Genomic DNA, 41,226 nt, shown 5'->3' on the forward strand with positions numbered 1-41,226 from the left:
GGCCGCATTCTCGGCCGACATAGATCCCGCCGAAGCGCAGTTCATGGCTGCCGCCCAGAGGCCTTGGGGCCTTGAAGCGGTCCAGGGCAAGATCACCTCTGCGGCATGGAAAGCCAAGCCATCCTTTTACTTGCTCGCAACGGAAGATCGAATGATTCCAGCTCAAGCGCAGGCGGCAATGGCCGCGCGCGCAGGAGCCACGGTCGTAGAGGTCAGCAGCAGCCACGCGGTAATGCTGTCCCACCCTGAAGAAGTCGTAGCGCTTATTAAAACAGCAGCTGAGCCGAACCGGCAAAGCTGATGCTGAGCGTAGGCCGCTGTCCAACATCAATCACCGACTAGGGAAACACGATGCGCAACTTTCTTACGCCGAAACGCTCACAGACATCACAAGTATCAGCGACCGAATCAGAGGAGAATGGCATGCCTCAGCTTTCACGCCGCGCTTTCGCGAGCGCACTGCCTTTTGGACTCGTCGGAGGAACCGTACTCGGCGGAAGTCTGCTCGGCGACTTAACTGCTCAGGCTGCAACACCCAAGGCTGCCCGAAAGCCGGTCGCAACAACGCCGTTCGCCCAGGTTCATGTCGGACACTTTACGATAACGGCACTGACGGATGGGTATGCTGATATGCCGTACAACTACTTCCCCGGACGCTCAGCCTCCGAAGTGGAAAAGGTCGCGAACTCCCAGTTTACGGGCAGACCCGGCGGGGTACGTTTCCTGTTCAATCAATACCTCGTAGAGGACGGTAAGCAACGCATCCTCATCGATGCCGGCGCTGCAGGTTCCATCGGGGAAACCGGGCATCTCCCGCGGGCGCTGGCCACGCTCGGTCTGAAGCCAAGCCAGATTGATGCTGTGATCGTGACCCATATGCACCAGGACCACATGGGCGGTTTGGTACTCGGCGGTAAGAAGAATTACCCCGATGCCGAGGTCTATATAGACCGCCGTGACGTCAAGCACTGGACCGACCGGGCTAAGCGCAATGGGGCGCCTGATTTCTTGCAGCCCAGCTTCAAGATGGCTGAAGAGGTGGTGCGCCTCTATCCGAATCTACAAGCGATCGACGGAGAACGCGAGATCGTTCCAGGCGTCTCGATTGTCGACCTGACCGGCCATACGCCTGGCCATATTGGCGTCCGCATCGAGGATGGCGGCAAGAGCCTGATCATGGTTTCCGACATGATTTTCCCGGTCGTCCATCCCGCTGCAACAGACGTCTTCTTCTTGTTTGAACAGGATCAGGCTGCCGCGAAAGCCATGCGCGATCGCTTCTTCCCACTAGCTGCCTCGGAAGGTGCGCTGATTGCTGCGACCCATATGCCGTTCCCCGGTCTTGGGCGCGTGGTCTCCGATCGTGGTCAGATGCGCTGGGAAGTCGCCGACTGGGCCTTGCAAGACTGATCCTTTAGCCGAACGATTGGTCGTCTGAAGATAGATCAGGGCCCGCATTGTTCACAGATGCGGGCATGCGCAAGTTTGGAGGCGAGGGATGCCGTACCACTTTCTGGAAGTCGCCGTGACACCAAGCGTCCGAGCCGCGCAGGCGGATATGGGGGTGGACCAGATATGGCTGGGCGAGCACGATCGTCCATCGGATACTTTGACGGAGAACGAGATCGCTTTCATCGCGACGCGCGACAGCTTCTATATCGCGTCTGTGTCGGAAACAGGTTGGCCGTACGTTCAACATCGTGGTGGGAGAACCGGTTTCCTCAAGGTTGTTGATCCGCAAACGATGGCATTTGCCGACTATCGCGGAAACCGCCAGTCCATCAGCGCAGGGAATTTCGCAGCCAACGACCGCGCCTGTCTGTTCCTAATGGACTATGTCCAACGGACCCGGCTCAAGATTTATGCCCATGTCGAGCGGCTGACGCTCGATGCCGACCAATCACTCACTGATCTCGTGTCAGACGCGACGTACAGGGGGCGGGCAGAGCGGATATTTAAGCTCCGGCTCGAAGCATACGACTGGAACTGTCCACAGCACATTATTCCCCGCTACACCGAACAGCAGGTTGAGCAAGCAGTCGCACCGCTTCGTCAAAAGCTGCAACAGCTGGAAGCTGAAAATGCTGCGCTTCGGGCAAAATCAGAAGGAAGTTCCAAATGACTGACGCTCAAAGACCGCCTCTGCCCCCATTTACATCAGAGACTGCTGCCGAAAAGGTGCGGCTTGCCGAAGATGGCTGGAATAGCCGGGACCCGGGCAAGGTCGCGTTGGCTTACACAGATGATAGTCAGTGGCGTAACCGCGCCGAGTTCGTCAATGGCCGGGAGGCAATCGTTGCTTTTCTTGCAGGAAAGTGGCGGCGGGAGCTCGACTACCGTCTCATCAAAGAATTGTGGGCGTTCGACGGCGACAGGATTGCCGTCAGGTTTGCATATGAGTGGCATGACGACAGCGGCAATTGGTTTCGATCTTTCGGCAACGAGAACTGGGAGTTTAGTGACAGTGGCCTGATGCGAAAGCGATACGCCTGCATTAACGACCTGCCTATCCGCGTGCAAGACCGTGGCTTTCACTGGCCGCTCGGTCGTCGGCCCGACGACCACCCGGGGCTCAGCGAGCTTGGTTTCTGATCGACCGCGTTTCCATCTCCATCAGTCAAAGACAGCGGCATGGTCAATTTGAATTCGCATTTTTCACAACATTCATCTCCGGCAGAAGAGGAGGTTATCGAGGTCAAGGCCTTCGTCGATCTTTGCAGTGTCTCACCGACAACGCTGAAGGCCGAAGAGCATTTTGAATGCCTGTCCATCAACGATGGATGCGTAATCTCGCTGCCAAGCGCACCAGCCATCGGGCTGAACCGTATCTTGGGATTGAACTCCGTGCAGGATCTTGAGAAAGCCTATGGGTGGATGGATGGGAAGACCGGAAATCGTTTCCTTCAGATAGATATGGACAGGGTTTCGGCCGGAACTAAAGACTGGATTCTCGCCAAGGGTCTGCTTGAGTATGGTGTCGGCTGGGAGAAGCTTGTCTACGACGCCCCGTCAGTGAATTTTTCGGACCCCAACTCTTTTCGAACGCGACTCGTTCATGTTGAGGAAGCGCCGCTCTTTGGATCGATGTTATGCAGAGGCTTTAACTTTCCATCGACCCTGACGAGCCTGTGGTCGTCGATCGTCGGAAAAGTAGGCTGGTCGTGTTTTTTTGCCCTGGATGGCGACAGTCCAGTCGGCACAGCCGCCATGTATCAGTCTGGCACCTACGCATGGTTAGGCGGCGGCACTACACTTCCGGAGTTCCGAAATCGTGGCGTTCAAAAAGCGCTAATCAAAAGCCGTGTCGAACAAGGGCTCAGCAACGGCGTGTCGATATTTGCCGTCGAGACATTGGCACCTGTAGGTGGAGAGCCTAATATTTCCTTCGATAACCTTAGGAAAGTAGGCTTCCGGCACGCCTTTCACCGGAAGAACTTCAAGTTGTGAGATCGCAATCTTACTCGATAGGCCCGCCCACCATCTACCCGCCGGCGGGGGCACACTGGCGCGAGGACACGCGGTAGCTCTTGCTGAGCCACTCCTCGAAGTTTCTGATCGACCTGAAGGGAAAGTACGCATGGATACGGAAACCCGCAAAGAAATGGCCGCTCGGCTGACTTCAACACCCGGGGTTATCGCAGCGCTCGATCAAAGCGGAGGGTCTACCCCTGAAGCCTTGAGCTCATATGGTATATCCAATACAGCCTATCAGGGCGAAATGGAAATGCTTGAACTTATCCATGCGATGCGCGTGAGGATAATGACCGCCCCCACATTCTCGAGCGAACGTGTAATTGGCGCCATCTTATTCGAACACACCATGGATCGCTCCATCGGCGCCAAATCAATCCCGGCATACCTTTGGGAAGATCGCGGAATCTTCTCCTTTCTGAAGGTCGACAGCGGTCGAGAAGCCGAGCACGATGGCGTTCAATTGATGAAGCCCATTGCAAATCTTAGCAATTTGCTTGAGCGCGCGTTGGAAAAGGGATGCCTTGGGACGAAAATGCGCTCTGTCGTGCATTCAGCGTCCGAAAAAGGGATTTCTGCTGCTGTCAGGCAACAATTTGAAGTGGCATCGACGATCTTAAAGAGTGGATTGATCCCGATTATCGAGCCTGAGGTTCTCGTCAGCAGCCCGGATAAGGCGATTGCCGAAGACATATTGGTAAAGGAAATCCTCAAGAACCTTTCCGAACCTGCTCATGGAACGCAGGTCATATTGAAGCTTACTTTGCCAAGTCAGCCGGATCTCTACGCAGCCCTTGTCGAGCATCCCAAGGTTGCCCGAGTTTTTGCCTTATCCGGGGGCTATAGTCTAAAGGTCGCTTGTGAAAAACTTAGAGAGAACACCGGGGTGATTGGAAGCTTCTCGCGGGCTCTGTTTGAGAATCTACGTGTTTCCATGCCGAACGCCGAATTTGACCGAAATCTCTCTCAAAACATTGAGGAAATATATCTGGCTAGTGCGCAGAAAGGCGAGAACGCTGACGTGGTGCATCCGAGACTGCAATGAATGACTACGTGAATTTCAAGGCCTGTTCCCTGTTGCACCGACGACAAATTTGCCTTTACGCGACATTCCTCAACCACCGGACAGGTGGTGAGATCAGATCTACGGCTTTGTCGGCGGTTGGTTCACCCGTAGGACATTATCTCGGCTTGGGAGGCCAGAGAGTTGAATCAATTTGAAATTTCAACGACAAATATGGCGCCGAGAGTTCTAATCCGTTCAAGGCGACAGTTCGCATTGCGAGCCCACAGCGCGGAATTCGATTCCCACGCTTCATTTGGCCGGGGTGTCCGTTTATTTTAATAGCTCTGAATCCGCGCGCAGCGACATTCAGAAATACCATTTCTAGACCTATGCAGAAAATACCGCCTAAACGAATACTCCGGTCCGTCATATTTACCTCTGTCAAAATAAGCCACGCCGGCCGACGCCATCACTTGCGACGCCAAAAAGCGTTCGGGTGAAGCGACACTCGCTCGGCCTGGGCCCTCGACAGGAGACGGGTCATGGATCAGCAGGAATACGAAGCACGCAAGCTCGTCCTCGGACGACGCGACTTTCTGGTTGGAACCGCCGTCGCTGGCGCCGTGGTCCCGCTGGGATCGCTGGCTTGGGCCACGCCCTCGGACTCCTCTGTCAGTCAGACAGGATCTACGAACACTCGCAAGCTTGGAACGCTGGAAGTATCGGAGATCGGCGCCGGCGCGATGAGTATCAGTGGTACGTACGGCCCCGCGGCTGATATTTCTGACGGCATCCGGACGCTGCGTACGGCACATGACCACGGCGTGACCTTCTTCGATACGGCTGAAGTTTACGGCCCCTTCATCAACGAAGAGCTGGTTGGCGAAGCCTTGGCTCCGATCCGCAATCAAGTAAAGATCGCTACCAAGTTCGGCTTCGCCCTGAACGGCACAACCGATCGGGACAGCCGGCCGGAACGTATCAAACAGGTTGCGGAAGCGTCGTTAAAGCGCCTCAGAACCGATCACATCGACCTATTCTATCAGCATCGCGTCGACAGGAATGTGCCGATTGAAGATGTCGCGGGCGCGGTTAAAGATCTAATCCAGGAAGGCAAGGTGCTGCATTTCGGGTTGTCCGAACCGAGCCCGCGGACGATCCGGCGCGCTCATGCGGTGCAGGCTGTGACGGCTGTACAGACGGAATATTCGATGATCGAGCGCAGCCCCGAGACGAATGGTGTCCTGGCGACATGTGAGGAACTCGGGATTGGCTTCGTGCCGTGGGGCCCGCTCGGGATGGGGTATCTGACGGGCAGGATTGATGGCAACACCAAGCTCGACCCGAAAACGGACCTGCGCGCTAATTTCGACCGGTTCAGTGCAGAGAACTTGGCAGCCAACATGCCGACCGTCGAGTTTCTCAAGCAGTTTGCGGCAAAAAGAGGAGTGATGCCGTCCGCTATCGCACTGGCATGGCTGCGCGCGCAGAAGCCATTTATCGTGCCAATCCCAGGCACCCGCAACATTGACCACCTGAATGAAAATCTTGCGGCGCTCCAGGTCGAATTGACGCCTGTCGATCTCACGGAGATCAACGCGGTCCTCGCCGCCAACCCGGTCCATGGCGGACGCATGAGCCCGATGTTTATGGAGGCGGTCGACATCGACTCCTGACTTTCTTGCAATGTGGGCGCCCCGTGCCCGTCGACGTTCGGATTGCCGTTGATCGGCCACATCTCCCAGCATCAGAAAAGTATCCCCATGCCTTTGTCGCCATGTCGTTCTGTCATTTTTGCCTTTTCAGCAGCCGTACTTCTCTTGGCGCCCGGCTTCAGCGCCGCGGCTGCTAACCGCGTGACCTTCCCCAAAGATTTCAAGCAGATGGTCATGTATGGGGACTACAGGCGCGGATCAGGTGGTGAGTTAGCCTATGCCCTGAAAGAAACGATCGACATCGCCAAGACGGGCCAGCCATTACCGCCAGGCACAAGACTTGTCTTGGAGATCTACGACAACGGAGCCCTGACTAGCTATTTCGTCATGCAAAAGGGCGTCGACTGGGGCCGCGAAGTCGAGGAGGAAAAGAGCACCGGTGACTGGCATTTCCAGCAATTCGGCATCGACGGCCAAGTCAACCGCACGTCAATCGCAGAGCGTTGCGAGGCATGCCACCAAGGGCAGGAAAGCAATGATTTCATGTTCACTCGTGGCCGCATGGAAGCGTATCTGCCCTGATGTCAGTCCAGCTACGTTTGCTGATGAACCTGACAGCGGGCAGCTTGCTGCTCGCCGCCCTGGCCTATGACTGGCTGGGAAACCTCGCTCATGAGCTGATCGGAACAGCCATGTTCGGGCTGCTCATCGCCCACAACACCTTCAATCGCCGCTGGTATGGCTCGGCTACCCGTAAGGGCGGCCGGGATCTGCGTGGCTGGCTCAACATCGCCACCATAGCTACGCTTGCCACTGCGATGCTGATCCTGCTGATAACCAGCATCATCATCTCGCGATCTCTGTTCAGCGCTCTTCCGATTGTCAGCACCTTCGGTGCCCGCCTGCTGCACGCCCAGGCCGCGTATTGGGCTCTGGTGATCGTCGCCATCCATGTCGGTATGCGCTGGTCCATGATCATGACTTCGATGCGCAATTGGCTACGCCTTGGCTCCCCTAACGCCGGCCGCACCTGGGTACTCCGTATTGTAGCTCTTTCCATCGCTGCTTACGGCGTCCACAGCTGGATGACCGTGGGCACCGGCTCGCGCCTGCTGGCCGAAATGACTATGAATTTTTGGAATTTCGAAAAGGCAGCATTACGGTTCTTCCTCCATCAGGGCGCCGTCGTGGGGTTACTCATCTCTGTGGCGCATTATACGACCGTCTGGCTGCAAAGACCGAACCGGCCTAAACAATAATTTCTCGGAACATCATCGAAGTGCCGGCGAGCCGGCGGCCCCTTATGTGGCCGAGCGAAGTCTGAGAGCTTGCGTCGAGACAGCATCCCAAGGCCTATTCAGAAACCTGGTTTCTAACCCCATGCAGATTATTGAGAATAATCACCGGCCGGCTTCCTTGCTAAATATCGGCTCTGATAGAGCCAACAATGCGAAGAAGAGAAATGCCGATGATGAAATCGAGACTGTTTGAACCGTTCAGCTTCCCGAACGGGTTGACCCTTCGCAACCACGTTGTGATGGCGCCCATGACAACATGGTCCGGAAATGACGATGGGAGCGTGTCCGATGCGGAACTCAACTACTACCGGCGCAGAGTGCAAGGTGTCGGCCTGGTTCTAACCGGCTGCACCCATGTGACACCCAACGGCGTCGGGTTCACGGGCGAGTTTGCCGCTTGCGACGACGAATTCACGCCTAGCCTGCGACGACTGGCTGAGGCCGCCAAGAGCGGTGGAGCTCCAGCTCTGCTGCAAATCTTCCACGCCGGCAACAAGGCGGAACCCGATCTCGTGCCGCACCGGGACGTGGTGAGCTCAAGCGACGTTCCAATGGTTGCCGGACCGTTCAGTCCAGGCGGGGTTGTGCCGCGCTCGCTGACGCATGACGAGATCCTCGGCGTGATCAACGATTTCGGCGAAGCGACGCGTCGCGCAATCGAGGCCGGCTTCGACGGCATCGAGCTGCACGGAGCTCACGGATTTCTGCTCCAAAACTTTGTCTCGCCATTCTACAACAAACGCGATGATGAATGGGGTGGCTCGCCGGAAAACCGGATGCGGTTTCCACTCGCAGTCGTCACAGAGGTCAAGCGGGTCATCCGCGAATACGCCGATCGACCCTTCCTTCTGGGATACCGCATTTCGCCTGAGGAACCCGAAGAGGGCGGTCTGCGTATCGCCGACGCGTTTGGCTTAATCGACAAGCTCATCGATACCGGTGTGGACTACATCCACGCGTCGCTGGCCAGCGTGCTCGAAGCAGAGCCTGTTGCCAATGCCGACGAATACACGATTGCGGAGCTGATCGCTACGCACGTTGCAGGACGCGTGCCGGTGATTGCCGCTGGTCAGATCAGAACCCCTGAGCAGGCAAGCCGTGCTCTCGAACTCGGTCTGTCGCTTGTAGCGGTCGGCCAGGGATTGGTCATTAACCCGAACTGGGTCGAGCTGGCGACGAGCGGTCGGGAAAATCTGATTGCGGACACCGTTAGAACCTCGACCGTTTCGAAGATCGAGCTTCCTGCCAAGCTTTGGGGCGTCATTCAGGCGGCGACGGGCTGGTTCAAGGTCGATGATGACCTCGCAGAACGAGCGCAAAAAGCAACCGTGTAGCTCCTCGCTCCCCTGTCGGGCTGGCAGGCTCGGCCATCGCATTCCAACATTTAGGAAATCCCATGAGTAAAGTATGGATGATCACAGGTGCCGGCCGCGGCATGGGCCTGGATTTCGCCAAGGCAGTTCTTTCCTCGGGCGACAAGCTTGTTGCAACCGGACGCGACCCCGAGCGTGTGGCCAAGGCCATCGGCGCTTCGGATAACCTGCTGGTCACGACGCTGGACGTGACAAAGCCGGCAGACGCCGTCTCTGCCGTTCACGCAGCGGTCGAACGTTTCGGACGCATCGATGTGCTGGTCAACAACGCAGCAAGCTTTTACGCAGGTTATTTCGAAGATCTGACGCTGGAGGAAATGGACTTGCAGTTGGCGAGCGCTCTGATCGGCCCGATGAACGTCACGCGGGCCGCGCTTCCGGTCATGCGCAAGCAGGGATCAGGCAGGGTCGTGTCGATTTCGTCTACAGCGGGTCTGGTTGGTTTCGAGTTCTGCAGCGCCTATGCTGCCGCCAAATTTGCGCTTGATGGCTGGATTGAATCGCTGCAGCCGGAGGTCGCTCCGTTTGGCATCGAGACAATGATCGTCAACCCGGGCTTTTTCCGTACCGAGCTTCTGACTGATGACTCCACCCAATACGCGTCTTCATCCGTGAGTGACTACAGCGAACGTCGCACGCAGAACATCGCGTCCTGGAAGTCCGCCAGCGGTCAGCAGCCTGGAGATCCGCGCAAGCTGGCGGAGGCCTTGATCACGCTGGTCAACCTGCCCGAACTTCCACGCCGGTTCGTTGCAGGTGCCGACGCGGTCGCTATGGTCGAGCAGAAGCTTGCCCTTGTCCAGCAGCAGATTGATGCCCATCGAGAACTGTCAGGTTCGTTGTCGTTTAATGCACAAACCTGAGAATTCCGGCAGCGGGGTGCGTTGCGCAACCCGCTGCTTTATCTGCTTTGATAGCAGTATCAGCCTGAAAGCTGATCGTACGTATTCTCAATGATTTCGGACTGCTTACCGGGCTGGTTGCCCGGTTGTTTTTGCATTCAAATGCGCCCATCTTTGGCGCAACATTGAGTGCCGACGGTCATGCTGAAACCTGACGAGCGGTTAGATCATCACGTGCACTTGACAACCGTCATGGATGGGGTCTCACGGGCCACTGCGGTCCAGCCTGCCTGGACCGTATCGCACAGGTCGACACTCGCAACGCTCATGCCGCAAAAGATCAGTACAGCAAGCAGCCACCCTGAACCGACGGACCGCGCGTCGAAATAGTAGTCTTTGGGATCGTAGGCCATTCGTTCACTTCCTGTCATTGCTTGTATTCGATCCCTTGGCCACATGTGCGTCGGCCTGAGGGACGTTCAATTCTGTGATTCGGAAAACGCCTGCGCGACCTCCGCCACGACTGAAAGCGCCAAGGCGTTGGCATCGCGGGTCGGCCCGAACAGTCCAATCGGCGCTTTGATCCGACGCGCTTCAGCGGGTGAGTAGCCCAGGTCGCGTAGTGCCTGGCAGCGACGCTCATGGGTTCTTTTGCTCCCGAGGGCACCAATGTAGAACGGCTTCCTGCGCAAGCCCGCTTCAAGCCACGGCAGTTCCTGGTCAAGGTCGTGAAACAGCACAGCAACCGCTGTCTCGTGGTCGATCATGTTCGCGTCGAAATCACGAAGTTTTTGACCGAACGCGAACACCTCGAACTCGGAGGCCATAGCGACCCTTGTGGTGGCCTCCAGCTCAATACCGCGGCCTCACATCTCTGACGACGTGGATTGCCAAAGTAATTCCACCGCCGCAGGGCAGACTGATGTCGAAGAATGGAGACCCTTCGCCGAGGCTGAGATATCTGTCCGTGTCCTTGCTGATCGCCGCGATTGCTTCAGCGGCAACAGCCGCCTCTGTACAGCCGCCGGAGACGTAGCCACAATAACTGCCGTCACCACGAACCGCCATTTGAGCGCCGAGCGCGCGCGCCGCACCTCCACGGATCTCGATAAGCGTGACCAATGCACTGCCCAACCCGCACTCTGCCCCATCGGCTGCATAATTGATAATCGCCGCAGGGTCATCGGTCACAAAGGCGCAGGCCGGCGCAGGTGGAGTGTCGAGTACGGAGAATGAGTTTAGCATCGGGAACCCTCATAGGCATGGGCGCTGCGCAAGCCTCGTCGCAGCGCCCCGGTCATCAAACCAGCTTTTCGAGCGTGATCGGGAGGCTGCGGATGCGTCTGCCTGTCGCATGGAAGACGGCATTGCCAATGGCGGGCGCCACACCCACAACACCAATCTCGCCGACGCCTTTGCCGCCAAGAGCGGTTGCCTGCATGTCCGGAATACCAACAGAGATCACTTGGATCTCAGGAATGTCGGCATTCACCGGGATGGCGTAGTCGGCGAAATTGGCATTGACGGTGCGTCCGTCGCGCTGGTCGACATAACCCTCTTCGAGCAGTGTCTGACCAAGGCCCATGACCATGCCGCTGATCCACTGGCTCTCGGCAAGCTTTGGATTGAAGATCCGGCCGCTGTCGAAGGCCGCCACCATCCGTTTGACGCGGATCGTTCCGAAATCCTCATCGACACCGACCTCCACGAATTGCGCGCACCAGCTATGAGCCGAAACGCTCCCCTCTGTCGCGCCCTTCAGCTGCGCGAAACTGCGGTCGGCGGCATTCTTCATGTCTTCCGTGGCGCCGGAAGCAAAGGTGTTCCCCTCGATTTCCAACCTGTCCTTGCCAACGGCTTTCAGCAACTCTGCGATACTGATGCCGCCAGCAGGCCGCCGGGTCGGGCGTATTGTGCCCTTCTCAAAGGTCAGTTCCGGCAGTTTCAAAGATTGCAGCGGTGACTTTGGATCGGACGCTGCAAGCCTCACTAAAGCCGTGCGGGCATTTTCAGCCGCTTTGACCAGAGCGCCGGTCAGGTTGTTGGCTTGCTGCGAGCCGCCAGCGAGCGCCGAGCGCGGGAGCGATGTGTCGCCGAGCCGGACCGTAACGGTCTCTACAGGAACACCGAGATAGTCGGCGGCAGTCTGGGCGAGAATGGTATATGTGCCGGTTCCCATGTCGGTGGCGGCGCTTAGGACCTCGACCTGTCCACTAGTATGGAAAACGATCTTGGCTTCGCTGGGAGTTCGGATCATCGGGTAGGAGCCGGCGGCCATTCCATAGCCGATCAGTTCGCGGCCTTCACGCATCGAGCGCGGGGCAGGGTTGCGGTTCCACCAGCCGATGGCTTCCGCACCGGCAGCATAAGCTTCCCGTAACTGTCGCGTGGTCCACGGCATGTTGTTGCTGGGGTCGACATCAGCCCAGTTGGCAAGCCGCAGCGTGACGGGGTCCATATTCAGTGCATAGGCCAGTTCGTCGATCGCACTTTCCAGCGCATAGGCGCTCGGGTTTTCTCCTGGACCACGTTTCCATCCGGGCTGGACCGTGTTGACCGGCACGACGTTCAGACGCGACGAGAAATTCGGTGTCGCGTACATGATTTTCGTCACGTTGTTGCAGGCCTCGACATGCACTTCGTCGATCGCCGTCTCATTCCAGCTCTCATGGACGATCGATGTGATCGTGCCGTCTTTTGAGGCGCCAATCGACAGGGTTTGCCGCGTGGCGGGGCGGCCTCCGAGGCCGGTAAAGGTCTGTGGGCGGGTGAGGGACACCTTGACCGGACGGTTCAGCTGGCGGGACGCGACGCAGGCCAGCCCGACATGGGGATGCGCCCCGATCTTGGAGCCGAATCCGCCGCCGACATAGGGTGAGATGACCCGAACATTCTCGATATCGATGCCTAGAAACTCGGCGACGACGCTTCTGGCGCCTCCGACCCACTGACTGGGTTCCCATACCGTGATCTTGCCGTTTTCCCAGGACGCGATGGTGGCATGCGGCTCCATCGGCACATTGTATTCGCGTGCGGTCGTGTAGGTGACATCAATCTTGACCTCCGCGTTGTCTAAGCCAACCTTGGCATCGCCCCAAGCCACGCCCATCGGTTCGATGAGCATCGGCTTGGCCTCGGGGTCGTTGATGTCGAGAATGGCGTCGCCATCCTCATAGTCGACCTTCAGAAGGCTTGCCGCTTCCGTCGCAGTTTCAAAGGTTTCAGCCACCACGAGCGCGATATGCATGCCGTTGAAGCGAACCAGGTCGTCCTGGATCGGTGTGAACTCTTCCGTCGCGCCGCCGCCCTTGCTGTAGACGGTCGGCTTGTTGATCTTCAGGGTGTTCTGGAAGGTATAGACATCGATGACACCCGGCAGAGCCTTCGCGACAGACGCGTCGATATTGACGATGCGGCCCGCTGGACGCGTCGCCTGGACCGTGACGCCATATGCCATGTTTTCGAGCTTCTGCTCGATCGCGTAGCGGGCTTTGCCTGCAACCTTCAAAGGACCTTCTGCGCGAGAAACGCGGGAACCGAGCGATGCCGCCTTCGTAGCAGCGGGCTCGGAAGCAAAAGCGTTCGGCGCGAGGTTAACGCCAGCGCCCGCGACAGCAGCGACACCTGCACCGAGTTTCATGACGGTACGGCGGTTGAGTTCCAACTGTTTGTTGTTTGTCATGCTATATCTCCTACCGTCATCAGAGCACGTGCCACGACTTTCGGTGTTAGCTCGATCTTGAACGCGTTATGTCCGCTCGACTTTGCACCATCGACAGCAGTTGCAGCAGCGGTTCGAAGTGTCGCTTCGTCGATGGGTTTCCCCTTGAGCGCCTCTTCGACGGCACGAAGACGCCAAGGTTTGGTGGCGACGCCGCCAAGAGCAATACGGACATCGCGGACGGTTTTGCCGTCGGCCTCGAATTCGATGCCAACGGCGGCGCTGGCGGCGGCGAATTCATATGACGCGCGATCTCTGACCTTGAGATAATGCGATCGTTTCAATGCGGCGACACGTGGGATTTCGATCCCGACGATCATCTCGCCGGGTGAAAGTTGATGCTCGAGATTCGGCGTCTGTCTCGGAAGTAGGTAGAATTCATCGATAGGAATGCGGCGTTCGACCTTTCCGCGAACGAGCACAGTGCCGTCAAACGCCACGAGCGAAACGGCAAAATCTCCTGGATAAATGGCTATGCAGGCATCGCTGATGCCAAGTACCGCGTGATTGCGGTTGATACCCTCAAGTGCCGCGCAGCCGGAGCCAGGATTGCGCTTATTACAGTTCGGATAGGCGCCGGGGTCTCGGAAATACGTACAACGGGTTCTCTGCATCAGGTTGCCGCCAATCGACGCCATGTTGCGCAGCTGCGCCGAAGCGGCCCGCCAAAGGCTCTCGGACAGAACCGGGGCTGCGTCCATGATATCCGCGTGGGCTGCAACTTTACTCATTTTGGCGAGCGCACCGATCCGGATGACATCCGTCGAGACCTCGATCGTGTCGAGGCCGGGGAGGCGCGTGATGTCGACCAGATGCGCAGGGCGCTCTACATTGAGTTTCATAAGATCGAGAAGCGTTGTCCCACCGGCAAGAAATCTTGTTTCTGGCTTGGCAGCTTCTGAAATTGCGGCGCTCGTGTTTTCGACGCGCACGTAATCGAACGTTCTCATAGCGCGGCCTCCTTGAGGCTACTTGAGGCATCGCGGACTGCGGCTACGATATGCGGGTAGGCACCGCACCGACAGAGATTGCCGCTCATGTATTCGCGGATCTGATCGTCTGAGCCTGTGTGCCCTTCGCGAATACACGCGACAGCCGACATGATCTGGCCGGGCGTGCAGTATCCGCACTGAAATGCATCGTGCTCGATGAAGGCAGTCTGGACCGCATGCAAAACGCCGTCAGCAGTTTGAAGGCCTTCGATTGTTGTGACCGGGCGGCCCTCGACCTGAGCTGCAAGGGTGAGACAACTCAAAACTCGCTCACCATCGACGTGGACCGTACAGGCGCCACATTGGCCGTGATCGCAGCCCTTCTTCGTTCCAGGCAGATCGACGTGCTCACGAAGTGCATCGAGTAGCGTCGTGCGTATGTCCAGGTTGAGATCACGGCGCGTGCCATTGATCTCAAGCGATAGTTGACGGGCGGCTGACATCTCGTTTCCTCTCGAACCCAGGTATCGATGGTGGAACGTAGCTCGGGGGCCGACGAGAGATTAGGCAGCGTTCTCCGCATGACGTTAGAAACGCGACTTCTAAATCAGCCAGCTAACGCCTTGATGTTCCGCCGCTTGCATATCGCCGTCGCTGGCACGCTCAGGGGCGTGCGCAGTGATTGGCGAGACGTAAATCGCAAAGAAGCAGACATCGCCCAGGAAATCACTAGTATCGGCTTCAGTTTAGAAATGGGATTTATGAATGAGACACGGAGACTTCAGCGAACTTGCCGCGTTCATCGCTGTCGCGGAGGCCGGAAGCTTTACGCGGGCTGCCGCCAAATTGGGGCTCTCTCAGTCTGCTGTCAGCTACTCCGTGCGAATGCTGGAACAGAAGCTTGGCGTGAGGCTGATCTCCCGGACAACGCGAAGCCTGTCATTGACAGATGCCGGTCAGCGCATGTTGCGAAACCTTCGCCCATCGTTTGAGAACATCGAGAACGAGATCGCCGCCATCTCTGCGTTACGGGACAAGCCAACCGGCACGATCCGCGTCACGACCTTCCGATATGCGGCTACGAGCGTCCTCTGGCCCGTTGTCACGAAGTTTCTGGCAGAATACCCCGATATTGAAATGGAAATTATCGTCGATGAGGGCCTCACAGACATCGTAGCCGATCGCTTTGACGCCGGCATCCGGGTTGGTGAACAGGTCCAGAAGGACATGATTGCTGTTCGTATAGGACCGGACTTGCGCATGGCAGTTGTCGGGTCACCCTCCTATTTCGTAAAGCGTGGCGTGCCTCAAACGCCCCGCGATCTCGGCAATCATTTGGGAGTCAGCTACCGGCAAACCACCGGCGGGGGTCTCTACGCATGGGAATTCGAGCGAGATGGAGAAGTGCTTCAGGTCAGAATGAACGGCCCGCTGATCATGAACGACGGCGTGATGCTTGAGGCTGCTGCTTTGGATGGATTGGCACTGGCCTACACATTCGAAAGTCAGGTTGCGCAATACGTTGAGGATGGTCGATTGGTCAGGGTATTGGAAGACTGGTGCCCGCCGTTTTCCGGGTATCACTTATACTATCCAAGCAGGCGCCAGCACACCGCAGCGTTCGCGTTATTCGTTGAGGCGCTACGCTACAGAAGCTGATTGCCAAGATCGGAGCCGCTGTTGATCGTAAAAAGCTACGTTACTCATATTTAGCCAAATTTCGTTTGTTGGTCGCGGGTTCGAATCTCGTCAAGGCGATAGGAAACGTTTCGACAAAACGAGCGCTTCAAAGGGCGACGAGAAGCAGCACGTAGCTGAGCACGGCTATGACAAGGCCGCGGAAAGCAAGGGTAACGAATTGGTATTTGCTTTGGGCAATCACCGAGAGAACATCGACATTGTCGACATACTGCCGAAACAGATAGTTAATGTCGCGCTGCGCCGCCGCCGCGCTGAACGCGTCCTTATGATGCGCCCATCCGCCCCAGAAGAGTGTCGTGGTCTTGGCGGCGCGGCGCGGCAGGATGACCATGATGGCGCAAATGATGGAGAAGACGGTCGAGGCCGCTAGGACTGCAGACGGAATAGAAATCTCGTATCTGAAGGGAACGTAGCGGGCCGGCGAAAAAACACCACGCCCGTCGCTGGATGAAATTAGGAATGCCAACATAAATGTGAATATGTAAGCAGCTTTCTGATCGGATATCTTGATCTGATCATAAAATATCTCGTTCACCGTCTTTATATGATCGAAATATTCCTTATCGGCAAGGGCACTTTCTACTGTACGTGCCCCCGTACGTGCATCATACATCCCGTCCGTATCCATTCCCCCCTCCCCAATCCGTTCTACACCTCGTTGCTAACAGCACAATTGCACAGTGGATGCAATATTTGAATTACCGTGCATCTTGACTTTCAATCGGGCCAAATCCAGTAGGATTACGGGGATCGAGGGGATTTCTATGAGAAACGGCATTATGGCCGTCGTAGCGGCATCTGCATCACTGTTTTTTACGGAAGGACCGAAAGCCGACCCCTTGCTGCGGGCAAGCGCTGCGGCAGGCTCGGTGATCGCGCGCAAATCCGGCGAAGAGATCCGGTTCGTCGAGAAGGACGGCTGGTCGGTCGTCGATCTATCCCAGGATGTCGTCAATGGCGACGTTCTCCGCACAAACGCGAACGGGCAGCTCGCCATCCTCTTTTCGGACCGGACGCAGATGCGTCTCGGTCGCAACACCTCGCTGCTGGTCAAGCAGGTCAACCGGGGTGGAGCCGACGCCAGCGTCGAGCTGCAGTCCGGCACCATCTGGGCCCGGGCCGAGCGCGGCGGGTCGGGCCTGGCGATCGACACGCCGGCCGCCACCGCCGCCATCAGAGGAACCGACTGGACGCTCTCGGTGGATGCCGCCGGCAAGACGTCGCTGAACGTTCTCGATGGCGTTATCGACCTCAGCAATGCGCTCGGCAGCGTCCAGGTCTCCAAGGGCGAAGGAGCGGTTGCCGCGATCGGGCAGGCGCCGCGCAAGGTGATCGTTCTGAATTCGGACGATCGCGAGCAGATGCTCTACTATCTGGAACTGCGCGATGCCTTTCCCTTCCTGCCGGCGTCGCCTTTGCGAGGGCCGGACATGCGGGACCGGCGTGCCGCGCTTCTCGCCGTTCCGGCGGAGCGTCGAACCAGTGACGATTGGCTGACACTGGCCGAGGTCGAACTCACCATTTCCGGCAAGGCGCAAGCGCGGGCGATGCTTGCCGAGGTGCGCCGGCATGCCCTCAACGATCGGCAGGCTGCCCGGATCGATCTCCTGGAAGCGCTCATGGCCGGGTCGGAGAGGCGCTATGCCGAGGCCGGCACACTGTTTGACCGCGCTGCATCGAAACTCGACGGCGAGCGCAGATCGATCGCGCGTTACGGAGCCTACTTCGCCCGGTCCCTGGCGGATCCGAACCGTGTGGAAACGCCGCCGAAGCCAGGGGCGGGTGCCGCCGGCGTCATCGGCGAAGTCTTCACGGTCGGCTTCCGAGACAGTCTGCGGGCAACGCTCGACGTGTTGAAGCGGGCCGAGACGCGCTACCCCGACGATGCATTGATACCGGCGATACGGGCGAAGGTCGCTCTGGTTCTGGGCGATCGTGAACAGGCACAGGCGGCCATCGCCTTGGCGCTGTCGCGAGATCCAAGCCAGGCCATCGCGCTGGAAGCGAGAGCCGACTTCGAAGCTGGCGTGCGCGGCAATCTCGATGGAGCGCTGGCCGACCTTCGTACAGCGCTCGTCTCCGAGCCGGGCAACGCCACCGTCTGGAACTCCCTCGGCCTGCTGCAGTCCGCCCGCGGGGCGCGGCGCGATGCCGAAGCCGCGTTTAAAAAGGCAATCGACCTCGACCCGATGTCGCCACTGCATCACGCCAACCTTGCCGAACTCTATCTTGAGGAATTGCGTGTCGAGGACGCTCGCCGCGAGATCGATCGGGCGCTCGCGATCGATCCGGGCTTCGACATCGCTCTGATAACCCGGGGACAATACCACCTGCAGGCAGGCGAAAGGGATAAGGCGATCGCCGATCTGCTGGCGGGCTCCACCGCCAATCCTGCTTATGCTCAAGGGCAATTGCTGCTCGCCGCCGCACTCTACGCCAATGGCGAGCGGAGTGCCGCGGATCAGGCACTGGACAATGCGGACCGGCTCGATCCGAACGATCCGGTCATAGCGGCCTATCGTACCTCCCTCGCAATCGAGGACTATGATGCGGACGGAGCGATCCGCAATGCCCAGGATTATCTGAGGCGGTCGCGCCAGCGCGGCGGCGATTTCGGCTCCGTGGGAGCGAACCAGGATGCAGGTTCCATCCTCAACGACGCGTTCCGCCTGCAGGGTCTCGACGCATGGGGCCAGTTTTACGGCGATATCGTTTTCGATCCCTTCGCCAGCACGTCCTATCTCGATCAGACTGTTCGCGGCAGCGTCAATCCGTTCGCCAACAGCTTCAGCTACGGCCTCAACACGATCGATTCGTCCGGCAACGGAGGCAGCTACTCGTCCTTCCTCAAGGCTCTGCTCCTCGATCCGCACGTGCTCGCGGGCAGCGAGCGGCAGGCAAATCTCGTGCGGATGCCCTTTCTCGAAACGGCACTGACCGGGGGCATCAATATCGGCAGTGCCGGCTCGGAATGGGTCAAGGGTGCGCAGATCCAGGGCTTTCATCAGGTGCCGTTCCCGATCAGCTTTTTCGGGAACCTGTCGTGGGAAACACGGGGCGATGAGCGCGCCGGTGCGGATGGCACGGACGCCCTACGCGGTACCACGGACATCACCGGCGGCAACGGCTACATAAGGGCCACTCTGACGCCCGACGACCGTATCGTCGCCTATGTGAACAGCGGCGACAACGACAGTCTTGTGGACGCGGCGCGCATCACCCCGCTACAGCAGTTGATCCCCGGGCTGGCCTTGCCCGCTGTCGCAGTCTTGTCGCGGTCGCGCGACACCAGCGCACAGGATATCCTCAACTTCGGTGCGGGCTGGAGTCATACTTTTGGATATCGAAACATCCTGAATGCCGCCGTCTTCGGAAGCAATGTCGAGGGCTTCAGCCGCTCGCTTGGCGGCATCTCCCTTGGAGGTGCTCCCTTGCTCTTCGCTCGGCAACAGGATCTGCAGGAAAAAAGCAGGATAGGCGCCATCGGTTACACTCTCGGCATCGGCGATGCCACGCTCCGTGTCGGCGTCGAGGGCGGTACCATCGACGCGACGTCACGATCCGTATCCCGCCTCGGTTTTATCAATCCCGATGGCACGCCCGGCGTGCTGCTCGAGGATACCTTCGATAAGGCGGATATCACGACCGGCACACTCTATATAGATACGCTGTACGACATCATGCCGGGCCTCAAGCTCGAAGGCGCTCTGTTCGCGCGCAGGCTGACAGGCGATACGGTCGACGTTGCCCGCCTCGAACCGCGCGCAGGCCTCGCTTGGGAGGCGCTCGACGGGCAATGGCTGCGTTTGGGCTATCTGCGCGAAGGCTTTCCTCAGTCCACACCCACACTTGCACCTGTCGGGGTCGTCGCGCTCCAGTCGAACCAGTTGCCGCTCTCGATCGAGGGTTACGCCGACACGTTGGCTGCCCGCTGGGATGCGCAATGGACGGACCGGATCTTCACCGCGGTCGATTACCAGCACCAGTCCGTGCGCAATTTCCTGATCGCCGATCCCTTATCGCTTCCGTCCGCCGATCTCATCGGCGGCAACATAGCACGCGGGCGGATAGACCGGGTCAGCTTCACCGGCAACGTCGCCCTCGGTCACGGCATCGGCCTTGCCGCGACCTATGCGCGGGCGTCGTCCCGGAACGACGATCCGGACAGTGCGGGCTTTGGTGGCGACCTGACCTATGTCCCGCGGGACGCGGCACAGATCGCACTGACCTTCGTCAACCCTGTCGGCGTCGCGGCCACGGTCGCCGGCAATTACACCGGACGGCGGGCGAGCAATCTGCCCGGCGAGACGCTCGGCGACTACTGGACGCTCGACGCGAATGTCGGCTGGGAGTCTCCGGACAGCCGGGTGCAGGTCGATATCGGCGGCTATAACCTGACGGATGAGGACTTCTACGTTTCGGCCGGTACGGCGGGATGGGGACGCACCGTGAAAGCACAGATGACGGTTCGCTTCTGATGGTCCGGGGTCGAAAGGGAGAGCGTGCGGCGGGAGCGCCGGATCTCGCCGGCATCGACGTGCGAAAACGGCTCTTCGGCCTCGGGGTCGTCACGCTTTTTGCGGCGCTGCTTTTTGGCTCCGTCGCTCAGACTTCTCCATGGCATCTTCTGGAGATGCGGGTCTTCGACTACCTTTCGACGCTTGCTCCCCCGCAACGACCGACCGACAGCCCCGTTATCGTCGCCATCGACGAACCCTCGATGATGGAGATCGGCGCTCAGTGGCCCTGGCCTCGCTCGTTGCACGGCGAGCTTCTGACCGCGCTGCGCGCTGCGGGAGCACGTGCTATCGCGCTCGATGTCATCTTTGCCGAACCCGCTGCGGATCCCGCAGAAGATGCCAATCTCGCAGCCGCGCTCGGGCCGGATGTCGTGCTGGCCGGTGACGAAACCTTGATCCGGACACCGCACGCCGACCAGTTCGTCCGTACGGAACCGCTTGCCGTACTGACCGAAACCGGTGCCAGAACCGGTATCGCATCGGTCAGCCTCGATGCGGACGGCGTGCTGCGCCATGTGCCGGCTTATCCTGACAGTCTTGCGCGCCAGTTGATGGCGGTAGCAAGACAGACTTCCGAAACGACAGCGGGCGAGAAGCTGATCCAGACCTTCGGACCTGCCAGGACCTATGAGACGGTCTCCTACTATCAAGCGCTCCATCCGGAGCAATTCCTGCCGGAGGGAACATTCAGGGGACGCACCGTCATCATCGGTCTCAGCCTTCAGAATGCCCCCACGCTCGACGCCGCCGCGGCCGACGCATTCCCGACATCCGATACGCTTCGAAGCGGTCGCCTCGTGTCCGGCGCCGAAGTGCAGGCAACGCTGTTCGACAACCTGTCAGCGGGCCTTTTTATCACTCCGGTCGGACCGCTTCCGGGGTTTCTCGGAATTCTCGCAGCGTCGGTTCTCGCCGCGTTTGTCACCCGCGGCGATACCGGCTGGGCAACCGGGGCGACAGCCTTGATGGTCATCGCCGGTGCGGTCGTCGGCAGCAGCCTTCTGGTGCGATACGGACGCATTTTCGTCCCGCCGCTCGCGCCGCTCGGCTCTTTTCTCCTCGTCTGCGGCGTGAAGGCGAGCCTGGATTTCGCCGCGGAGCGTCGTCGCCGCCGCCAGATCACCTCCGCCTTCTCGCAATATCTCGCGCCGGCCGTCGTCGCGAAGCTTGCAGCCAACCCATCGCTTCTCAAACTCGGTGGCGAGCGGCGGGTCTTGACAATCCTCTTCTGCGACGTTCGGGGCTTCACCACGATCTCTGAAACGCTCAAGGACGATCCAGAGCAGTTGACGACGTTGATCAACCGTCTCCTAACGCCGCTGTCGGACATCGTGCTCGAAAGCGGCGGCACGATCGACAAGTATATTGGCGATTGCATCATGGCATTCTGGAACGCCCCGCTCGATGTGCCGGACCATGCAGTTCGCGCCGTTCAAGCTGCCCTCGCGATGCTCGAAGCGGTGGAGGCTCTGAATGCTCGGCTGCTCGCTGAAGCGATGCAGGCCGGCCGGCCGAGCCCACCACCGCTGCGGATCGGGATCGGCATCAATACGGGCGCCTGCATCGTTGGAAACATGGGCTCGACGCGCCGGTTCGACTACTCGGTCCTTGGGGACAGCGTCAATCTTGCGTCGCGCCTGGAAGGTGAGTCGAAGAACTACGGCGTGCCGCTTCTCATTGGTGAGGCCACCGCCGCTCTCGTCGCAAAAGTGATTGCTGTTGCCGAACTCGACCGTATCAAGGTCAAGGGACGCACCGGCCTCTCGGCCGTCTATGCCGTCCTGCCGGAAGCGACACCCCAAGCGCTGCGGACGCACGCAGCGTTCCTGCGGGATAAATATGATGGAACCCTCGACCTGTATGGTAGCAAGACGAAAGATGCGATCGAGGGTTTGCCAGATCTCCGGTATTACTATGCGTCCCATGGCACGAGGAGAGGCGCTCGTTGAAGCGTGAAGCAGCTCATAGACGAACGTCGAAAGAATATGCCCGACCACAACGATCAAATCCATCCAGAGGCGGCAGTAGCCCCCGGCTACCTTGCGAACCATGCAGCCAAGGTTTTCAATCGCGTCGTGGACACGGCGTTGCGGCCGCATGGCTTGTCGCTGGCTTTGATCGGGCCGATCATGCTTCTGTCCTGGAAAGGACCAATGCTTCAACGCGACCTCGTTCGATCATCTGCCGTCAAACAGCCCGCTATGGTAGCACTGCTCGATAAACTCGAAACTATGGGGCTCATTGATCGCACGCCATCGCCTGATGATCGACGAGCCGCCATGGTGCAGCTTTCAAACAATGGTCTCGTAGCAGCAGAACATGGACGCCATGCGTTGATTTCCGCAAACGCTCAGGGACTCGAAGGGTTCTCGACTGAGGAGGTGACGAAGGTCATCGAACTTTTCCAGCGGCTGATCGACAATTTGGAGAGATGAAACTGGAACATTTACATCATACATGATGTTCTTTTGAAAAAGGGGAATATCGTGATGTCAAACCGGATTCTTGTCACAGGCGCGAGCGTTGCTGGAAATCTGACAGCGTGGTGGCTCGCTCGTTATGGGTTTGAGGTCACCGTCGTTGAGCGGACGCCTGAATTTCGCAACGGTGGCCAGAACATCGATGTCCGAGAGATCGGACGCGAGGTCCTGCGCCGGATGGGCCTGGAACAGGCCGCGCTGGGTAAGGGAACGGGTGAGGAAGGCACGGCGTGGGTCGATGAGCAAGGAAATGAGCTTGCGAAGTTTATCACGGAAGATCTCGGCCAGGACGGGCCGACTGCAGAGATGGAGATCTTACGAGGTGACTTGGCACGCCTTCTCTATGAACCTGCCAGTGCACTTTCAGAGTTCCGTTTCGGGGATCATGTTAGAGATATCGATGATAGCGCAGAATCTGCCAAGGTAATGTTCGCGAGCGGTAAGACGGAGAATTATGATGCTGTCATCATCGCTGAAGGTGTCGGGTCGTCCACGCGCGAGCTGGTGTTTCCCAACGAGAACATTCCTCGCTTTATGGACCTGACGATCGCTTATTTCACGATCCCGCGACAGGTTGACGATGACAGTATGTGGCGGTGGTACAATGCCCCGGGTGGTCGGAGCATATCATTGCGCCCGGATGCACATGGCACAACGCGGGCCATGCTGTCGATCCAGCAGCCACCTGAAGGTGAACAGTGGTGGGACGTCGAGCAGCAAAAGGCCTACTTGCGGAACCGGTTTGCTGACGCAGGCTGGCAGGCAGAACGTGTGCTCGCAGGTATGGAAGATACGAAAGACTTCTATTTTGACGTTTTACGACAGGTCCAGATGGACCGTTGGTCGAAAGGGCGCGTCATCCTCACAGGCGATGCTGCGTGGTGCGCGACGCCCTTGGCCGGAATCGGCGCAACACTCGCCGTGGTCGGCGCATACGTTCTCGCAAGCGAGATAAAGCTAAACTCATCTCATATGGAGCAAGCCGCCGCGGCCTATGAGGAGGCAATGCGACCCATGGTCAAACAGGGGCAGGGCGTGCCGAAATTTGCGCCGAGGATCATGAACCCGCATAGCAAGCTTGGCATCAACTTGCTGCACGGCATTCTCAATGTCGCGAGCAAACCGGCTATCCGCAACCTAACTGCGAAGTTGTTCGCCAGTGAACCCAAGGGTCCGGACTTGTCACGTTACGAGAGGTTGATGAATACCGCAGCCGTTTGAGATTGGCGTTCCGCGTAGTTTGAACAAGCGTCTTCCACTCGCTGTTCTGACCCCCTGCTGTCCTTCCCACTCTGATATGTGATCGGCTTTTCTTTGATGACGAACGGAAATTCCTTCATGAGACTGCGTCGGAGATACTTATGACCGGCAAGGCCGGGCGTGCGGGACACCGCCAGTGGCCGGACGAGTTGAAAGCGCGGATCGTTTCGGAGAGGTTGCGGCCGGGCGCAATGGTGAACGATGCGTCTGACCGCTATGAGTTGAAACTGAAACGCCTGTCGTCGTCACGAACGACATCGATGTCATAGATGAGATTGTATTTTAAACCAATCTCCCTGCGCTGAATGCAGGCCTTGAGGCGGCGCGGGCCGGCGAGGCGGGCCGTGGCTTCGCGATCGTCGCCAAGGAAGGCGCGAACTCGCAAAACGGCGCCAGTCCCGCGCGCGAGATGCAAAGGCCTGATTTCGGCGAGTGCGGTTCAGGTGGAGCGCGCTCTGTATCTCGTCGATGAAACGGGACAAGCGCTTTCTCGGATCGTCGAGCATGGGACCGACGTTCGAAAGCTCGTCTTCGCCATATCCTCGGCAGCACGCGAGCAATCGACCGGCATCGGGGATGTCTCGCAGGCTGTCCAGTCTGTCGAGCGCATCATGCAGCATGATGCCGCGATCGTAGAGGAAAACAACGCGGAGATCTACGGCCTGTGCCAGCGTGTCGAAATCCTTACCGACAAGATCGATCGCTTCCGTATCGAAACCGCGCCTGTACTCGAAAATATCCGAAGAGTCAGCGCCTCTTAGCGGTGGGCAGCAGATACTAACTCCGAATGTCGGCGCCCCCAAAAACCACCTGGTTGCGGACGGACGGCTTGAAGAGGCCGTAGAGGAAGCCTCCCTTTTCACCGCTCGCCGCCTCCAGCATTGCTTGGTGCTCCTGCGAGAGTGTCACGTCGAGGGCGCCGACGTTGTCGCCGACCTGTTCGGGACGGCTAACGCCCATAAGAGTACTGGCGACGCCCGGGCGCCCGACTACCCAAGCAAGCGCGATGCGGGCCGCGGACTCTCCGGCCTCGTCTGCAACGCGTTTCAGGACGTCGACGATGTGCCAGTTGCGATCTGTGAAGAGTGTATCTCCGAACGGGTTGTCCCCGTCGAGGCGTTTGTCGCTGTCGTCACGCGTGCTCGTTCCGGCGSCGCCCTGGTTGGGAACACCACCCTTGCGGGAGCCGCTGGCCTCGACCGTGGCCCGGTCGTACTTCCCGGTCAGCAGACCATAGGCAAGGGGRCTCCACGGGACGAGCCCCATGCCCGCCGATTGACCGAGGGGTAGATGCTCAGCTTCAACGCCGCGCTCGACGAGCGAGTAGAAGTACTGAAGGCCTATNAACGATACCTAAGGCGGGTCACTTCTCGGTGGAAATGCCGGGTCAGCTCTCAGTGGAAATCAACAGCAAGGGGGCTCCACGGGACGAGCCCCATGCCCGCCGATTGACYGAGGGGTAGATGCTCAGCTTCAACGCCGCGCTCGACGAGCGAGTAGAAGTACTGAAGGCCTATGGGTGCCGGTAGACCCCGCAGCCGGGTGATGGTGGCGACTTCCGCTGCATACCAGGCCGGAGTGTTCGAAAGACCCCAATAGCGGATCTTGCCGGACCGGAYGAGGCCTGCCATCGTCTCCGCCATCTCCTCRGCAGGGGTGATGCCGTCCCAGATGTGGATCCAGTAAAGGTCGATGAAGTCCGTCTGGAGACGCTTCAGCGAAGCCTCGACTGAGGCATGGACGTGCCGGGAACCGTTTCCGCCCGCGTGGNGCAGGGGTGATGCCGTCCCAGATGTGGATCCAGTAAAGGTCGATGAAGTCCGTCTGGAGACGCTTCAGCGAAGCCTCGACTGAGGCATGGACGTGCCGGGAACCGTTTCCGCCCGCGTGGAAGCCGCGACCCGTAGAGAAGCCTGACTTCGTTGCGATCACCAKCTGCTCACGTAAGCYCCCTTTTGCAACGAATTGACCGACCATCTCTTCAGAACGCCCCCCGGAGTAGGCGTCGGCCGTGTCGATAAAGTTGCCGCCGAGCGCGACATAGCGGTCGAAGACGTCTCTGCTTCCCTCGTCGTTCATGCCCCAGCGGGGCGTCCCGAATGTCATTGTGCCGAGCGCCAGTGGGCTGACGAGGAGTCCGGAGGTACCAAGGGGACGATAGGTTTCAAGATTCATGGTGCGGACGCTCCGTTCGAAGGCGATCGTGATTGGAGCAGGAAGATGGCACGGACATCGACGTTCGATTAGACTATGTTCGGCGCATGGGTTGCTGAAGGAACTTCATGAATGGATCGAGACCTCTGGTCCGGCCTCGCCGTTTTTGCCGAGATTGTAGAAGCCGGTAGCTTCGCGAAGGCGGCGACGAGAATGGGCGTCTCGCCCTCCGCGCTTAGCCACGCGATGCGCAGCCTTGAGGCCAAGGTCGGCATCCGCCTTCTTGATCGGACGACTCGTTCGCTGGCCCCGACCGAAGCGGGCGAGAACCTGCTCCTGCAACTTCTCCCGGCGATGGCGTCGGTCAAGGGGGCGTTAGGAACGCTCGATGCCGGACGCGTCCGGCCGGCGGGACGGGTTAGGATCAACGCCCACCGCATGGCAGCTGTCCACGTCGTGCTTCCGCGGCTGGCTGCCTTCGCCGAGACGTGTCCGGACGTCGCGGTCGAACTCGTCGTAAACGATGGGCTTGTAGACATCGTCGCCGAGCGTTTCGACTGCGGCGTGCGCCACGAAGGTCAACTCCAGCGCGACATGATCGCGGTGCGCATCAGTCTTGCCGTGCCGCTCGCGTTTGTCGCCGCGCCTGCCTATCTGGCGTCGCGGGGTACTCCGCAGGCGCCAGACGACTTCGGCCGGCACCGCTGCATCTGCTATCGCTACACATCCGCGGGAACAGTCCACGTCTGGGAGTTTGTGTCGGGAGAACGCATTTTCCAGCAAGCGGTCACCGGGTCGTTTGTCACGAACGACGTCGATGTCATGCGGGACGCTGCCGTCTCCGGCGTGGGCGTGGCTTGCTTGCCCGCCCCGCATGTCGAAACGCAGCTGAAGTCCGGTGCGCTGGTCGAGGTTCTCAACGGTTGGGCGCCGATCCTGCCGCCGAACCACCTGTACTATCCCAATCGTCGCCAGCCGAGCGCGGCCTTCCAAGCCTTTCTCGAAGCGATGCGGGTCCCGGCCGCAGCCTGACAGGTGTCGTCGCGACAGCCGGGACTGACGACAATGCCGCCCTCGACGTCAGCCCGAAGCTGCTTACCGCTCATGGCACGCCGCAAACCTTGGACGATCTCCAGACGTTGCCCTGCATAACCTTCGACGGTCCGGAACCTTTGGCGGGGTGGCGTTTCCGTCATCCAAGAATTGGAAAGTCGCTGCTTGCACCTGTCAGAACGCGCCTTTCGGCAACACGGCTGAAGCCGCCGTCCGTGCCTCGCTCCGCCATCTTGGAGTGATCCGGCTTCTCCATGACCAAGTTGCCGATGCCGTCATATTCCGTGACCTGCAAATTACCCTCAATCGCTTTTAACGCGAACTGGCGCTCGTGAGCCTGGCATACATCGGCCACATCTTTGCAGTAAAATCCGCAGGCGCGAGAATCCGCGATAGTTGGCTTTGGCAACCCGATATTCGGGAACGATTGGAGTTCGATGACCTTCATGTTGCTGATGAATTGCGCGAATCTCGGTACACCGACTGGGTGATCGGCACGCTCGTCGCGACCAGCACCGCCATCGTGATCGCCAACCAAATGCGGCAACGCCTTCAGTGCTGCTGACCAACTCTGGCGCGATGCGAGCTAGTTCGCCACCGCGCCATCCAAGGCCCCAGAATATTATGTTCAAGCAATCTCTTGGAGACGAAGCTGTTTAATCACCCTATCCACAACAGCCTATGAAATTGGAATGCTTTTCCCATGGAGCTGCCATGCTGAAATAACAAAGTTTGTTTAGTGATTGGATAAATTTATTCTCTCCCTGTTTAATGGAGAGTGCCTGGGACCTTTATCATCAATAGCGGCGAGCTGCTGGAACTGGCGACGAACGGCTTCGTCCGCGCCGACGTGCATGACGTGGTGACGCCGCCGCCGGGCACTGAACGCTTCTCGGTCGCATTCTTCCTGGGCGCCCGCTACGAAGCGAAAATCCCTGTCGTCCCGCTACCGGAGACGCTGAAACGCAGCGAGCGCGGTGTCACCTTCGACCCGCTGAACCCGATCTTCCGCAAGGTCGGGATCAATCACCTTAAAAGCCGCCTGCGATCGCATCCCGACGTCGCTGCCCGACACCATCCAGATCTCCTGTCCTGCTGGACATGCCGGCCAAAGACTGATGGAGCCGGCTGACGGCAATGTTCGGGTCGAGGACGGCGGCTTCGATACTCTAGCGTGAACTGTCCGCTTGTCGTCCCGATATGGTCTTTTCTCATGCGGTGAAGGCTTAGGATATCCTGGTATCAACAGCTTGGAGACATGGCCATGTCCGACACCGCATTGATCGTCATCGACGTTCAGGAACCTTTCCGTCATCGCGACTATTGGAATGATGAGCCGGTGCCCTCCTTCATCGATCGGCAACAGGCGCTGATCCACGGAGCAAAGTCCAGGGGCGTTCCCGTCGTCCAGGTCTTTCATGTCGAAGAAAGCGGCCCGTTCTCCGAAGCGTCTGGGTTCGTGAAAACGCTGGCGCCCTTTCGCCTCGCTCCGGATGCCGTCTTCAGGAAGCGTCGTCACAGCGCGCTGGTTGGTTCGGGTCACGACGTCTGGCTGACCAGCAACGGCGTTCGCCGCGTCATCATTTCCGGCATCCGAACCGAACAGTGCTGCGAGACGACGACACGGCATGCATCCGATCTCGGCTATGCCGTCGATTATGTCGGCGAGGCCACGCTCACCTTCCCGATCATCGATGCCGGGGGTCGGACGTGGAGTGCCGCAGAGATTCGCGCTCGAACAAAGCCGGTCCTTGCAGGGCGTTTGGCTCGGATCGCAACCGTCGAGGAGGCGCTTGCCGGACCTGTCGTGAAGAGCGCGGCGTGAAGGACGGCGCGCATATCTCGCAGTATGAGGTATGGAAGAACAACAAAATCCGGGCGTCCCTGAAACCAGCAACGCCCGGATCTGTCTCAATTCGACAGTTTATAACTGCGGCTCCTGAATGGGACAACGATTGAACCCTTCACGGAACTTGGCAGACTGTTCATACGTGGACTTGCGAGCTCGGTTGATGTTGCCGAGTGGCTGATGCGCTGCCAAGCCCGTCCAGATACTGAACCGCATCTGTTCGTCCACTTTTCGAACTTGCTCGTCTCTCCAGCTGTCTTGCGGAGCTGCCGTCACCGTAGCAACAGTCACGAAAGGAGCCGCTTCCGGATCCCATTCGACGGTCGGATCTTCGATCGGCTGCGCCTCGGTATCGCGACAGAGCTGGACCTGGAATTCCCATTCGCCGGAAATGGTCTGCATCTCGGCTTGTACTGTCTCCCGGATGGCATTCTCGCTGACGCTCGTGTCGATTTTTTCGCCCGTAAGGTTCGTCAGGGATGCCGACACAGGTTTGAGGCTGAACTTGGCAACGTGGTCGCCATAGCGAAACGGTGTCACGCTGAAATAGGTCTCTCCCAGCGGATCCACATTCGGGGCACCGCCCAGTGACTGAACCGTTGGACTTGCCAGTCCCACCGTTTCCAGTGCGCTGTTGACGGTCTGCAGCACGCTCGACATGACGGTTTTTGTGCCCTCCATCTTGTCGGTCGTCTTTGCCAGCATCTTCAGACTGCCAAGGAATTTCTCGGCTGTTTTTGCCTGGAACACAGGACCATTCACCATGACGAAGTCTTGCGTCCTGCCCGCTGCGTCCGGGAGGCGTTCTCCCTCCACGCCGACCACCTTCATAGCCAGGCCGCGGGGCAGGGCGATGGCGTCGGGCAGGATATCGCCGGCATTCGTGGACCGACGCATGAACACGGTATAGCTGCCTGGGTGCGCAAACATACCTTGGGCCAGTTCCGGCGGAAGACCATCTTTCACCTGCAGCGTGCCCTGAAGGATTGCATGGGCCTTGGCATGGACCGAGCGCACTGCATGGCCATAGTCGTTGGCGGTCGTTTCAAGGATTGTGCCAAAGGTCTCGTTTAGACCCTGGATGGTTTCCTGTTCGTCTGGCTGAACGTCTTCAAGGTCTGGCGAAAAGCGGACGGGCGTGGAGGTCGGCATGCGTAACTCCTTCTAAACGATCGAGAAACGCCAACGGATTGGGATAGTTCCAAGGAGGTAGTCGGATGCGAAAACAAGAGGGGCGTGCTGTTACCGCGTCCTATGAGTTTTAGGACGTTAGACTATCACTTCCGCTATTTCTTCGCGCAAGCTGGCGATTCGTTGACGTAGTTGAACAGCACAGCGCTCGTTGCCCAAAGTTCGGCGATCCGGGTAATTCTCCTTTAATTTTTGCTTAAGGAACAAATTCTTACGCCTCTTGGTTTCAGCCACATCGAAACCGGAGCGCTACAATGCCGTTGAAAAATTTTACACAATCTATTCCTCTCGCACTGGCACTGCTTGTCCCGATGGCGTCTGCTTTTCCGGTGTCCGCTCAGGAAATGGCCAAGCCAACTGTCGAAATGCAGGCTGTTCTCGACAAGCTTGCCGCGCTCGGAGCAAAACCGTTTTCGACGCTGACGGTCCCCGAGGCACGCACGCAGGCAAGCCCGGCGGATGCCGCCCATGCCGTCCAGTGGGACAAGCGCCTGTCATCCAACCCTGAAGCGCAGGTCACTACCAAAGACATCTCCATTCCAACTGCTGAAGGTGGCGTTGCTGCGCGCGTTTATATCCCAGGCGGCAAGGGACCGTTCCCTGTCGTCGTCTACTATCACGGTGGCGGCTGGGTGGTGGCGGATATCAATGTCTATGATGGCGCTCCCCGGGCGCTGGCGCTCCGAACGAATGCGATCGTCGTGTCCGTGGAATATCGTCACGCGCCTGAACACAAGTTTCCCGCTGCCCATGACGACGCTTGGACTGCCTACAAATGGGTTGTCGAAAACATCCATGAGCTGAACGGCAACTCCGATAAGGTCGCCGTTGCAGGCGAAAGCGCCGGTGGCAACCTCGCCGCCAACGTCGCCCTGATGGCCAAGGAAATGAAGACCAAGCAGCCGGTCCACCAGCTTCTGGTCTATCCGGTCGCCGGCAACGACATGAACACGCCGTCCTACAAAGAAAACGCCAACGCCAAGCCGCTCGGCAAGGCTGACATGGAATGGTTCGTGAAGAACACGGTGTCGTCCATGGACGAGACCAAGGATCCGCGCATCAATTTGAACGGCAGGTCGGATCTGGCGGGTGTCGCCCCGGCGACGGTCATTTTGGCGCAGATCGACCCGCTACGCTCCGATGGAGAGACCTATGCGTCAAAGCTGAAGGATGCCGGTGTCGCTGTGGACGTTAAAACGTTCGATGGCGTCACGCATGAATTCTTCGGCATGGGGAAGGTCGTGCCCGAAGCCAAGCAGGCGCTCGATCTCGCCGTCGCCGATCTCACAGCCGCATTCGAGAAGTAAGGATAGTGACGATGAACAGAACAATTTCCGCTTCGCTCCTGTCACTTGCGCTTCTGACAGGCACGACCAGTTTCGCTGCCATGCCAGCCTCTGCCGACAAAGCGGCCGCTGCCATGAATGTCGACAAGGCGTCCTTCGTAAAGGTCGTTACGAGTTCAAATGCTTTTGAGATCGAGTCCAGCGAGCTTGCCGAACAGAAGGTGAGGGACGCCGACGTCAAGGAATTCGCTGCCGCTATGATCAAGGATCATACGATGGCAGCCGCGGAATTGAAAAAGGCTGCCAAGCTGGGGGATGAAACACCGGTCCTGTCGCCGAAACATGCCGCCATGCTCGAGACGCTTAAGGGTGCATCCGATCAGGATTTCCAACCACTTTATATCGAGATGCAGACAGCAGCGCATATGGAAGCCGTAACGCTGTTTGCGACCTACGCAAAAGGTGGCGACGACGCGGCCGTGAAGGCGTTTGCAGCAAAGACGCTTCCCAAGCTGGAAATGCACAAGATGCACGTCACGAAGCTGGTCGCAGCCCACTAACCGCGAAGATTGTTTCACAAGCCCGGCGATAACGCCGGGCTTGTTCGTTCTGTCTATCGTTTCCCGAGGAGGTCCCATGAACGCCCGTTTGTCCGCACTTGCCCTATCCGTCTCCACGCTCACCCTCATGATGCCAACCGTCACATCTGCGCAAATCAAAGGCATTGTCGGCGAAGCGTCCGACGTGACCATCCAGGGGTCGATCCTCGAACCTGAAAAGCTTCAGGTGAAGGATGACACCAAGCTGACGGGACTGATCAAAGCTCCAGAGGGATTCAACGTCGAGGTATTTGCCCGCGATCTCATCAATCCGCGCATGCTGGCGGTTTCGCAGAAGGGTATCCTGTATACCACCCGTCGCACTGTCGGTGACGTGATCATGCTCAAGGATGACAATGGCGACGGCAAGGCAGACGCGGCGATCACCGTTGCCAGCCGCCCCAACATGCATGGCATCGCGTTCGACGGCAACAAGGTCTTCCTCGTGACGATCCACGACGTCTACACCGCCGACGTTAATGAAGACGGGACATTCGGGCCTTTGACCCGTATCATCAACGATTTGCCGGACGCGGGCCAGCATGCCAACCGGACGATCGGCATCGGCCCGGACGGCATGATTTACATCACCTCAGGCAGCACCTGTAACGAATGCCAGGAAGATAATCCGGAAAATGCCACCATTCTACGCGCCAGCAAGGACGGCAAGACGCGCACCATTTTTGCCAGCGGTCTGCGCAATACCATTGGTTTCGACTGGGAGCCAACCACAGGCACGCTCTACGGCATCGACCATGGGATCGATTGGCTGGGAGACGAGGTTCAGATCGAGGAGCTGAACCGGATCGAGGAGGGCAAGAAATACGGATGGCCCTACGTCTACGGAATGAGCGGGATCAACCCCCATATCAATCCGCCCGAGGGCGTCACGCTTGAGCAGTGGGCTAAGCAGTCAACCGAGCCGGTTCTCGGCTATACCGCCCACAGTGCACCAATGCAGATGGCCTTCTACAAAGGAAATGCTTTTCCCGCCGATTACAGCGGTGATGCGTTCATCGCGATGCGCGGATCCTGGAACCGTCGTCCGCCCAGCGGCTACGAGGTCGTGCGCGTCAATTTTGAGAACGGCAAACCGGTCGGCTTCGAAAAATTCCTGGAAGGGTTTCTGCTGCAGCAGGAAAACGGCAAATATGGTTATCTCGGGCGTTTGACGGGCATTGCAGTGGGCCAGGATGGCGCGCTTTTCGTCGCCGACGACAGCAATGGTGTCGTTTACAAGGTTTCTTACGATGGCAGCGACAAGGCGCCGTCATCGGAGGCCGCGGCGATCCCTAATGTCGTTACGGACATACCGGCCTCGAAGATCGCCATCGATCTTGTCAATACGAAGAGCACCGATGGCATCGTGGTCAAGGCGGCGTTTGAAAAGGATGGCCCCATTCCCGTTCAATACGCAGCCGACGGTGACAATGCCTCGCCTGCGATGGAATGGAGTAACGCGCCGCAGGGCACAAAGTCCTTCGTGCTGATTGCGGACGATCCGGATGCCGCCAAGCCGAAGCCCTTTACCCATTGGCTGGCCTACGACATTCCCGCCGCTACCATGAAACTGCGCGAAGGCGTTCCCGGCACCCCTGTGCTGCAGGAGCCGAAGATGATGAAACAGGGTGCCAACAGCCAAGGATCGATCGGCTATTCGGGCCCGAAACCACCGGTCGGCGATCCCGCCCATCACTACCATTTTCAGGTTTTCGCGCTTGATATCGAGACGCTCGGTCTCGATCCGGGTGCCAAACGCGACGCCGTCCTGAAAGCCATGGAAGGCCATGTGCTCGCAGAAGGCCGGGTCATCGGCACATTCGAACGCAAGATTGCAGGTCAATGATATGTCGATGATACGCCCGTTCTCTCTGACCCGTCGATCCGTGCTCGCTGCGACCTCGGCGACGCTTGCCGCATCGGCTTTTCCCGCATTCTCGCAGACAACATTGAAAGAAACATCCAGCATGCAAGACCCGACAACGAAGTATCCGAAGCCGCCGTTTCAGGAGCAAAAACAGCCGTTCCCAGGCTTGGCAAGCAAGATGACGCCAAAACCGGATCACGGCGAGACATCCTACAAAGGGTCTGGTCGATTGACGGGCCGCAAAGCTCTGATCACAGGCGGTGATTCCGGCATGGGCCGGGCCGCAGCCATCGCCTATGCCCGCGAGGGAGCCGATGTCGCCATCAACTACCTGCCTGATGAGGAGCCGGACGCCCGAGAAGTCATCGCGCTGATCGAGAGGGAAGGACGCAAAGGCGTCGCATTGCCGGGCGATCTGCGCGACGAGGCGTTCTGCGAGAAACTGATCGAAGATGCTGCGAAGGCATTGGGGGGTCTCGACATACTCGTCAACAATGCAGGTCGCCAACAGCAGGCGGCCTCCATTTCCGACATCACCACCGAAGCCTTCGACGCGACGATGAAAACCAATATCTATGCGATGTTCTGGCTGACAAAAGCTGCGCTGAAGCATCTTCAGCCGGGCTCTTCCATTATCCAGACGACGTCGGAGCAAGCCTACGATCCCTCTGAGAACTTGGTCGACTACGCGATCACCAAGGCGGCCGGCATGAATTTTACCAAGTCCATGGCGAAACAACTCGGGCCCAAGGGCATTCGCGTCAACGGCGTCGCGCCGGGGCCAATCTGGACTCCGCTCCAGGTGAGCGGCGGCGCGACGATGGAAAAGCTGGTGACATTCGGCGGCGATACGCCGATGGGGCGGCCCGGGCAGCCGGCCGAACTGGCCTCTATCTACGTACAACTGGCGGACAACGGCGCCGGTTTCTCCACAGGCCAGGTCTATGGCGCAGCGGGTGGGGGCGGCCAGCCCTGATACGATCAACAGACATTGGTAGCCGGCAGTAGACATGATTTTGAGTGGGAATGCATGGAGGCATGCATTTCCACACGCTCTGCCACTTGTCTTCGTCTGCAAATACGACATATCGCGCGGATTGTTGCACCTACGACAGGAGTGAAACGGCGATTTCAGGACGGATCAGAGCCCCGAACCAGATTTTCGGTCGTCCTGTGCTGACGATTGTTATTGCGACCTTGGCCCTCGCGGGTTGCTCTGGCCCGCAATCTGCACTCGATCCGGCCGGGGTAGAAGCGAGCGCCGTGCACCACCTCTTTATCGTCATGGTGATCGGCGGCGCCATCATCTGGGCAATGACCATCGGTGTTCTTGCCTATGCCGGCCGCACCCGCCCAAAACCCATTTCCGTGCGTGGAGCGAGCCGACTGATCGTATGGGGTGGGGTCGCCTTTCCGGTGGTCGTCCTGTTCCTTCTGCTGTCCTATGCCGTGTGGCTGATGCCGCAAGTGCGACCCTGGCTGCCGGGCGCCATGGACGGGACGGCTGAGATCGAGGTGACCGGCGAGCAGTTCTGGTGGCGTATCCTCTATCTCGATCAGACCGGTAAACCTGCCTTCGAGACTGCCAACGAGCTGCACTTGCCTGTCGGACGCCGGACGACCTTTCGCCTGAAGGCTGCCGATGTCATCCATTCCTTCTGGATTCCCGCCCTCGGCGGCAAGATGGATATGATTCCCGGCCGCGATAACAGTCTATCGCTGGAGCCTACGAAAGCTGGCATTTATCGTGGCCCTTGCGCGGAATTCTGCGGAACGTCGCATGCGCTGATGGCCTTTTCCGTCGTGGTGATGGAGGAGGTGGACTACTTGGCTTGGCGGGCGGCAAGGACGCAGGCACCGGTTGCTCCGCAAAAGACGTCCGGGCAAGAGTTGTTCTTCCGGCATGGCTGCGCGGCCTGCCACGCTATTGCCGGTACGCCTGCCATTGGACGCATTGGCCCGGATCTGACGGCCCTCGGCGAACGCCAGACGCTGGCCGCTGGCACGCTTTCGAACACGCCGGACGCCATGATCCGTTTTATCCGCGACCCCGCCTCCATCAAGCCCGGCGTGAAGATGCCGGCCTTTGGCATGCTGCCGGACGGCGATATCGAGGCGATCTCCGCCTGGCTCGGAGGGCTAAAATGAGCGCGACCGATCTGCCGACCTTTACCGACGAGGAGCGCGCGGGCCAGGAGGAGCGGCTGCGCAAGGTCTGGACCACACCGTCAGGCTGGCGTTACTGGACATCGGTCAACAATACGGAAATCGGCCTCTGGTACGGGGCCGCCGCATTCATCTTCATGCTGTTTGCGGGCCTGCTCGGCCTGATGGTGCGCGTGCAACTCGCGGTTCCCGACAACAGTTTCATCTCCGCGGATCTCTTCAACCAAGCCTTCACACTGCACGGAACGATCATGATGTTCCTGTTCGCGGTGCCGATCTTCGAGGCCATTGCGGTCTATCTTCTGCCGTCCATGCTGGGCACGCGGGAGCTTCCCTTTCCGCGCCTGTCAGCCTTCGGCTTCTGGAGCTTTGCCATCGGCGGCGTGTTCGTCTGCGGGTCGATCTTCTTCAATGCCGCGCCCAATACGGGCTGGTTCATGTATCCGCCGCTCGCCACCGACAAGGAATACTCCGGCATCGGCGCGGATATCTGGCTGCTCGGCCTCTCCTTCATCGAAGTCGCCTCCATCGCGGCGGCGGTCGAACTCATCGTCGGCATCATGAAATGCCGGGCTCCGGGCATGCGCATCAACATGATGCCGCTCTTTGCCTGGTACCTGCTGATCGTCGCGGGCATGATCCTCTTCGCCTTCCCGCCGCTTATCGCCGGCGATATCCTGTTCGAAATGGAGCGGATGTTCGACTGGCCGTTCTTCGATGCAGCGCGCGGCGGTGATCCGCTCCTCTGGCAGCATCTGTTCTGGATCTTCGGCCATCCGGAGGTCTACATCATCTTCCTGCCGGCCATCGCCATCATGGCCATGGTGGTGCCGACCTTCTCGCAGCGCCCCATCGTCGGCTATTCCTGGATCGTACTCGCCGCCGTGGGCACCGGCTTCCTGAGCTTCGGGCTCTGGGTCCACCATATGTTTGCGACCGGCCTGCCGCAGATGTCGCTCGCCTTCTTCTCGGCGGCGTCCGAGGCAGTGGCTATCCCCACCGGCGTGCAGATCTTCGTCTTCATCGCCACGATGCTGGCCGGCCGGGTGATTTTCTCCGTGCCCATGCTGTTCGGCGCGGGCGGTCTCGCCATCTTCGTGATCGGCGGCCTCACCGGCGTCATGGTCGCGCTCGTGCCCTTCGACTGGCAGGCGCACGACACCTATTTCATCGTCGCCCACCTGCATTATGTGCTGATCGGAGGCATGCTCTTTCCGGTCGTCGCCGGAATCTATTACTACTACCCGTTGTTCGACGGGAAAAAGCTGTCGGACCGGTTCGGCAAGGTCTCGTTCTGGCTGATGTTCGTCGGCTTCAACGTCGCTTTCTTCCCCATGCATTTTTCCGGCCTGCGCGGCATGCCGCGCCGCATCTTCACCTATCCGGCCGGCATCGGCTGGGACTGGTTCAACCTGATCTCCACCATCGGCGCCTTCGTTTTCGCCTTCGGCGTCGGCGTGGTGGTGATCGACGTCGTGCGCCCGAAAAAGAGACAGCCGCGCTGCGAACAGAATCCGTGGAATGCCGGCACGCTGGAATTTATCTCGGAGCCGGAAGAAAACTGGGGCGTCCGATCGGTGCCGATCATCACCAGCCGCTATCCCGCCTGGGACCAGCCGGACCTCATCGACAATATCAAGGCCGGCCGCTACTACCTGCCGGACAGCCCGATGGGGGAACGCGAGACGCTGGTCACCACCGTTCTCGACGCGCGGCCCGTGCAGTGCCTGCGCGTCGGCGGCACCTCGGTCGTGACCATGGTTGCGGCCGCCGCACTCGGGGGCGTGTTCATCGCGCTCACCTTCCACTGGTGGTGGATCACCATTGCCTGTGCCATCGTTACGCTCGGCGCCATTCTCTATTGGCTGTGGACCGGAACCGCGAAAATTCCCGAGACGCAGGACTACGATGTCGGCCTCGGGCTGAAACTGCCGGTCTATGCGTCGGGCCCGGCTTCGGTCGGGTGGTGGGCGATGTTCATCACCATGGTTGGCGACGGCACGGCCTATGCCAGCCTCATCTTCGGCTATTTCTTCTACTGGACCATTCATGAGGATTTCACCGGCGGCCATGCCGGGCCTGGCGCCTTCTGGCCGATGGTGGCGCTGGTGCTCTTCGTTCTCGCCTGGCTTCTCATGCTGGCTGCACGCTCGCTCAACAAGGCGAACCGCATTCGCGCGACGCAGGGCGTGCTTGTCCTCTCCACAGTTCTCACCCTCGCCGGCTGCGGCGCGGGCCTTGCCGGTCCTTACCTATATTCGATGGACCCAACGCTGTTCGTCTATCCTGCCATTGTCTGGGTCGTCGCCATCTGGACCGTCGTCCATGGCGCGGTCGCGGTGATCATGCAGCTATATTGCCTGGCGCGCAGCCTGTCGGGCCGTATGACGGCACGTTACGACATGGATCTCGTCAATGTCGTGCTCTACTGGCATTTCATGGTCATAACCGCCGTCACGTCCTTTGCCGTAATCGGCCTGTTTCCGCTGTTGAGGTGACCCGATGAAATGGCTGCGCGAGATCGAGACCTTCTGGACGCTATTCACGGCGCCGACCGTCTGGGCACTGCATTTCCTGATTTGTTATGTCGCCTTCGCGGTCTTTTGCGCCAAGCAGGGTGCGCTTGCCCTTTCTTTCGATACCGTGCGGCTGGCGCTCGGTGGCGTGACCGTCGTCGCGCTAGGCGTCATCGTGCTTTCCGCCTGGCTCGCCTGGCGGCAATGGGGCTTTGGCACCGACGATCCGCCGCATGATGCGCCGACCGACGAGGACCGCCGGAAGTTTCAGGGCTTCGCCACCCTTCTGCTCGCGGGTCTCTCCTTCGTCGCCGTTCTCTACGTCTCGGTCCCGCTCCTCTTCATCGGAGCCTGCCAGTCATGAGCCGAGAGGGGACACGGAAAAATGCATCGCTGGCCGCCGGGATCGGTGTGCTTCTCGCCATTCTCGTGGCCATCACGCTGAGTTGGGGCGAGCGATCCTTTACGGCCCATATGGTTGTCCACATGGCCATCGTTGCTATTGCCGCGCCACTTGTAGCCACAGCGCTTTCGGGAAGCCGTGCCGATCTCACGCGGCACCTGCCGTGGCTCGGACCGCTGCTCGCCTCGCTGATCGAACTCGTCATCGTCTGGATCTGGCATGTGCCGGCCATGCGCGGCGCGGTGGAAGCCGAACCCTTTCTCGGTCTTTTCGAGCAGGCGACCTTTCTCGCCGGCGGCCTTCTTCTCTGGCTCACCTGTCTGGGCGGCGCGGCAGATGGAAGGACGGGGCGGCGGCTTGCCGGTGCGATCGGGCTTTTGTTCACCTCCATGCACATGACCCTGCTCGGCGTTTTGCTTGCGCTCAGCCCACGCCCGCTCTATGGGGACGGCGACGCGACCTGCTTCGGCATTCCCTTGACTGGCGGAACCGACCAGCAACTGGGTGGTGTGGTCATGCTGGCCGTTGGTGCAGCGTCCTATCTCATCGGCGGCGTGGCGCTCCTTTCCGGTATCCTGCGGGACGAGGGGCCTTTGAAGCCGGAGGACGCGCAATGCTGATCCGCTGGCGTCATCTCCTGGCAGCCCTGGTCGCCTTGCCTGTTCTCGGCCTGATGGTTGCGTGGCTGGGTCTCATTCCGGTCGGCGCGAGCGGCGGGCACTGGGCGGCAACCGACTGGTTTTTGCACTGGGTCATGCGCAATTCGGTGCGAACGGCGGCACTCGATACCAAGACCCCGCCTCTTAACAATGCCGCCATGCTGCCGCTCGCGGCCGGTCATTTCGAGACCGGATGCGCACTCTGCCATGGTTCGCCTGTGCAAAAGCGGTCGGGAGCAGCTCTTGCTATGCTGCCGCCGCCGCCGGACCTGGCAGAGGTTGTGCCGACCTGGACTGATGCCCAGCTGTTCGAGATTGTCCAGCATGGCGTGCGCTTTACCGGCATGCCCTATTGGCCGACGCGCGATCGGGAGGACGAGGTCTGGGCAATGGTCGCCTTCCTGCGGCAGCTGCCGGATATGGACGGCCCGACCTATCTGCGACTATCCGGGCTGGCCACCCCGATTCAGGCCGGCACCCTCCGACCACCCGCTCTTGCCTGCGACAGCTGCCACGCGGAGACGCGGCTCGACCGAAACAGCCTGATCCCCGGCCTTGCCGGCCAGTCCGAGGCCTATCTGCTGGAGAGCCTGCGCGCCTATGCCGACGGAACGCGGCCAAGCGGCGTGATGCAGGCGGCCATCAGCGGGCTGGAGCCCGACAGCTTTCCCGATCTCGCCCGCTTTTACGCCGGTCAGGCGCGCCGGTCGCTGCCACCTGCTCAAAGCGAACCCGCCCTCCTCGATCATGGCCGCCGCCTTGCCGAAGCAGGCGACGCTGGCCGCCGCATCCCCGCCTGCCTCACCTGTCACGACAGGGCCGACGGAGACCCTGCCTTTCCCGTGCTATCTGGACAGAGCGCGCCCTATCTGGAAAGCCAGCTGCGCCTGTTCGCCGCTAATACCCGCGGCGGGGGCGCCTATGCACACCTGATGATTTCGGCTGCCGAGAATCTTGAGGAGCGCGACATCGAAGCACTCGCTGCTTATTTCTCCAGTCGATAATTCTTTTCCTTCCAGCCCGAAAATCGTGTGTCTCAGCTTGTTGATTCGGTGAAGCCGCCTCTGGCTCTTTTGTTGTGCAGGCTCAGGCGTCTGATTGAAACACAGCGACAGCTCTTTTAGGGTATCCATCCGGCGAAGGCCGCAGAGCTTATGATTTAGGCTGGTCCGCCATGATGCGTTCGATCCTTTCCGGATCACATTGCTCGTCGATAAGGAACTG

The 41,226-nt window shown here is 59.3% G+C and carries 39 protein-coding genes and 3 pseudogenes (1 of these 42 cut by a window edge); 31 read left to right on the forward strand and 11 right to left on the reverse strand.

What is annotated here, in order from left to right; genetic code table 11:
- The 11 genes from ASG39_RS06860 to ASG39_RS06910 form a co-directional block, all read left to right on the forward strand.
- On the forward strand, window positions 1–301 hold the 3' portion of the coding sequence (locus ASG39_RS06860; RefSeq protein WP_062594284.1) for an alpha/beta hydrolase. 419 nt of this gene lie to the left of the window's left edge; the window shows 301 of its 720 coding nt (coding positions 420–720); its start codon lies beyond the left edge, outside the window; the stop codon is at window positions 299–301.
- A gap of 122 nt (window positions 302–423) precedes the next feature.
- Window positions 424–1,410: an MBL fold metallo-hydrolase gene (locus tag ASG39_RS06865; protein WP_062594286.1), complete on the forward strand. Its 987-nt coding sequence runs from the start codon at window positions 424–426 to the stop codon at window positions 1,408–1,410.
- Window positions 1,411–1,498: 88 nt separating this feature from the next.
- Complete coding sequence (locus ASG39_RS06870; protein ID WP_062594288.1) at window positions 1,499–2,122, forward strand: pyridoxamine 5'-phosphate oxidase family protein; 624 nt, start codon at window positions 1,499–1,501, stop codon at window positions 2,120–2,122.
- The gene (locus tag ASG39_RS06875; RefSeq protein WP_062594290.1) at window positions 2,119–2,592 is read left to right on the forward strand and encodes a nuclear transport factor 2 family protein; all 474 of its coding nucleotides are present in this window, start codon (window positions 2,119–2,121) and stop codon (window positions 2,590–2,592) included. The genes ASG39_RS06870 and ASG39_RS06875 overlap by 4 nt, the downstream gene beginning before the upstream one ends.
- Before the next feature lie 39 nt (window positions 2,593–2,631).
- Window positions 2,632–3,447, forward strand: a complete 816-nt coding sequence (locus tag ASG39_RS06880; RefSeq protein ID WP_062594292.1) for a GNAT family N-acetyltransferase — start codon at window positions 2,632–2,634, stop codon at window positions 3,445–3,447.
- A gap of 130 nt (window positions 3,448–3,577) precedes the next feature.
- Window positions 3,578–4,516, forward strand: a complete 939-nt coding sequence (locus ASG39_RS06885) for a fructose bisphosphate aldolase (protein WP_062594294.1) — start codon at window positions 3,578–3,580, stop codon at window positions 4,514–4,516.
- Between the two features lie 503 nt (window positions 4,517–5,019).
- Window positions 5,020–6,153 carry an aldo/keto reductase gene (locus ASG39_RS06890; RefSeq protein ID WP_082477013.1) on the forward strand — a complete coding sequence of 378 codons (1,134 nt, stop codon included), beginning with the start codon at window positions 5,020–5,022 and terminating at the stop codon, window positions 6,151–6,153.
- Window positions 6,154–6,201: 48 nt separating this feature from the next.
- Complete coding sequence (locus tag ASG39_RS06895) at window positions 6,202–6,714, forward strand: cytochrome P460 family protein (RefSeq protein WP_244481155.1); 513 nt, start codon at window positions 6,202–6,204, stop codon at window positions 6,712–6,714.
- Window positions 6,715–6,737: 23 nt separating this feature from the next.
- The gene (locus ASG39_RS06900; RefSeq protein ID WP_162242413.1) at window positions 6,738–7,391 is read left to right on the forward strand and encodes a DUF4405 domain-containing protein; all 654 of its coding nucleotides are present in this window, start codon (window positions 6,738–6,740) and stop codon (window positions 7,389–7,391) included.
- Between the two features lie 203 nt (window positions 7,392–7,594).
- Window positions 7,595–8,764 carry an NADH-dependent flavin oxidoreductase gene (locus ASG39_RS06905; RefSeq protein WP_062594301.1) on the forward strand — a complete coding sequence of 390 codons (1,170 nt, stop codon included), beginning with the start codon at window positions 7,595–7,597 and terminating at the stop codon, window positions 8,762–8,764.
- Between the two features lie 62 nt (window positions 8,765–8,826).
- Complete coding sequence (locus tag ASG39_RS06910) at window positions 8,827–9,666, forward strand: SDR family oxidoreductase (protein ID WP_062594303.1); 840 nt, start codon at window positions 8,827–8,829, stop codon at window positions 9,664–9,666.
- A gap of 209 nt (window positions 9,667–9,875) precedes the next feature.
- On the opposite strand, the gene ASG39_RS06915 is transcribed toward ASG39_RS06910, so the two are convergent.
- The 5 genes and pseudogenes from ASG39_RS06915 to ASG39_RS23075 all read right to left on the reverse strand — a co-directional run bounded on the left by ASG39_RS06915 (window position 9,876) and on the right by ASG39_RS23075 (window position 14,801).
- On the reverse strand, window positions 9,876–10,058 hold the full coding sequence (locus ASG39_RS06915; protein ID WP_062594305.1) for a hypothetical protein: 183 nt from the start codon (window positions 10,056–10,058) through the stop codon (window positions 9,876–9,878).
- A gap of 66 nt (window positions 10,059–10,124) precedes the next feature.
- Window positions 10,125–10,890, reverse strand: a pseudogene (locus ASG39_RS06920) (XdhC family protein).
- A 55-nt stretch (window positions 10,891–10,945) separates the two neighbouring features.
- A complete protein-coding gene (locus ASG39_RS06925) occupies window positions 10,946–13,327 on the reverse strand; it encodes a xanthine dehydrogenase family protein molybdopterin-binding subunit (RefSeq protein WP_062594307.1) in 2,382 nt (793 codons plus the stop codon).
- Window positions 13,324–14,316, reverse strand: coding sequence for a xanthine dehydrogenase family protein subunit M (locus ASG39_RS06930; protein WP_062594310.1), 993 nt, complete (start codon window positions 14,314–14,316; stop codon window positions 13,324–13,326). The genes ASG39_RS06925 and ASG39_RS06930 overlap by 4 nt, the downstream gene beginning before the upstream one ends.
- Window positions 14,313–14,801: a (2Fe-2S)-binding protein gene (locus ASG39_RS23075; protein WP_082477017.1), complete on the reverse strand. Its 489-nt coding sequence runs from the start codon at window positions 14,799–14,801 to the stop codon at window positions 14,313–14,315. Before ASG39_RS23075 ends, ASG39_RS06930 begins: the two co-directional genes overlap by 4 nt.
- Window positions 14,802–15,063: 262 nt before the next feature.
- Here ASG39_RS23075 and ASG39_RS06940 point away from each other — a divergent pair, with 262 nt between their 5' ends.
- On the forward strand, window positions 15,064–15,957 hold the full coding sequence (locus ASG39_RS06940; RefSeq protein WP_062594314.1) for a LysR family transcriptional regulator: 894 nt from the start codon (window positions 15,064–15,066) through the stop codon (window positions 15,955–15,957).
- Window positions 15,958–16,084: 127 nt separating this feature from the next.
- On the opposite strand, the gene ASG39_RS06945 is transcribed toward ASG39_RS06940, so the two are convergent.
- Window positions 16,085–16,612 (reverse strand): Pycsar system effector family protein, encoded by a 528-nt coding sequence (locus ASG39_RS06945; RefSeq protein WP_062594342.1) that lies wholly within the window; start codon window positions 16,610–16,612, stop codon window positions 16,085–16,087.
- 151 nt (window positions 16,613–16,763) lie between these two features.
- On the opposite strand from ASG39_RS06945, the gene ASG39_RS06950 reads away from it, so the two are divergent.
- The 7 genes from ASG39_RS06950 to ASG39_RS23080 all read left to right on the forward strand — a co-directional run bounded on the left by ASG39_RS06950 (window position 16,764) and on the right by ASG39_RS23080 (window position 25,020).
- Entirely contained in the window at window positions 16,764–20,477 is a 3,714-nt protein-coding gene (locus tag ASG39_RS06950) for a FecR domain-containing protein (RefSeq protein ID WP_062594316.1), read from the forward strand.
- On the forward strand, window positions 20,477–22,468 hold the full coding sequence (locus ASG39_RS06955) for an adenylate/guanylate cyclase domain-containing protein (RefSeq protein WP_062594318.1): 1,992 nt from the start codon (window positions 20,477–20,479) through the stop codon (window positions 22,466–22,468). Before ASG39_RS06950 ends, ASG39_RS06955 begins: the two co-directional genes overlap by 1 nt.
- A 3-nt stretch (window positions 22,469–22,471) precedes the next feature.
- The gene (locus tag ASG39_RS06960; protein WP_210168562.1) at window positions 22,472–22,954 is read left to right on the forward strand and encodes a MarR family transcriptional regulator; all 483 of its coding nucleotides are present in this window, start codon (window positions 22,472–22,474) and stop codon (window positions 22,952–22,954) included.
- Between the two features lie 54 nt (window positions 22,955–23,008).
- Window positions 23,009–24,220 carry an FAD-dependent monooxygenase gene (locus ASG39_RS06965; protein ID WP_062594343.1) on the forward strand — a complete coding sequence of 404 codons (1,212 nt, stop codon included), beginning with the start codon at window positions 23,009–23,011 and terminating at the stop codon, window positions 24,218–24,220.
- 140 nt (window positions 24,221–24,360) lie between these two features.
- Entirely contained in the window at window positions 24,361–24,528 is a 168-nt protein-coding gene (locus ASG39_RS24065; protein WP_162242414.1) for a transposase, read from the forward strand.
- A 32-nt stretch (window positions 24,529–24,560) separates the two neighbouring features.
- On the forward strand, window positions 24,561–24,731 hold the full coding sequence (locus tag ASG39_RS24665; RefSeq protein ID WP_162242415.1) for a hypothetical protein: 171 nt from the start codon (window positions 24,561–24,563) through the stop codon (window positions 24,729–24,731).
- On the forward strand, window positions 24,703–25,020 hold the full coding sequence (locus tag ASG39_RS23080; RefSeq protein ID WP_062594322.1) for a hypothetical protein: 318 nt from the start codon (window positions 24,703–24,705) through the stop codon (window positions 25,018–25,020). The genes ASG39_RS24665 and ASG39_RS23080 overlap by 29 nt, the downstream gene beginning before the upstream one ends.
- A 16-nt stretch (window positions 25,021–25,036) precedes the next feature.
- Here the strand turns inward: ASG39_RS23080 and ASG39_RS06980 are convergent.
- From ASG39_RS06980 to ASG39_RS24295, 3 genes and pseudogenes are all read right to left on the reverse strand, one after another.
- Window positions 25,037–25,603, reverse strand: a 567-nt coding sequence (locus ASG39_RS06980; RefSeq protein WP_162242416.1) for an aldo/keto reductase, incomplete at its 5' end; no start/stop codon positions are given.
- Window positions 25,604–25,653: 50 nt separating this feature from the next.
- A complete protein-coding gene (locus ASG39_RS24290) occupies window positions 25,654–25,977 on the reverse strand; it encodes an aldo/keto reductase (protein ID WP_347360154.1) in 324 nt (107 codons plus the stop codon).
- A gap of 53 nt (window positions 25,978–26,030) precedes the next feature.
- Window positions 26,031–26,434, reverse strand: a pseudogene (locus ASG39_RS24295) (aldo/keto reductase); the annotation flags it as partial.
- Between the two features lie 111 nt (window positions 26,435–26,545).
- On the opposite strand from ASG39_RS24295, the gene ASG39_RS06990 reads away from it, so the two are divergent.
- Window positions 26,546–27,445, forward strand: coding sequence for a LysR family transcriptional regulator (locus tag ASG39_RS06990; protein WP_062594325.1), 900 nt, complete (start codon window positions 26,546–26,548; stop codon window positions 27,443–27,445).
- A 160-nt stretch (window positions 27,446–27,605) separates the two neighbouring features.
- Here the strand turns inward: ASG39_RS06990 and ASG39_RS06995 are convergent, their stop codons facing one another.
- On the reverse strand, window positions 27,606–28,004 hold the full coding sequence (locus tag ASG39_RS06995) for a hypothetical protein (protein ID WP_156468049.1): 399 nt from the start codon (window positions 28,002–28,004) through the stop codon (window positions 27,606–27,608).
- A 240-nt stretch (window positions 28,005–28,244) separates the two neighbouring features.
- Between ASG39_RS06995 and ASG39_RS07000 the strand changes: the two are divergent.
- Window positions 28,245–28,598: pseudogene (locus ASG39_RS07000) on the forward strand (2OG-Fe(II) oxygenase family protein); the annotation flags it as partial.
- A 126-nt stretch (window positions 28,599–28,724) separates the two neighbouring features.
- Window positions 28,725–29,291, forward strand: coding sequence for an isochorismatase family protein (locus ASG39_RS07005; protein ID WP_062594328.1), 567 nt, complete (start codon window positions 28,725–28,727; stop codon window positions 29,289–29,291).
- 99 nt (window positions 29,292–29,390) lie between these two features.
- Here the strand turns inward: ASG39_RS07005 and ASG39_RS07010 are convergent, their stop codons facing one another.
- Window positions 29,391–30,467 carry a catalase family protein gene (locus tag ASG39_RS07010; protein WP_062594329.1) on the reverse strand — a complete coding sequence of 359 codons (1,077 nt, stop codon included), beginning with the start codon at window positions 30,465–30,467 and terminating at the stop codon, window positions 29,391–29,393.
- Between the two features lie 383 nt (window positions 30,468–30,850).
- Between ASG39_RS07010 and ASG39_RS07015 the strand changes: the two genes are divergently transcribed.
- From ASG39_RS07015 to ASG39_RS07055, 9 genes are all read left to right on the forward strand, one after another.
- Complete coding sequence (locus ASG39_RS07015) at window positions 30,851–31,813, forward strand: alpha/beta hydrolase (RefSeq protein ID WP_200943861.1); 963 nt, start codon at window positions 30,851–30,853, stop codon at window positions 31,811–31,813.
- Between the two features lie 11 nt (window positions 31,814–31,824).
- Window positions 31,825–32,352 carry a DUF4142 domain-containing protein gene (locus ASG39_RS07020; RefSeq protein WP_062594330.1) on the forward strand — a complete coding sequence of 176 codons (528 nt, stop codon included), beginning with the start codon at window positions 31,825–31,827 and terminating at the stop codon, window positions 32,350–32,352.
- Window positions 32,353–32,428: 76 nt separating this feature from the next.
- On the forward strand, window positions 32,429–34,237 hold the full coding sequence (locus tag ASG39_RS07025) for a YbhB/YbcL family Raf kinase inhibitor-like protein (RefSeq protein WP_082477021.1): 1,809 nt from the start codon (window positions 32,429–32,431) through the stop codon (window positions 34,235–34,237).
- 121 nt (window positions 34,238–34,358) lie between these two features.
- Window positions 34,359–35,234 carry an SDR family oxidoreductase gene (locus ASG39_RS07030; protein WP_062594331.1) on the forward strand — a complete coding sequence of 292 codons (876 nt, stop codon included), beginning with the start codon at window positions 34,359–34,361 and terminating at the stop codon, window positions 35,232–35,234.
- Window positions 35,235–35,296: 62 nt separating this feature from the next.
- The gene (gene coxB / locus ASG39_RS07035; RefSeq protein WP_156468051.1) at window positions 35,297–36,406 is read left to right on the forward strand and encodes a cytochrome c oxidase subunit II; all 1,110 of its coding nucleotides are present in this window, start codon (window positions 35,297–35,299) and stop codon (window positions 36,404–36,406) included.
- Complete coding sequence (ctaD, locus tag ASG39_RS07040; protein WP_062594333.1) at window positions 36,403–38,922, forward strand: cytochrome c oxidase subunit I; 2,520 nt, start codon at window positions 36,403–36,405, stop codon at window positions 38,920–38,922. The genes coxB and ctaD overlap by 4 nt, the downstream gene beginning before the upstream one ends.
- A gap of 4 nt (window positions 38,923–38,926) precedes the next feature.
- On the forward strand, window positions 38,927–39,304 hold the full coding sequence (locus ASG39_RS07045) for a hypothetical protein (protein WP_062594334.1): 378 nt from the start codon (window positions 38,927–38,929) through the stop codon (window positions 39,302–39,304).
- Entirely contained in the window at window positions 39,301–39,963 is a 663-nt protein-coding gene (locus ASG39_RS07050; RefSeq protein WP_062594335.1) for a cytochrome c oxidase assembly protein, read from the forward strand. The genes ASG39_RS07045 and ASG39_RS07050 overlap by 4 nt, the downstream gene beginning before the upstream one ends.
- Window positions 39,957–41,006 carry a c-type cytochrome gene (locus ASG39_RS07055; RefSeq protein WP_062594336.1) on the forward strand — a complete coding sequence of 350 codons (1,050 nt, stop codon included), beginning with the start codon at window positions 39,957–39,959 and terminating at the stop codon, window positions 41,004–41,006. The genes ASG39_RS07050 and ASG39_RS07055 overlap by 7 nt, the downstream gene beginning before the upstream one ends.
- Window positions 41,007–41,226 lie beyond the last annotated feature (220 nt).

The sequence above is a fragment of the Rhizobium sp. Leaf371 genome, from assembly GCF_001424045.1.
Classification (GTDB): Bacteria; Pseudomonadota; Alphaproteobacteria; order Rhizobiales; family Rhizobiaceae; genus Ferranicluibacter.

Coding starts and splice junctions, on each gene's coding strand:
- ASG39_RS06865 (WP_062594286.1), top strand. CDS start 424: ATGCCTCAGCTTTCACGCCGCGCTTTCGCGAGCGCACTGCCTTTTGGA.
- ASG39_RS06870 (WP_062594288.1), top strand. CDS start 1,499: ATGCCGTACCACTTTCTGGAAGTCGCCGTGACACCAAGCGTCCGAGCC.
- ASG39_RS06875 (WP_062594290.1), top strand. CDS start 2,119: ATGACTGACGCTCAAAGACCGCCTCTGCCCCCATTTACATCAGAGACT.
- ASG39_RS06880 (WP_062594292.1), top strand. CDS start 2,632: ATGGTCAATTTGAATTCGCATTTTTCACAACATTCATCTCCGGCAGAA.
- ASG39_RS06885 (WP_062594294.1), top strand. CDS start 3,578: ATGGATACGGAAACCCGCAAAGAAATGGCCGCTCGGCTGACTTCAACA.
- ASG39_RS06890 (WP_082477013.1), top strand. CDS start 5,020: ATGGATCAGCAGGAATACGAAGCACGCAAGCTCGTCCTCGGACGACGC.
- ASG39_RS06900 (WP_162242413.1), top strand. CDS start 6,738: ATGAACCTGACAGCGGGCAGCTTGCTGCTCGCCGCCCTGGCCTATGAC.
- ASG39_RS06905 (WP_062594301.1), top strand. CDS start 7,595: ATGCCGATGATGAAATCGAGACTGTTTGAACCGTTCAGCTTCCCGAAC.
- ASG39_RS06910 (WP_062594303.1), top strand. CDS start 8,827: ATGAGTAAAGTATGGATGATCACAGGTGCCGGCCGCGGCATGGGCCTG.
- ASG39_RS06915 (WP_062594305.1), bottom strand. CDS start 10,058: ATGGCCTACGATCCCAAAGACTACTATTTCGACGCGCGGTCCGTCGGT.
- ASG39_RS06925 (WP_062594307.1), bottom strand. CDS start 13,327: ATGACAAACAACAAACAGTTGGAACTCAACCGCCGTACCGTCATGAAA.
- ASG39_RS06930 (WP_062594310.1), bottom strand. CDS start 14,316: ATGAGAACGTTCGATTACGTGCGCGTCGAAAACACGAGCGCCGCAATT.
- ASG39_RS23075 (WP_082477017.1), bottom strand. CDS start 14,801: ATGTCAGCCGCCCGTCAACTATCGCTTGAGATCAATGGCACGCGCCGT.
- ASG39_RS06940 (WP_062594314.1), top strand. CDS start 15,064: ATGAGACACGGAGACTTCAGCGAACTTGCCGCGTTCATCGCTGTCGCG.
- ASG39_RS06945 (WP_062594342.1), bottom strand. CDS start 16,612: ATGTATGATGCACGTACGGGGGCACGTACAGTAGAAAGTGCCCTTGCC.
- ASG39_RS06950 (WP_062594316.1), top strand. CDS start 16,764: ATGAGAAACGGCATTATGGCCGTCGTAGCGGCATCTGCATCACTGTTT.
- ASG39_RS06955 (WP_062594318.1), top strand. CDS start 20,477: ATGGTCCGGGGTCGAAAGGGAGAGCGTGCGGCGGGAGCGCCGGATCTC.
- ASG39_RS06965 (WP_062594343.1), top strand. CDS start 23,009: ATGTCAAACCGGATTCTTGTCACAGGCGCGAGCGTTGCTGGAAATCTG.
- ASG39_RS24065 (WP_162242414.1), top strand. CDS start 24,361: ATGACCGGCAAGGCCGGGCGTGCGGGACACCGCCAGTGGCCGGACGAG.
- ASG39_RS06990 (WP_062594325.1), top strand. CDS start 26,546: ATGGATCGAGACCTCTGGTCCGGCCTCGCCGTTTTTGCCGAGATTGTA.
- ASG39_RS07005 (WP_062594328.1), top strand. CDS start 28,725: ATGGCCATGTCCGACACCGCATTGATCGTCATCGACGTTCAGGAACCT.
- ASG39_RS07010 (WP_062594329.1), bottom strand. CDS start 30,467: ATGCCGACCTCCACGCCCGTCCGCTTTTCGCCAGACCTTGAAGACGTT.
- ASG39_RS07015 (WP_200943861.1), top strand. CDS start 30,851: ATGGCCAAGCCAACTGTCGAAATGCAGGCTGTTCTCGACAAGCTTGCC.
- ASG39_RS07020 (WP_062594330.1), top strand. CDS start 31,825: ATGAACAGAACAATTTCCGCTTCGCTCCTGTCACTTGCGCTTCTGACA.
- ASG39_RS07025 (WP_082477021.1), top strand. CDS start 32,429: ATGAACGCCCGTTTGTCCGCACTTGCCCTATCCGTCTCCACGCTCACC.
- ASG39_RS07030 (WP_062594331.1), top strand. CDS start 34,359: ATGCAAGACCCGACAACGAAGTATCCGAAGCCGCCGTTTCAGGAGCAA.
- coxB (WP_156468051.1), top strand. CDS start 35,297: ATGCATTTCCACACGCTCTGCCACTTGTCTTCGTCTGCAAATACGACA.
- ctaD (WP_062594333.1), top strand. CDS start 36,403: ATGAGCGCGACCGATCTGCCGACCTTTACCGACGAGGAGCGCGCGGGC.
- ASG39_RS07045 (WP_062594334.1), top strand. CDS start 38,927: ATGAAATGGCTGCGCGAGATCGAGACCTTCTGGACGCTATTCACGGCG.
- ASG39_RS07050 (WP_062594335.1), top strand. CDS start 39,301: ATGAGCCGAGAGGGGACACGGAAAAATGCATCGCTGGCCGCCGGGATC.
- ASG39_RS07055 (WP_062594336.1), top strand. CDS start 39,957: ATGCTGATCCGCTGGCGTCATCTCCTGGCAGCCCTGGTCGCCTTGCCT.